This is a genomic window from Roseivirga seohaensis subsp. aquiponti (assembly GCF_001267955.1).
Lineage (GTDB): Bacteria > Bacteroidota > Bacteroidia > Cytophagales > Cyclobacteriaceae > Roseivirga > Roseivirga seohaensis.
In genome coordinates, this window is sequence record NZ_JSVA01000001.1 from 173,015 (window position 1) to 220,370 (window position 47,356).

The following is a 47,356-nucleotide window of genomic DNA, read 5'->3' on the forward strand; positions in this document are numbered from 1 at the left end:
CGATACTGGCAAGTACGGTGATACTTCCGTTTGCGCCTCCATTACAGGTAGGTTCGGTGAGTACAGTAGGCGTAACAATAATTTGTGGAGGATTGGTTACCGTGTAGCTGTCGGTGAATGTACAGCCATTGTTGTCTGTTACGGTTAACGTATAAGTTCCAGAGGTTAAGCCAGTTGGGTTGGCCGTATTGGCTCCGTTGGACCAAGAGTAACTATAAGGAGCGGCTCCGCCCTGCATTACTATGTTTAAACTTCCGTCATTTGCTCCAAAACATGAAGGAGAACTATTTGCAACGGACTGTACAGAAAGTGCAGCTGCTGGCTCATTGATGGTATAAGTACCAGATACAGTACAGCCATTTTTATCTGTGATTGTTACACTATAGCTGCCAGCCGTTTGGTTGTTTAGGTTTCTCCCAGTATGGCCTGTTGACCACAAATAAGTATAAGGGGCTGTTCCCCCAGAAGGGTTTGTTCGAATTCTACCTGAGTTATTACCAAAGCATTTAACATCGGTAATGGTTGGGTTTATGGCCAAAGCATTGGGTTCACCCACTGTAAAGGTTTCTGAATAATTGCAACCCAGATTGTCGGTAATGGTTACTGTGTAATTACCGGCTGTTAAACCAGAAATGTCTTCAGAAGTAGCTCCGTTACTCCAGCTATAGGTGTAGCCCCCATTTCCGCCAATAACTGTAATGTCGATTGACCCATCATTTCCAGTGTTACAAGAGGCATCAGTAACTGAGGGAGTAATAGCAATTGGATCTGGAGAATCAATAGTATAGGTTCTGTCGACTATACATCCGTTGTCATCGGTAATGTAAACTCGGTAATTTCCAGGAAGTAAACTGTTGATTGAGGCACCATTTCCAAGGAAAGCACCACCTGGTTCGGTATACCATTGGTAAGTGTAATTTCCCCACCCACCTGTTCCAACCACTTCCAGGCTTCCGTTGGCTAAATCGCTGCAAGTGGCATCGGTTTGAGAAACAAGGTTGGCATCTAAGAAATCAATTGGTTCGGTTACAGAAAAGCCAATGACACCTGCACAACCGTCTTCATCTGTCACTATCAGTTGGTAGTTGTCTACTCCCAGTCCACCAATGGTGATAATGGTGCCACCTACATTTCCTGTGCCTACAATATTGCTTGCGCTGTTGGTGAGTACCCAAGCATAATCGGGGTTTCCGTTGGCCATGGTTACCACCACTTGGGCGTCTGCACCGCCCTTACAACTTACATCGTTGACTACTACTGAGCCAACCAAATCGGGCGGGTCTGTCACTGTATAAACTGCGGTGGTCATGTCGCCATTACCATCCGTAACAGTAACTCTATAGTCGTCTGCGCCTATGCCATTTAGTAAGAAGGAATTTCCACCTACAGGATTTCCGCCTGAATCTTCCCAAGCGAAAGTATAAGGTAATACACCGTTGGTAACACTAATTCTGATTTCACCTACACAGCTATTAATATTAACACTTGAGATAACCGGACCTTGGGAATAGGCACTTTTTGCAAGGCCAAAAATGACTGCGAATAATATAATTATTCTAATGAACCACTTTTTACTGTGAGTAATCAGCATTTTAGTTGGTGTCCAGAGTGTTTGGTGAAAGTGAGTCTAATTTCGACTAAATTAGGCGATTAATTCATTCTAAGCAATATTTTTTCTGAAACCACATATTAAAAAAACACAATTTAGAGTCTGCTTTCATACAAGTGAAAAACACCTAAAATATAATTATAGTAATATTACCTACGTTTGAAGAAGTGTGAATAGCAGAAAGAGGTATATGACCTGATTAGAAAAAAATCAGGGTTATATTGCAGGTAAATGTGTAAACAGGTTAAACTTTTTTTTCGCTCAGGTTAATTATTGTTAAAAGGAATGCGAAACCCCTTTTATAAAGTGAGAAAAGACCGATATTCGCCTTATTCTACCAACACTGGAAAACTTTAGCATCTCGTTTGAGTATTGACCCCAGTAATTGATCAAAATTTCTAATTTAGAGCCCTTTAACAAATAAGTTGACAATGGAAGCGGTATCAGCAGAATTGGCTAAAATACACCAAGAAAAAATAAGCAGAGTAGCATCGGAAGTAAGTAAGATCGTAGTCGGCCAAGAATATATGGTAAACAGACTGATGATTGGCTTATTTACCAACGGACACATTCTTTTAGAGGGTGTTCCAGGTATTGCGAAAACGCTCACTGTAAATACACTTGCAGAAGTACTTCATTTAGATTTCCAAAGAGTTCAGTTTACACCAGATCTTCTTCCTGCCGATTTGATTGGTACTATGATTTATAATCAGAAGAAGGCTGAATTTGAAGTAAAAAAGGGTCCTATTTTTACTAACGTGGTATTGGCCGATGAAATTAACCGTGCACCAGCCAAGGTGCAGTCGGCATTGCTTGAGGCCATGCAGGAAAAAACGGTAACCATTGGTGAAACCAGTTTTAAGTTGGACAGACCGTTCTTGGTATTGGCCACTCAAAACCCAGTAGACCAAGAAGGAACTTACAGTTTGCCAGAAGCGCAGATTGACCGTTTTATGTTAAAGGTAAAAGTAGACTACCCAACTAAAGAAGAAGAGTTAGAAGTAATGCGTAGAATGGCCAATATGGCATTTAAGCCTGAGCTTGAAACATTATTGACCAAAGAAGATATTTTCAGTATTAGAAATGAGGTAAACCAAGTTTCTATTTCTGAATCACTTGAGAAGTACATTATCGAGCTGGTATTTGCTACTAGAAACCCTAAGGATTTCGGCTTGAATGAAGAAGCCTATTACATGCAATTTGGTGCTTCGCCAAGGGCAAGTATTAACTTGAACCTAGCTTCCAAAGCACATGCCTTTATGAATGGCCGAGATTACGTTTTACCAGAAGACATCAAGGCGATTGCAATGGATGTACTGAACCACAGGATTATCCTTAACTATGAGGCTGAAGCTGATGGTATTACTACCGAACATATTATAGGTAAGCTTTTAAAGAAGATTCCGATTAATCATTAATCCGCTTTCTAGCATAAGAATTTGAAATGGTTGCAATGAGAATTGTGGCCTTTTTTTGTAGTAAGAATGGTGTTGCTTATTGGCCTGATTAAACCAAAAAAGACGCCCATTGCTGAGCGTCTTCTCTGTGAAATATATGCTAATCTTCTAATGAATTAGAAGCTAAAGCCAGTCCAAGCAAAGATTGAAGTGTTTACTGCAGAAGTTGTTCCTGAAGTGATGGTCGCAGTTCCAGTACTTGTGCCATTCGTTCCAGATTTTTTGATATCAGTAATATCAAGACCGTTAGCAGGGTTTGCCGTTCCTGTGATAGAAGTAGAAGCAATGGCAACACCTTTATCATCATAGAAATCAACCAAGTCACCAGCAGTAGCGCCAGCACCTAAAGCCACATAAAGGTTAGTGATAACCGCTCCTGAACCTCTTCTGATTTTTACCATGTCAGACATTTCAACTGCTGCATTGTGGATGATAGTGATACCATCAATTTTAGGGTTAGACTGACCAGCATCTTGTGGAGAGTTACCGTCTAAGTTACCATCGGCTTCGATACCACGTGGGTCAGAAGTTACAGCCACAAAGCCAGCTTGTCTGATTCCGTAAAAGTTAGTATTGTTTTGACCAACATAACCTTGTGTCCAGTCAAACATGTCGTCTTTAGCGTTAGCTACCAAAAGGTTGCTTACACTAACAGATCCACCAAACCACTCAACAGCGTCATCGTCACCGTACAAAACAGCAAGGTTGCTTACTGTTGTTCCAGAACCAACACCGTAGAAAGTTACACCGTTAAATTCTTTGTCACCGTTAATACGAGCACCAGTGTACTCAACAATTAGATAAGTGATGTCACCTGAATCGTCAGTAGGGTTAGTTCCACCATAAGTGTAATCTACAACTTCCGTAGTAGCAGTTCCGCCACCAGAAATTGGAGCATTACCCATGATTAAAAGACCACCCCAGTCGCCTGAAGCAGGGTTAGCAGCACCTGAAGTCATTTTTACAGGAGCAGCAGCAGTACCATTCACAAAGATTTGACCGCCTTGCTCAACAGCAATGTAAACGTTGGTTCCACCTGCCTGAGCTTTGATAGTAGTACCAGCATCGATTGTTAATTTAGCACCGCTAGCTACACTCAAAGGGCCAGTTAATACCCACTCTTGGGCGTTTGACAAAGTAATACTAGAAGTGATTTCTCCTTTTAAGTCAGCAGCATCTAGATCAACATCGCTTTGTGATGAAATCACACCGTCCTTAGTTTGAACTGGAGCAGGATCGTCATCAGTACATCCGAAAATAACGGCACATAGTGCGGCCATTGCAAAGTAATTCTTAAGAGTTTTCATAAAAATGGATTAGAATTTTTGATTAGGTTTTGTTTTAAAATGTATAATTGATTCCGAAAGAAACGTTCATGCCTCTTTTATAGCTATTAATGATGGTATCGCTACCGTTGTTAAGTTCTTTGGTTAGTTTAAACGCTGGGTTCAATAAGTTTTTTAAGCTCAGGTTTAGTCCCAAGTGCTGTCCTAGTTTTGTTCTTGTGATAAAGTCCAAGGTAGGAACACCTTTCTCCATAATATTCTGGCTTCCGGCCGTTCCTAAAGAGAAGATTCTATCGCTGAAGTAATTCATTACTACTGATGTAGTAAAATCAAGTCCTTCTCTTTCAATCTGGTAAGTAAGGTCTGCATTGATCAATAAAGGAGAAGCACCTTCAAGTTTATCTTCTGCATTTGTAAATCTTACTGTTAAAGCATCGGTTGGAACATCAACCAATTTTTGATTTGAATAGAGGTATGAAACGTTCAAACCAAAGTTTAGAAGCTTCATGCTATTGTCGTCACCATATTGTTGGATCAACGATTTTTTTAATTCCAACTCAACACCCGCAACATTGGCGTTTCCTGTGTTTACATAAGAAAGCTCGTTGGCCGCTGAGTTTACTTGAACCCTGTTCAATGCATCTTCAACTCTTTTGTAAAAACCTGTAACAGAAACCAATTCTGTGTTGGTGAAGTACCAGTCATACTTAAGGTCGAGGTTATAGTTGTTCGATGGTCTTAAGAATGGGTTACCAAAGCTTGAGAAGTTTACATCCTCATAAAGGAAAGGCGCCACTTCTTTAAACTGAGGCAAGGTATAGGTTTTGCTACCCGCCAGTCTCACTACTTTATCGTCTGTGATGTCGTATTTTACATTAACGCTTGGAAGAACGTACGATTCCGAAACCGTGTTAATGTTATTGTTGAAAGTGTTACGGTCAAGGTTGGTGTCCCAAATTACATCTTGTTCAATTTGCTCATAACGTAGACCAAAGTTTAAAAGTAAAGCTGAATTAAACTCACGAGCGTAGTTGACTAAACCAGCATAAATTCTTCTGTCACCGTTATAAGTTATCGGAACGAAAGCGTCTACACCATTTCCGTTGGCTGTTAGAATGTTGAACACGCCATTGTCTAAAGACTGTTGGTTGAACAATCCATCAGGATTATCTCTATCTACATCTGTAGGTGCATCAAAGTTGAAGTTGAATTGCATGGCAGAGAAGTCTCTTTTCGTATTTCTGTAGTTACCACCAAACTGGAATTGGTTGAGCGATTCTTCAGAGTTCATTTTCACGGTTAACAAAGCGCGAGCCGCGTAATCTTTCTCTTCTAATTCAGAATAGAATCTGTGGTTAGCTGCTGCAGAACCAGAAACGGTTTCGTAGTTAATGCCATCAAAAGCATAGCTATTGGTTCTTCTGTCAGGCTCATTTCCTTGTACTACGTTGTATGAAGCACCTAAGTCAAGCGAAATGTTTTTGTTCAACTCGATGTAAGAAAGCAATTGGTTTACATAGAGTCTGTTATTGTTTTCTTGCTGTCTTCTGATAAATGATTTTTCAGCAATAGGGTTGCTAGCATCATCGTAAATACTTGCATGAAAACCATTGAAATTACCTACGCTTTGGTTGTTGTCATGAATATAGGTTCCGTTGTATGATACGAAATTGTTTTCGCCTATTTCGTATTTCAAGTTGCCCATTAATACCTGAGAAACATGGTATTCGTATTTATCAAAAGTAAGGTCTTTACTTCTTCCACCTTCAGGGGTAATGTCTCTTGTAACACCATTTTGGTAAGTGAAGTCAGAGCTATGAGAAGCCACCAAGAAGGTGCTTAACGCATTGGCTCCTAGCTGAAATTTCTTTCCGGCATTTAATGATAAACCAAAGTTGATTGGAGTACCAGCTTTAGTTGGCTCGAATGAGTTTTTAAAATCATATTTATTTAAGTCCGTAATTGGGCTTGTTGGGTTATCTACCGTTCCGAATTTGCTAGTTCCGCTTGCACTATAAAAGTCTTCAGAAATGGTTTGTGTGTTGATACCAGAAGAAACTCCGATTTGAAAAATGTCTTCGTTACCTAATTCCTTTGAAGTAATGTTAATGTTTGCCCCAGCTACATCGCCATAAAGGTTTGCACCAAATGCTTTGTTTACATCAATGCTGTTAATGATGTCTGAAGTAAAAAAGCTTAATGCTATGTTTTTGTATTCTGGGTCTTCAGACGGAAGCGGAAGGTTGTTTAATGATGTGCTGTTGTATCTATCGCCTAAACCACGAACAAATACGTTTTTAGCTCCTTGTTGCTTACTTACACCAGTTACTTTAGTAACAGCACCTTCGGCATTGCTCACTCCTTTTCTTGAAAGTTCTTTTGCTCCAATAGACTGTAGCATTTGTAAAGATTCTCTCTGAAGCATAATCATGGCGATATCAGAGTCTTTTTCTGTTTTAGCTGTAACCACCACATCTTCTAGATTAGTTGATCCAGCACTCATTGAAGCAGTGATTTCAGTTACTTTTCCTGCTGTAACTACTATGTTTTTTAATTCTAAAGTTTCGTAACCAACAAACCTTACCTCTACCGTGTAAGTACCTGGAGTTACACCATCAATTCTGAAAAGGCCATCGAAATCAGTGTTTGAACCTTTCTGGGTTCCTTGAATTAATACCGTAGCAAAAGGAAGTGGCTCATCATTCGCGTCTTTGTCTGTAATCTTTCCGGCTATTATTCCGACTTCTTGAGCTGTCACCATCCATGACCAACTCATCATTAATAAAAACAAAAATAATCTCATAAGTACTGTTCTATATTTCACGGTACAAAGAACGTGTACTAAGGTAAAGTGTAGGTTACACCTGTATTAAACGTTTATGAGACTAATGTTATATTCAGAAGTGTTAGCTTAACATTAACGTAACGTAAAGTAGTCAATACATTGAATAGGCCAACTTTAACGATTAACTGTTCGTAATACAGGCTAAATCGTTGATTTTTATAAACTGCGAGTTTGGCTAAAACCATTCTGTTTTTGATGGGTTAGGATAAGTATCAACTCATACCAACTTTTAAAACCATATAATTATGTCTAAGTCAATATTAATTTCTGGAGGAACAGGGTTGGTAGGTTCCGAGCTGGTTACCCTTTTAAAAGGAGCAGGGCACCAGGTGCGTTTGCTAAGTCGTTCAAAGGGCAAGGGTGAAAGCGTTCCTGTTTACCAATGGGATTACAAGAATAACTATGTAGAAGAGGGTGCTTTTGATGGCGTAGATACCCTTATACATTTAGCGGGGGCTGGGGTTGCCGATAAGCGATGGACAAAAGAGCGAAAAGAGGAAATACTAAAAAGCCGAACGCAGACCTCTGATTTGCTCTATGAAAAGCTCAAGAACACAAATCATTCGGTAAGAACTTTGGTAGCGGCATCGGCCGTAGGCTATTATGGCATGGATACTGGCGATGTAAACCTTAGAGAAGATTCACCAGCAGGGCACGATTTTTTAGCCGATGTTGTTAAGGCTTGGGAAGATTCAACAAGCCGATTTACTGAACTTGGTATTCGTGTGGTTCAAATTAGAATTGGAGTGGTGCTGAGTAATGATGGGGGCGCTTTACCAAAACTACTAGCCCCACCAGTGGCGGCTCCATTGGCCAGTGGTAAACAATATATGAGCTGGATACATATCAGTGATTTGATTAGAATTTTATGTAAATCAGTGGAGGATGTAAATATGATTGGCCCGTACAATGCAGTTGCTCCAGAGCCTTTAACTAATAAAGAATTTACGAAAAGGGCCGCAAAAGCATTTGGGAAACTCTATTTGCCAATTCCTGTTCCAAATTTTGTTTTGCACCTAGTATTAGGCGAAATGGCACAGGTGGTAACCGGAGGCAATAAAGTGAGCGCTTACAAAATCAATAAAACCGGTTATGATTTTAAATTCACAAGGCTGCAAAATGCTTTGGAAGATTTAGCAAAAAACAAGTAAGTTGTAAAATGGTCACATTTTTAAATGTTGAAGAGCCTTCTTCCATTTTTATTAAAAAATTCAATTTGACCTAATTATTATATTCAATAAAATAAGGCTGGCGAATAAGGAAAAGCCCTTTAATTTGCCTGCCATTAATTAAATAAAGAAAATGACAGACGAAGATAAAATTAAAAAGGCGTTTCAAGACAGAGATTGGAACGAGATTAAAACCCATGATTCTTGGGTAATTTTTAAAGTGATGGCCGAATTTGTAGAAGGCTTTGAAAAAATGGCCAAAATTGGACCTTGCGTTTCCGTGTTTGGTTCGGCCCGTACTAAGCCAGATCATCCATACTACAAAATGGCCGAAGAAATTGCGGCTAAATTGGTGCGCCATGGTTATGGAGTTATCACTGGGGGAGGCCCAGGTATAATGGAGGCCGGTAATAAAGGGGCAAAATCTGAAAATGGTAAATCGGTTGGGCTAAATATAGAATTACCTCATGAGCAAGGCAGCAATGTTTATATCGATCCAGATAAGCTCATTTCTTTCGATTACTTCTTTGTAAGAAAAGTGATGTTTGTAAAGTACTCACAAGGCTTTGTAATTATGCCTGGTGGTTTTGGAACGCTAGACGAAATGTTTGAAGCCATTACCCTAATTCAAACCAATAAAATCGGAAAATTTCCAATTGTATTGGTAGGTAAAAAATTCTGGGCTGGCTTGTTCGACTGGGTTAGAGATGTAATGCTAACAGAAGGTAATATTAGCTCACCAGATTTAGATCTTATTAACTTGGTAGATACTCCTGAAGAAGCGGTGAAAGTAATAGATGACTTCTATTCAAAGTACCTACTTACTCCGAACTTCTAATCAGTGAAGCATATCATTTTTGATTGCGATGGAGTATTAATTGATACAGAAATAGTAGCGGCTGAAGTAACGGTAGATTGGTTGAGCAGTGAAAAGGTGAACATCTCGGTGGAGGAGTTTATTATTCAACACACGGGTAAAACCTTCACCAATATTATTAACCAACTTAAGGCAGAAGGCCACTTAAAAGCAAGCTTGAAAACAGAGGCCATTGTGCCTCTGCTTGATGAGCAAATTAAGGCTAAAGTCAGACCTATTTTCGGAATATCAGATTTGCTCACTCAGATTTCTACCCCAAAATCAGTGGTATCGAACAGTGCAGCACATTATGTAACCGAAGCCCTTGAGAAAATAGGGGCAAGTCATCATTTTGAAAATAGGGTGTTTTCGGCTGAAATGGTGGCCCAAGCAAAGCCTAGCCCTTTAGTGTATCTGTTGGCCATTGATACGATTCAAATTCCGCGAGAAGAAATCATTGTAGTGGAAGATAGCTTTACTGGCGTTCAAGCTGCATTGGCAGCAGGGTTAACCACTATTGGGTTTTTAGGGGGAAGTCACATTCAGTCGGGTCATGGCGAAAAGCTGAAACAGTTGGGCGTTTTTGATCTAGCAAATAATCATGAGGAACTGGCTAGGAAGCTTAAGTTAATTATAAAGCAATAGTGAACCCTCCAAGAGTTTAAAACTCTTGGAGGGTTCATTTAAATTTTCAGCCCAAATTAAAATATTCCGAATTTGACCATGATATTAATGCTCAAACCATCCAAGCCATTTTTGTCTAAAATAGGTTGATCAGTAGATTGGTATTTTAGGTTTGCAGTTGATGCATCTCTGTAAGTTGCTCCAAATCCTACACGCAAATACTTGATCAGATTCATTTCTAAATAGGCACCAGGTTCAAAAACAAAAATTGTTCTTTGGTCTTCAATAGTGTTTAAGCCTGTGAGCGGTTGTAAACTGTTATACATCACCTCTCCTAAGCCAAAGACTACCGGAAATGAAAGGTGAAAGGCTTTGTCTGGAAACAATGTAGCTTCTAAAAGTAGCCCTCCGTAACCGCCAGAATAAGAATAATCGGCACCCAATTGCAAATCTGGTTCATTTCTGGTAATGAATCCTTTTCCAGCTACCCCAATACCAAAATTCTTTGTGGGATTATACACCAAATGACCTCCAAGAACAATAGCGTCCCGATCTCCAATTTCAGAATAGCCAACCATGGGCGCCAAGTTCATTCTAAACTTATTATCCTTTGCTGGTTTCTCAGGCTTCGGTTCCTTCTCCTTTTGAGCTACTTCTTCCGTTACAATTTCACCTTTGAATTCGATAGGGAGCAACGCCCTAGGATGTACTTCATAAATGGGTACAAAAATTAAGGAAGCAAGCGTATAGTTTTTGTACGTATTCACAATTGCTTCCGTCTTCTTTCTTTCTTCTTGGTAATATTCTGCTCGGGAATTTTCTAACGCTAATGCTGCTGTAGAAGGGCTTGAGTTTCCAGTGGTCGATTTACTGCGCTGTTCGGTTATGGCAGGAACCACCGTTTCTTTTTTCGCTTCTGTTACTGAGGTTTTTTCGCGTTCTTTTTCAATAACCGGGCTTACTGCTTTTTGAATGGAAGGCTTTATAGGCGGTGTGGAAGCGGTTTTATTTTTCGCGGTGTCTGATTTTGGCACAGTTTCTTTCGGAACCCTTTTCTTCCTAATTAATAATTTATTCCCTAATTGCTGGCATTCCATGCCTTGGCCACGAAACAATATTTCTAGAATATTGGCAATGGTTTCATCCTTTACATTGAGGGAAACTCTTTTCTTCACATCAAATACTTCTGCCGAATAAGTGAAAGCAAAATCTTCCGTTTCAATCGATTTCAGAATATCTTCAATTGAAGTATCACGAATATTCAAAGTTACCTTTCGCCCCAGCACATCATTTCCTCCTTGCCCCATGACCACAAGGCCAAAAGACATGAATAAACAAATGAAGATAACTCTAGAGAACATACTGTTTAATTGATATCAGTTTAAAAAGCCAAAGGCCCAGCATAATTACTGGACCAAAGGTCTGTAGTTTAGTTTAAAAACTAGTTGGGTTTAACAATTTCTTAAAACTTACCGAATTTAAGGCTTATGGTTCCGCTTAATCCGCGCAAGGCATCTTTATCCATAATTGGAGCGCCAGTATCCAAATACGTTAAGTCGATGTCAGAAGTATAACGGTAATGTGCGCCAAACGAAAGTCGCATAAACTTTATCACGTTTATTTCAATTTCTGCTCCGGCTTCGGTTACAAAAAAGGCTTGGCTGTCTTCTTCCCTCGCAAATTCATAGTCTCTGCCAGCTTCAACATAAGTAACCCCGCCAGCGCCAATGAGTATCGGAAACGAAAGGTGGATTGGACTGTTTGGCATGGCAATGAACTCCATTCTAAGACCTCCGTATCCACCCGCTACAGAGTATCTGTCGTTCAATTGCGTGTCGGTTTTGCGTTCGGTAACAAAGCCGGTTCCGCCAAAACCCAAACCAAACTGATGGTTGATAAGCCAAGCGCCATGGCCACCCATTAAAATGGCATGTCGATCGGCAATTTTGGAGTAGCCAGTAGTTACGGCTCCGTAACCGCCATTACTGCGAATACCGTTGTTGTTGAAAATGGTTCTGAATTCTTGATCGGGCTCTTGAGCCATTGTGCTGAATCCGATCAGCAGAAGTGCGATTGTTAAAATTGTTGTTTTCATAATTTTTGTTTTTGACTGTTGTTGAATTGTTTTTTGAGTTTTTAACCTTTTCACTTTACTTCCGCGAACGACCAATTCTTGAAAAGCAAAGTGTATATGTTGTTTTGATTATTGATTCTACGTTAACATCCGTTTCCTTTAATAATATATGCTCCGTTATTTTCTTCTATTTCTATATCGAATAGGGCTTCAATGGCTTGCAACACATTTTCTATTGATTCATTTTCGAACCTTGTCGTCAGTGGGCAATTCATAAAGGCTGCATTTTCAAATTCATAGGTGATGCCATAAGCATTGGCAATATCTTCCATTACTTGTTTCATTGGCGTGTTTTCGAAAACCAAAGTGCCTGTTTTCCAAGCCAAGAAATTTCCGTTTGAATTTTCCTTTTTGGAAAGTTTACCACCTTCATCAATCACCACCTGATCGCCAGGAGCTAATACTACCACCTCATCTTGGGTAGAAAATCTTACTTTTCCTGTCATTAAAACCAGTTCAATTCTTTCACCTTCTTGCGAAGCATTTAAGTTGAAAGAGGTGCCCAATACCCTAGTTTCTGTCTGTTTGGCCTTTACTATAAAAGGCTGTGCAGGATTGTGTGCCACTTCAAAAAAGCCTTCTCCTTTTAATGTTACTTCTCTTTGATCAGAAGAAAATTCTTCTGGAAAAGTAATCGAAGAGCCTTCTTTTAGCCATACCTGAGAGCCATCTGGAAGTATAGCGGCTTCACCGTTTAAGCTGGCCGCCATTAGGGTCTGCATTTCTCCAGCAGAATTGTTCATAAATTCCCTTCCTAAAAACGCTACCGTAGCAATCAGCAAAATAGCAGCAGCCACGCGCCATATTTTTGGCAACAAGAATACCTGCTTGGCTTTTTTAGGTTGAATCTTGTTCTGTACTTGCGACCAGTTTTTGTCTACATCAATTGCAGCAAAATCAGCCATGGTGTCCGCATGTTGCCAAGCCTTTTTCCATTTATCGAGCAAAACAGCATTGCCTTCATCCAGCGCCAACCAAGCCTCCACTTGCTGAAGTTCAGCCTTAGTGGCCTCTCCCTTTAAGTAGGAAAGCAGCAGGTGTTCGTCTATGGTGCTTCTGTTTTTCATTGAGTTCAGTATTATGACGGCCTAGTGCTAAAACACACGTAGGCCAAATTGAAAATTTTATGAAAGAATTTCTAAAGCAATGATTATCAATGCTTTTAGGTATTCAAAGAGATCGATTCGAAGGCGTTTGAGCGCGTTGCTGATCTGGGTTTCTACGGTGCGTTTCGAAATACCGAGCTCATCGGCTATCTCTTGATTCTTCTTCCCTTCCAAGCGACTCATCTTAAAAATGAGTTGGCATTGTTCGGGCAACTGGGCAATAGAATTGTAAATCATTTGTTCCAGTTCCACCTGCTCCATAAAATCAGAAGTATCGATATCGGCTCCGAAAGAAGCCGCTAGAATATTGTCGTGGTGGCCGCTACGGGTTTGTGTACTGCGGATTTGGTCCAAGCATCGGTTGCGAACTGATTGGTACAGCAGCGCCTTGAGCGAAGTATGTACTTCCAGTTTTTCTCTTTGCTCATAAAACTTGACAAAGACTTCCTGCACAATGTCTTGCGCGGCATCCAGATCATTCAGAAATTTCTTAGCGAATACAGAAAGCACTTTAAAGTACTCTCGAAATAGGCTTTCGAAAGCACGTTCGTCTCCATTTTTGATTTGGTCAATTAATGCTTTATCGGTCAAAATATGCTCGGTTAAAAATGCTTATTCACTAAGCGCCTGAATGATTGAACCTCAGAAGCCTACAACAAAAACTTGCTTGGACTTCTTGCTGCAAAACTAGAACATTTTTTTGGGTAGATAATATTCGGAGCTTAAGAGAAGCTGACTTTTGGCTATTAAGGAGTAGCTTAAACAACTACCGTAATTCTTTATTTTTCGCTTTTCTGTTTTTTAGAGGAAGTATAAATCAGTATCAAGAACGCTACACCAACAGCAACAATGACATAAGACCTGATTACTTCGAAGAAATAGTATTTGTGGTGTAGGCCAAGCACTAAAGTCAGGATATGCAACAGTACAAGTACTAATAGAGTGGTAATTACAATCCTGCGTGTAGTATTATTCATTACTGTGTCTTTGTTTTGATCTATTTTTCAGCCCAAGAATAATGATGATTATTGCACAGGCGAGAAGCACATAGGAAAAGGTTTTTGAGGAGTTATTGTCTGTATTGACAAGGTTCGAGATAATGACTATTGTTGTTAAAATCAGACCCAAAATCCAGTAATGGTTCTTTTTCATAATTCTTAAATTAAGAATGCTTGGTCTTTCTTTTAAAGGCAAAGTAACTCACAATGAGGCAAAGTGGAGGAATAATATAGGCAAGTTTAAAATAGACGGCAGTCGATTCATTTTTTGGCATTAGTACTATGGTGAGCAGGCTGGCCAAGCCTAGCATTAAAAAAACAAATCCTAATAATTTTCTTGTGTTCATCAGTGTGGTTGAGTGACTCACTTAATTTAAACTACCTATATAATCATTTTCTAACAAGGAATCGATCTATTGTAAAGGACAATTATACATATAATATCTCTTTTATTAGAGGTATTGAATTGGTAGAAGGCGAAGGTTTTTCTTCAGATAATGTTGCACCATGAAAACAAATTATTTACTTTGCGTTTCAAAGTACTTTTAATATGGAAAAGGATTACTTGAAAGACATCTCCGAGATTCGCTCCATTATGGAGAAATCCTCTCGGTTTATTTCGTTGAGTGGGTTAACGGGGGTTTTGGCCGGAATTTATGCGTTGATTGGTGCATTCATAGCCAATAAGCTGATTTATAATAGCAGTACCATTCTCTACCACGACATGCTCAGTCAGCGCCAAGTGTCAGAAAACCTGACATGGCTAGTTGTAGATTTAGTAGCCGTGTTTGTTTTGGCAGTAGGCACAGGGGTGTATTTCACTACTAAAAAAGCCAAGAAGCACGGTGTTAAAACTTGGGACGATAGCGCAAAAAGAGTAATTCTAAATCTTATGATTCCGCTGGTAATCGGTGGCCTTTTCGTGATGATTCTGTATACTCGTGGCTTTATTTCGCTTATGGCTCCAGCCACGCTTATCTTTTACGGCATGGCATTGATTAACGCCAGCAAATATACCTTTAGAGATATTCGCTATTTGGGCATTATTCAAGCAGGCCTTGGGCTTTTGGCTTGTCTTAGTCCTGGTTATGGCTTGCTTATTTGGGCCTTGGGTTTTGGCGTAATGCACATTGTATACGGTGCGGTCATGTACTTTAAATACGAACGTTGAAAGTTAATATACATACATTAAATAAGGCCTTTGAAAACAGGGTGAGGTTGGGCATCATGAGCGCATTGATTGCGGGTGAGGAGATGGACTTTAACCGCCTGAAGGAAATACTGGAAGTAACGGATGGTAACTTGGCCAGCCATTTAAAGGCCTTGGAAAAAGAAAAATATATAGAAGTGCAAAAATCATTTGTGGGTAGAAAACCCAATACGAAATACGTGGCCACGAAAGCTGGCAAGGTGGCCTTTCTGGCGCATATCGATGCGTTGGAGGCTTTAATTAAAGAACAAACTGGTAGAGGGTAATATTTTTTTACCCCATCACTTTGAAATACAAAGTACTTTTAAAATCAATTATTATGGAAGAAAAGCAAGAGTCAATTTTCGAAAAAATTAACAACAACATTAAAACCTCAGTAAGCATAAAGTTGCTGTCCATCGGTTTTCTAATTGCCGTATTATTAATCCCCAACTCAATGATCAAGTCGCTGATCAGCGAAAGGAAAATCAATCAGATCGAAGCAGTAGAAGAAGTCTCTGAAAAATGGGGTGCGCCAGTTGAGATCACTGGGCCTATTCTCACCATTCCGTTTAACAGAACTCACAAAGGAGTTGACGGTCCTTATACCACCAAACACTACGCTCATTTTCTTCCCTCAAAGCTGGACGTAAAAGGTAAGCTGAACCCTGAAAAGAGGAAACGTGGGATTTACGAAGTCATCGTTTACAATTCTGAACTTAGTGTAGAAGGTCAATTCGAGGCCTTGGACTTCAGCAGTTTTCAAGTGGAAGAGGAAAGCATTCTTTGGTCAGAAGCTTTTGTGTCTATCGGTATTCCCGACATGGCGGGTATCCAATCTGATATTCAGATTCAATTTGGAGAAAACACCTATCGTGCGGGTTCGGGAATTCCTGTTCAAGACTTATTGAGCTCTGGAGTCAACAGTAAAGTGGCAATCGATTCGGAGAGTAAATCCATTCCCTTTTCCTTCGATTTAAATATCAACGGAACCGAGTCGCTTTCCTTCAACCCAATTGGCAAAACCACGAATATTAGTTTGGCTTCCACTTGGCCACACCCAAGCTTTGGTGGTCAGTTTTTACCCGATAGCTATAACATTACCGATAATGGTTTTACCGCGGAATGGTCAGTCTTCGATTTGAACAGAAATTACCCTCAACAATGGGAAGGAAAGGCGCATCAAATTAACAACTCAAGTTTTGGTGTTGACCTTTATCAGCCAGTCGATAATTATCAGCGCAACACACGGTCGGCTAAATATGCCATCCTCATTCTGTTTCTCACTTTCATAACCTTTTTCTTTGTTGAAATTCTGAATAAAAAGCGAATTCACCCTATTCAATACATTCTTGTTGGGTTGGCATTAACCGTTTTCTACACCCTGTTGTTATCCCTTTCGGAACAAGTTGGGTTTAACAAAGCTTACTTAATTGCCTCGGCTATTATTGTGGGTATGGTTTCGCTCTACGCTAAATCAATATTGCAAAGCTCAAAGTTGGCAATGGTCATGTTTGGCTTCTTCACCCTCATTTATTCCTTCATTTTCGTCATACTTCAACTCGAAGATTTTGCCCTTTTAGTAGGCAGTTTTGGCCTCGTTGTGGTGCTCGGCTTCTGCATGTATTTATCTAGAAAAGTAGACTGGTATAATATCAAATCTAAAGAAATCATTAGCCATGCGTCATAAGTTAAAACTCAAAATATTAATCCGTATCGGGCTTTTCTTACTTCGAATGTACTGCCTCATGCGTCAGCCTAAAAATAAAGAAAGGGCTTTGGCGGCTGTGCTGCTATTGCCTGCGCTTTTGTTGCTGATCCCAACGTATACTTTTACTCTTACCCTGTTTCAATCCTTCTTGTTTCAGGCCATGTTGGTCTATGGTCTGTTGAGTGTTTTCTGGATCATTCGGCACCATTACCGCTTGGCGGGCATCAACTTTTCTATTTATCTGTTGCTGCTGATTAAGATTAATAGCCCCATTGGTCTGGGCTATCAAATTACTCAAGGAAAGGAACAGATGACAGTTCTTCAGTTCAATGTATTGTCCACCAATGAAGCTTATGAAAGCACCATTGATCGGGTCATTCAACTATCACCCGATTTTGTTTCCTTTCAAGAAGTAAGTGCGGAATGGGCTACCGAATTAAAGAAAGGACTAGCGAATGAATACCCGTTTTCCAAAGTGGTGAGTAATGACGATGCTAGCCAGGGGATTGCTGTCTTTAGCAAACATCCACTAATCGATACGGAAGTGGTGGATTGGGCAGGCACCACCAATATCATCGGAAAGGTGAAAATGCATAAGGAGGAAATTAACTTTTTGGCCTTGCATACCCGTTCGCCAACCACTCGGTTAAAGTGGAATACCCGCAACGAACACTTGAATATAGCTAAGGAATACATCAGCGAAAAGAAAGGTGAATTTCTGGTACTTGGCGATTTCAATACGGTGCCTTGGGACAACCGATTGAAGAATTTCAAATCGACTACCGAGCTGCAGGATAGCCGTAAAAAGCTGACTCCAACTTTCCCTGCTTGGAACCCTTACCTAGCCCAAATCCCGATTGACTACATTTTCCATTCGAAAGGGATTGGTTGTCGCTCTTTGGATTCCGTCAAAATCACTTCAGATCACCTCGCCATTATGGGTACTTATGAATTGAGGGGGATGTGATGGATAGAGAGTTGGCAATGAGAAGGGCTTTCAAACTCTGTTTGTGCTACATACCTTTGATGTTGGGGTATTTATTATTGAGACAGTACTTTCCTTTTATATTCAGAGATGATGGCTTTGAAACTGACTTTATAATATTCGTTGTATTTAGCACTCCTGTAGCTGCGGCTTTCATAGTGCTTATAGACTATTTGAAAAATAGAAAAGAGCGATATTGGTTTGTTAGTTTTATTTTAGGGATTGGATTTACGCTCTTCACTTGGGTCACGGCCATGATTTTCGTTTTTCTCGGTGAGGGCTTCAACGATCGAGAAAGAATTCTATATGAGCACAAGTACTATTCGGATAGAAAGATCATTCTTGAGGAGAACTATGACTCACATCAAAGGCGAATTATCATGGTTTCTGATTTCACACCTTGGTTTCAATGGGTTCGAGAAGTTGATATAAACAAGGTGGATCTCAAACGTTGGAAAAAAGTGAGCCGTTGATACAACTAATAATTAGCCCTTCATCCAAACATTAATAATCAACCCTAAGTTGTAATTCCATCTGTAAATCCTGACCTTTGCCAATTGTCTGTTTTTGGCAGCACATCCATGGAAAAACTCAAGGAAAACGTAAAAATCGATCTCGCTCCAATAGACCTTTCTGGTCATGAAAACATAGAAATTTTCGGGGCGAGAGAACACAATCTCAAGAATATTGACACGGTAATTCCCCGAAACAAACTGGTAGTAATTACCGGTATTTCTGGTTCTGGAAAATCGTCCTTGGCTTTCGATACCATTTATGCTGAAGGTCAGCGCAGGTACATGGAAAGCTTTTCGGCCTACGCTCGTTCTTTTATTGGCGATATGGAAAGACCCGATGTAGACAAAATCAACGGCCTGAGTCCGGTAATTTCCATCGAACAAAAAACCACTTCAAAGAACCCGCGCTCTACCGTGGGCACACTTACCGAGATTTACGATTTCCTCCGTTTGTTTTATGCCCGTGCGGGCGAAGCCTATTCTTATAACACAGGCAAAAAAATGATTCGTCAGTCGGAGGATCAAGTAATTGACCACCTGATTGAAAACTTTGAAGGAAAGAAATTGATCCTTTTGGCGCCAGTCGTGAAAGGTAGAAAAGGGCACTATCGCGAACTCTTTGTGCAGATTCGAAAAATGGGTTTCACCAAAGTGCGTATCGATGGTGAAGTGATGGACATGGAGCCAAAGATGCAGGTGGATCGTTACAAAACCCACGATATTGAAATTGTGGTCGATCGAATTGTCGCTAAGAAAGAAGACCGTTACCGCATTGCACAAAGCGTAAAAACTGCCATGACACATGGAAAAGGTGTCATTATGGTGAGTGATGAAAACGATCAAGTCCATCATTTCTCTAAGTATTTAATGGACCCAGAAAGCGGCTTGTCTTATGACGAACCTGCCCCAAACTCCTTTTCTTTCAATTCGCCATACGGTGCTTGCCCAAGCTGTAACGGGTTAGGGAAAGTAGAAGAAATCAGTCGTGAAGCCGTAATTCCAGACGATAAGTTGAGCATTAGCCGTGGAGGAATTGCGCCCCTTGGCGACTACCGCGACATCTGGATTTTCAAGAAAATTGAGGCCATCCTCAAACGTTACAAGGTTAGCCTTAGCACCCCTATAAAGAATATTCCTGAGGAGGTAATGCATACGCTTTTATATGGCGATGACGTGGCTGTGGCGGTAAGTTCAAAGAAGTATCCCGGCACGGAATGGAACACTAAATTCGAAGGCATAATTTCTTTTCTAGAGAAACAAAAAGACGAAGGAACGGAGAAAACCCGCAAGTGGATTGAAGACTTTATGTCGATTAAAACCTGCCCTGAATGTAATGGTGCAAGGCTAAAGAAAGAATCACTGCATTTTAAAATTGCAGAAAAGAACATTTCAGAGCTGGCTCAAATGGATATTGACAGCCTTTGGGAATGGTTCGAAAACCTAGAAGAGCGACTGACGGATAAGCAGAAAATTATTGCTACGGAAGTGCTTAAAGAAATCCGAAAACGCATCGGCTTCTTGCTTGATGTAGGTTTGAATTACCTAATGCTCGACCGACCGCTAAGAACCCTTTCTGGTGGCGAGGCACAGCGAATTCGTTTAGCGACCCAAATTGGTACACAACTAGTTGGAGTGCTTTATATCATGGATGAGCCGAGTATTGGCTTGCATCAGAGAGACAATGTGAAGCTGATCAAAGCCCTTCAGGACTTACGCGATATCGGCAACACGATTATTGTGGTTGAGCACGATAAGGACATGATGTTGGCTTCGGATTACATCATCGATATTGGGCCGGGTGCGGGTCGACATGGGGGAAATGTGGTGGCTGCAGGAGAACCCGATTCGTTTTTGTCGCAGGGTAGCACCACAGCCGATTATTTAAAAGGCATCAAGAAAATTGAGGTTCCGAAAGAAAGAAGAGAAGGCAACGGAGAAAAACTAGTGCTGAAAGGTGCGAAAGGAAACAACCTGAAAAACGTAACCTTAAAGCTCGATTTGGGTAAAATGATTTGCATTACGGGTGTTTCTGGAAGTGGAAAATCAACCCTGATTCATGAAACACTTTTCCCGATTCTGAACCAGTATTTCTTTCGCTCCAGAAAAACGCCAATGGAGTATGAAAGCTTCGAAGGCATCAAAAATATTGACAAAGTAATTGAGGTAGATCAGTCACCAATTGGTAGAACGCCACGTTCGAACCCTGCTACTTACACTGGCGTTTTCAGCGATATTCGATCGCTGTTTACCGAATTGCCAGAAGCGAAAATCAGAGGCTATAAGCCCGGGCGTTTCTCTTTCAATGTAAAAGGTGGACGTTGCGAAACCTGCGAGGGTGCCGGAATGAAGTTGATTGAAATGGACTTTCTGCCAAACGTTCATGTGCCTTGCGAAACCTGCAAAGGCAAGCGCTACAACCGCGAAACTTTAGAGGTGCGCTACAAAGGTAAATCGATTTCTGATGTGCTCGATATGACGGTGGAACAAGCCGTAGAGTTCTTCGAGCACATGCCGAAAATACTCCGCAAAATTCAAACCCTAAACGATGTTGGCTTAGGCTACATTTCGCTTGGCCAGCACGCTACTACACTTTCAGGCGGGGAAGCACAACGCGTAAAATTAGCGACAGAACTTTCCAAAAAAGACACGGGAAAAACCCTCTATATTTTGGATGAACCTACCACGGGTCTTCACTTCCAGGACATTCAACATTTACTGGATGTACTGAACCGATTGGTAGATAAAGGCAATACGGTTTTGGTTATTGAACACAATATGGACGTGGTGAAAGTGGCTGACCATGTAATTGACCTGGGCCCAGAAGGTGGAGAAAAAGGCGGAATGATTATAGCCGAAGGCACCCCCGAAAAAGTGGCCAAAAGCACGAAGGGCTATACGGCTAAGTTTTTGAAGGAGGAGTTGGGGTAGTTATTCGTTATTGGGGAATTAGTTAAGAGTTGATCAGGGATCGGGATACCAGTTGTTAAGTAAAAATACTAATTTAACTGTCATGCTGCTCCGAGGCTTCGGAGTGTTTCACACCCGTTTAATTAGAGAGACTCTGAAACAAGTTCAGAGTGACCACTATATTAAAACCTTAATTCCCAAACCAAGTTTATAAGCTAAACTATAAACTATGTCTGTTTTCTCCAGCCTGCGCAAATTCGGTAAAGTATTCTCTCAAATCGATGTATCCGAAACCATCGATGCCCTAGGTAAACTCAATCAAACCGAGCTTTACCAAATCATGAAAATCATTAAGTCGAAGGGCAAAGTGTACCAGCCGCCAGAGATAGACGGAGATTATTACCACCTCAGCCGTTTTCTTACACCAGAAGAAAGAGAAATTCAGCTGAAAGTGCGTGAGTTCATGAACGAGCATGTAAAGCCCATCGCTAACGACTGCTGGAATAAAGCTAAATTCCCGTTGGAGTTGATTCCAAAAATGGCAGAACTCAACATTGCTGGCTTAACTTATGAAGGTTACGACAGCCCTATGGGAAGCTATTTGCTCGAAGGTTTTATTACCATGGAAATGGCCAGGGTCGATACGTCTATTTCCACCTTTTTTGGGGTGCAAAGTGGTTTGGCCATGGGCAGTATTTATTTCTGCGGAAGTGAAGAACAAAAATGGAAATGGTTACCAGCTATGCAAAGAATGGAGAAAATTGGCGCTTTTGGTTTGACGGAACCCAACGTGGGTTCGGCTGTAGCGGGAGGTCTGGAAACTACCTGCAAAAGAGACGGAGATAGCTGGGTTTTGAACGGCCAAAAGAAGTGGATTGGCAATGCAACCTTTGCTGACCTAACCATTATTTGGGCGAGAGATCTGGACGATAATCAGGTAAAAGGCTTTATTGTAGAAAAAGGAACAAAGGGTTTTAAGGCCGAAAAGCAAGAGGATAAAATGGCCTTACGAACCGTTCAAAATGCGCTGATCACCTTAACCAATTGTGAGATTTCTGAAGAAAATAGATTGCAAGAATGTAATTCGTTTAAAGATACTTCTAAAGTATTAAAAGCTACCCGAGCTGGTGTGGCTTGGCAGGCGGTGGGTTGTGCCAGAGGTGCTTACGAATGTGCTTTAGAATATTCTACCCAACGCTACCAATTCGGAAAACCCATTGCGAGTTTTCAGCTGGTACAAGATTTATTGGTGCAAATGCTTACCGATTTAACCGCCATTCAGAGCATGGCTTTTCACCTTTCAAAATTACAAGATGAAGGAACAATGACGGACCAGCAGGCTTCATTGGCCAAAGTGGCTTGTACAAAACACACAAGAGAAATTGTCGGTCACGCGCGCGAGATTTTTGGCGGAAACGGAATTTTGCTGGAGCACAACATCGCCAGATTTGTGGCCGATGCCGAAGCGCTCTATACTTATGAAGGCACCAAAGAAGTGAACTCGCTGATTGTGGGCAGAGACATTACTGGAATTAGCGCTTTTGTTTAATGAAAGTGCCAAACAACTGATTTTCTGATCCCTGTTCAACTTCTTGGCCAAAGGCCATGCCCTTGCTTTATAAGCCTTAATAGCGGAAGTTTGTAGCCAGATAGGAATACATGAAGAATTACGCGGAAGACATAGACGAACAAGACGAACTTTTTGAACATCATAGAATTGTGGCAGACAAAGGTCAGGTGCCTTATCGGATAGACAAATTCTTGATGGACAGATTGCCCAATGTGACCCGAAATAAGGTGCAGCAAGGCATTAAAGATGGTTTTGTATTAGTTAATGGTGAAGCGATAAAACCTAATTATAAGGTACACCCGGGTGATGAAATTGTGGTGGCTTTGCCTGAGCCTCCGCGCGATACCGAAGTAGTTGCGGAAAATATTCCTCTCAATATTGTATTTGAAGACGATCACTTGATGATCGTAAATAAAGAGGCGGGAATGGTGGTGCATCCTGCTTATAACAATTGGTCGGGTACGTTGGTAAATGCGCTCACCTACCATTTTCAGAACCTGCCTACCATGCAAAACAATGAGGGCAGACCTGGCCTTGTACACCGAATAGACAAAGATACTTCTGGACTTTTGGTGATTGCCAAAAGCGAAAAGGCTATGGCTGGCTTGGCCAAGCAGTTTTTCGATCACTCTATTGAGCGTACCTATTATGCTTTAGTTTGGGGCGAACCCAATGAAGAAATGGGCACTATTGATGTAAACCTTGGCCGTAGTGAAAAGGACCGTAGAGTAACCGTGGCCATTGAAGATGGAAGTCGTGGCCGCCATGCGGTAACGCACTATAAAATTTTGAAGAAGCTCCGTTACGTAACTCTAATCCAGTGTAACCTAGAAACAGGCCGAACGCATCAAATTAGAGCGCATATGAAACACCTTGGGCATCCGCTTTTTAATGATGCTACTTATGGTGGAGATAAAGTTTTGAAGGGGACACAATTTTCTAAGTACAAATCTTTTGTAGACAACTGCTTTAAAATTATGCCTAGGCAAGCCCTTCACGCCAAATCATTAGGTTTTGTACATCCAGTAACGGGTAAGTTTGAGCAATTCAATTCAGAATTGCCTGAAGACTTTAAAGCGGTACTTGAAAAGTGGGAGCACTACGTGCAACACAATTAATCGTTCAGATCGTGAAGAACTCCTGATGGTTTGATCAGGTTTACATAGTCCGTCAACTTTAGCTCTAGCTCAGTTGGCCCCATAGAATAAGGGCCAATTTCGTATGCATTGTAATAAAACAACAAGGTCTTATTCATAATGGCAAAATTGCTATTGAGCTGAAATTGGCCATTTTCAAAGAAGTAACCTTGTTCATCTAAAGGTTCGCTAGGCGGAATTTTCTTGTCCATGCGAAATTCTATTTCGGCTAACTTATTCAGTTCTTCTTCATAACCTTCTACCAGAATATCGCTTAGTTCTAATGCTTTTCCAGTGGTGAGGTCATAACTTCGGTACAATTGCATAGAGTTGGGGTGCGCACCACCCGTGAAGGTGAAAATGGTGGTTGCAGTACTGATATAGCTTGAATCTTGATGAATGATATCTGAGCTAATTTCTAGAAGCCAGCCAGTTTTATAATCTTTGTTTTCATCGAGTATTTTTTCATACTCTTGGCTCATTTCCTCAATCAGCAATTTGAAGTCATCTTTAGGCTCGCTGATAAAGGCATAGTTCAAAATATCATGCTGTATTTGTCGGTTGATCGAATCCAACACTGCGTCAGAGGCACCGCCTTCGAGAGTTGGGTACTGAATTTCTATACTCAAACATTTTTCTCCTTTTCCATCGGCCACGCATGGCCCTTTTTTCTCTGAAATTTTATTGAGTTCGTAACTCACAAAAGTGGCTTTTGGAATAGGCTGAACCACTTCTGGAGTAGTTACACTTTCCTTTTTTCCAAACTCACAAGCGGTAAGTAAAAGCAGTATAGATAAAAAACCTAAAGGTTTCATTGGGTAAATTTAAAGAGGTGTGAAATTTCCTTTTTATTGAGTTTATAGCTTTTTAGCTGATTGTTCACCTTGAGGTGAACAATGTTTTCTTGCTCCGGAAACGACTCGAATAATACAACGTTCGAAATGTCTAACTCAGAAATGGAGCTTATGTTTTTTACTTCAATATAGCACCAGCGCGCATCGCCTTCTAACTCGCTACCGATATAATCGAGTTTGGCATTTTTACCATCAATTGTAATGAAAATCTTGGCTTGAATGTATTCATTAATCAAACTGTCGAGTTTTTTTGGGTCTTTAGGTTTGTAGGTGTCTATGTAGTCCATTTTATGGAAGCTCTGAAGGCCAGTGGCGAGATCGTCCATAAATATGCGTTGGCTAATTTGAAGTGCTTTTGCCTCTCGATTGTACTCCATATCGCAAACACTCACATGAAAAGGGTGTAAGCTCCAAAAAAGGCCAATTATCACCGTATATAAAAGCTTAGTGGGCATGGTTTAAGCTATTTGTATGTGCTTCAAAAATTAAGTTTTATTATTGCAAAGCTAAGTGAAAATCTGTGAGCAAGTCACCAAAATACAAGAATGGATCAGTTTAAGCTTTATTTCCAACTAGGACACGAACACATCCTCGACATCTATGGTTTCGACCACATACTTTTTGTAATCGCGCTTTGTGCCATTTACGTAGCCCAAGATTGGAAAAAAGTACTGATTCTGGTCACCGCTTTTACCATTGGACATTCCATTACACTTGCTTTAAGTACTTTCGAACTAGTCAATTTCCGTACCGATATCATCGAATTTTTAATTCCTGTTACCATTTTCATTACTGCTTTTAGCAATATTATTCGCAAACAAAACTCGTTAAAACCTTCGGTACTCAACCTCAATTACTTTTTTGCCCTGTTTTTTGGTCTGATTCATGGTTTAGGTTTTTCGAATTATTTAAAAAGCCTTTTAGGAAAAAACGAGAGTATCATTACCCAATTATTGGCCTTCAATATTGGTCTTGAACTCGGACAAATAATCATTGTTGCTGTTTTCATGATTATTTCAGCAGTTTTTACTGGCCTATTTAGCGTTTCAAGAAGAGACTGGAATTTGGTAGTTTCTTCTGCTATTGCTGGTATAGCAATTACCATGATGATAGAGATGAAGTTTTGGTAATACCCTCTCGGCTTTCAGAGGAAAGAGATTAAACTATATCTATCAATTCTAGAATAGCTTTTATAAATTGAGCCCTTATTTCTCGAGGTTTTAGAGGAAAGATATTTGCCTTTTGAGAGAAAGGTTACCAAATAAGATTTAAAAATCTAATAAACGAATGAATATGAAACGATTACTTTTCGTAGTAGCAGCGGTTGTTTTCATTTCTGGCCAATCTTTGGCCCAAGTGATTAATAGCAACCACGGTAAACGTTTTGAGCAATTGGAGCGAATGCTCCGTGACCCAAGTGTGTACCGTACCGCGTCTGGAGCACCAGGCCATGAATATTGGCAACAAAAGGCCGACTATGTGATTGAAGCCGAGTTGGACGATACCAATCAGCGACTGACGGGTTCTGAAAAAATCACATATTACAACAACTCCCCTGATGCACTTCAGTATTTGTGGATTTCTTTAGATGAGAACGTAAGACAACCAGATAACCCGGTGTATAAATGGGAAGAAAGTGCTATTCGAAGCAGAATGAGTTATGATCAGATTAAAGCACTAAATGGTCACGATAACGATTGGGGCTTTCACATTACCGAAGTGAAAGATGCCAAAGGAGCCGACATGACCTATACCATTAACCAAACAATGATGCGAATCGACCTTCCTTCGCCTTTGAAGCCAGGAGATAAAATGACATTCGGAATTAAATGGTGGTACAATACAACGCCAAGAGATGAATCTGGTGCTAGAGGTGGTCATGAGTATTTTCCTGAAGATGGAAACTACTTGTATACCATTACTGGCTGGTATCCAAGAATGGCCGTATATTCTGATTTCCAAGGCTGGAACAACAAGCAGTTTACAGGCCGTGGAGAGTTTGCTTTGACTTTTGGAGATTTTGACGTAAAAATGACAGTGCCAAACGATCATATTGTTGGTTCAACAGGGGTACTTCAAAATCCTAACGCTGTACTGACTGCGGAACAAAGAAAAAGATGGGAGCAAGCGAAAAAATCGCATGATGAGCCAGTTGAAATTGTGACTTTAGAAGAAGCCAAAGCGGCTGAAAAAGGAAAACCAACAGGTAAGAAAACTTGGAATTTTAAAGCGGAAAATGTTCGCGATTTTGCATGGACATCTTCTAGAAAATTTGTTTGGGATGCGATGGCCGTAGATATTGAAGGCCGTAGTGAAAACCCAATGGCCATGTCGTACTATGCGAAAGAAGCCTATGGAATTTATGCGCGTTATTCAACCAAAGCCGTAGCACATACGCTTAAAACGTATTCAAAATATACTATTCCATATCCGTACCCAGTAGCGATTTCTGTAGAGGCTTCTAACGGAATGGAGTACCCAATGATTTGCTTTAACTATGGAAGAACATTGCCTGACGGCACTTACCCAGAATCGACCAAATGGGGTGCAATTGGTGTAATCATTCACGAAGTTGGCCATAACTTCTTTCCTATGATTGTAAACTCTGATGAGCGCCAATGGACATGGATGGATGAAGGTTTGAACACTTTCATGCAATACTTAACCGAGCAAGAGTTTGATGAAAACTATCCGTCAAGAAGAGGCCCAGCACATAAAATTGCTCCTTACATGGCTTTACCAAAAGACCAGCTAGAGCCAATTATGACGAACTCTGAAAATATTATTGGTTTTGGAAATAACGCTTATGCTAAAGCGGCTACTGGTTTAAATATTTTGAGAGAAACCATTATGGGCCGTGAACTTTTTGATTTTGCCTTTAAAGAATATGCAAAACGTTGGGCTTTCAAACACCCTACTCCAGACGATCTTTTCAGAACTTTAGAAGATGCTTCTGCTGTAGATATCGACTGGTTTATTAGAGGCTGGTACTTTACAATTGACCATACTGATATTTCGATTGACGATGTAAAATGGTACAAACTAGATACTAAAAATCCAGAGGTGGAATACCCAAGAATGAAGGCAGAAGCAGCAGAAGCTGATTATGACATCAGAAAGGACAAGAATAAAGAAGAAGGCATGACATATTATGCAGAGAAGGACAAAGGCCTTCAGGATTTCTATTATTCTTATGATGAATTCAAAGTGACCGAAGAGGCTAAAACTGCCTACCGAAGATTCAGTGCTTCATTAAGCGATGAGGAAAGAGCCATGTTAGGTAGTAACAAAAACTTCTACCAAATAGATTTTTCTAATCAAGGCGGCCTCGTAATGCCAATCATTATTGAATGGACTTATGCCGATGGAACTACTGAAATTGAAAGAATTCCTGCTTATATCTGGAGAAAGAACGAAGATAAAGTGACCAAGGCTTTTATGAAAGACAAGGAAGTGGTTCAGATTCGAATTGACCCTAAGCGCGAAACAGCAGATACCAATGAAGACAATAATTACTTCCCAAGAGTAAATAAGCCTTCTCGTTTCGAAATGTTTAGAGGTGGAGGCGCTGGCGCCAGAGGTCAAGCAACAGGTTCTAACCCAATGCAAAGAGCTAACGGAGGAAATTAATCAATTCCTCAATTAAGATTAAGCCCAGAGTATAATTGTGCTCTGGGCTTTTTTTTAGTGTCTCGGATTAAACTCCTGAAGATTGATCTGATTTCTTTTTCCGCCAGAGTGGAAGAAAAATTAGCAATAGGGCGGTAACCGAAGCTATAAGTACTATGTTGACCCAGCTCTGGTTTGTTGTTTCAATTGTTATTGGCGAACCTAATGATATGAACGCTGCCCAATAATAAGGGTGTGCCGTATAATTGTCAGAGTTTTGTAAATAGTCTCTTTTGGTTTGGCCAATGGCTCTATTTATCGGTACTTTTTCATTCAGAAGCTTATGTGTATTTACCATTAATTCTGAAGTAACTTTGTCATTTACACTCCAAAGGCTCATTACAATAGAGGGTACCCCCACTATGGCAAAACCCCTTGCAATGCTAAAAGCACCCTCACCTTTATTTATTTCTCCTACGCCACTTTCGCAGGCGCTAAGTATGGCTAGCCTAGCTTGTAAACCAGCTAGGTAGAGGTCGCTGGTTTTAAGAACGTTATCTTTACCGTTGAAAATCAGTTTGGATTCGTATTTTCCTGTACTATCAGCTAGGCCATGTATGGCCAAATGAAGCACATCGTAATCTTTTGCTGTTTTCAGAAAAACGCTTTTAGTTCCTTCATTTCCTAGGTAGTAGTCACCCTCTATTTTTGATTGTAGGTACTTAATTTCTCTGTCTGTACCAGGTAGAGCGGCAAAGCCCAAGTTGTTATCTCCCTGACTATAACCAATACCCATTAAATTCTTTGAGCTTTTTTTAGCTGTTGTTTTGTTTAAATCTCGATCTGAGGAAAGCTGATAATTAATGACATGGCTATTAATAAGGTAGGGTAAGTTCTTAAACGACCTAGGATTTTCAACCTTAGAAGTAATCAGGGTTTCAAATGGCAGTCGTGATAAATACTCATCTGGTATAATTGTGAGTTCGTTTATCTTACTATCCAATTGGTCGATAACAGGCTTAAGAAGTAGGCTATAGATATATTCAGCGTTTTCACAAAATGCTCTAAGCTTGTTCTCATAATCCGAAAGCTGTGGTCTGTTGCCTACCTCTGAAATTAAGTCATTAAACGAATTTTTGAATCGCTCGTCAATATCTACCCTTTCAAAAACCTGCTTATTGGCCGATTTCCCTAATAAGAATATTTGATTTTCGCCTACAAAAAACTCGATTATGGCTTTGTTTTCGGCTATTCTATCTGTGTTACCGCTTTTGAAAATCAGGTGGTCGTCATTGATTTGGTCTTCTAAAAATAGGGAAACACTGTCTTTTAAATCTTTCAGTTTTTCACTGGCATTCAATAACCTATTGTTGATTCGGCCTACAGAATCGCTGGTGGGTGATGATTTATCTAAGATTGAATAGAAAGTAGAGTTTAAACCTTCTATTTCGGTTTTTAACTGGTAAAACTCATTTCTTAAATATTGAGGAACATTGGAGTTTTGAATTTTGCCAAACTCACCCGATTGCTCTAAAAATAACACCGCTTTACTCAGCCTGAAAAATTCAGAAGCATTTTCGAACCCAAGCTTTTTGTTGCCAAGGTTAAACATTAAATATGATGCTTCTATACCTGCTTCATACAACGACTTAAAGTTTTCTGACAAGAACAGTTTGCCTTCGGTTCTCATTAGTTCTTGTCTACTGCTCATCAAAATATTGTGTGTGTTACTGGCATAATTGCTAGCGGATAACAATACGTTTAAACTGTCTTTTAGGCTTTGGTTATAATAACTGATTAGTGATATGGCTTTGTCGCGCAAAGAGCTAAGCGCAGTAATTGTAAGTTTTTGGTTTTTAATTTCGGGGAATCCTAAAATATCTGCCGTGTAGTATTCCGGAATACTGTTTCTGACAGCAGAATCATAGTAATTAAACGAAAGTTCTGCTTTGCCAAGCTCTTGATAAAGCGAGCCTGCTACATTAAATAGCGATTCGGCCTGTTTGTTTGGAAAGGTGGGCCTCAACTCGTTTAAAACATCTTCTATATAGGATTTGGCATCTTCGTAATTTTTCAAACCAAGTAATCCGTTAGCAATGTTTATTTTTTGTTGAATAGTAAATCGAGACTCCGTATCGTTTACTTTCACGATTTCTTGAAGACTTTTAATGGACTCTTCATATCGTTTTAAACCCAGTAGAATGGCCGCTTTTAAGGCTTTTATTCCAATAATTCCGTTTTCTACCCTTTCTCTTTCTTTAGGAGAAAGTGGCCCGAAAAACTGTGTTATATTTTTGGTCTCACTGATTAACTCATTACATACTTTCAGTCCCCTCTCAAAGTCTTTCATTTTATAGAGTACATTGCCCAGATTAAATCGAGAATCTATATATCTCGATTTGCTAACAGAGTCATGTTTTTCTTTTGAGTAAGCTACTTCCTCAATAGCGTAGGCCAATGCTTGTGCGTAATCTCCTTTTTGCATATACACCTTGGCGAAGTCGTTCATCACATAGAGAATTTCATCTGGGTTAGGGTTTTCTTTACTCAACCTAGTTTCCATCCGTTTTTCTAAATACTTTGCAAGAGTGTCTAGGTTCATTTCTCCGTAACTGTAGGCATAATATTTATACTCAATCAAGGTCTCGTAATAGGCCGAATCGTAGTTTTTTGAAGCCTGATAAACTGTTTGGGCAGAGTCTAAATCTGAGCCAGCATTGTAGAAATTGTTTGTGCTGTGTTCTATATATCCTCTTCTAAAGTACGCTCTCGACAGTAAAAAGTGATTTTTTGGAAGGTGTTTCTTAGCCGTTTCGACTGATTTATTTGCTGAAGCTAAAGCCAGAGAATCGCGCCTCATGCTATATAGAATCATGGCGTTTCGCTCGAATAGAAAAGTCAGAGTCTCATAGTCTTTTGAAGTTTCAACTTGAGGTAATATTGATTGAATATACTCTAAACTGTTGGCGTTCATTAGATACGGATTTTGCCGATCTTCTTTGAGCTTTTCGTTGAGTTGATTAACCCATGTATTTTTAAATTCAAAGGGTGTTTTTACTTTGCTAAAATCGCTTTGCTGGGCATTTAGCTGGGCACATAGAAATATTAGTAAAAGCCAGCTTAGTAGGGTAAAGTTAGAATAGCATCTCGGTAGTAGAGACATTCCAGTGTTTAGAGTCGAGTGAATATTATGAAAAATAGGAAGTTTAGACTGCAGTTCCAAATAACCAAAAGGGGTAAACTTTTGTTTTAAATGTTAGTTATTGGGGTATGAAAATCAAAATTTCTACAAAGGTAGAACAGGACTTGACAAATGTAAAGGATGGCTTTAACGAAAGCCTATTTATTCGCTTAAGTCCTCCTTTTCCAAAAGTTGAGTTAAATCGTTATGATGGATGCAAATCGGGTGATATTGTGGGGCTTACGCTAAACTTTTTTCTTTTCAAACAAGAATGGATAAGTAAAATAATTGATCAAACCGAAACCGAACAACGCTTTGATTTTATTGATATTGGCATAAAACTCCCTGTGTTTTTTAATAGTTGGAAGCATAAGCATATCATGGAGCAACAAGAAGCGGGTACCATGATTATTGATGATATTGAATACTCAACGCCTTTTCTGCTGCTCAACTATATTCTATATCCATTGATTTATTTCCAGTTTATGTATCGAAAACCAATATATAGAAAGTGGTTTAAAAAAAGATATAAGTAAACTCAAGTTTGCATTGGTAAGGGTTTACGTTTTTAAGAGTGTTATTTAACTGGTTCGTTCGGAACACAAAACACCCGCTCATATGAAATATCTGCCAACTATAATCTTATCCACCCTCCTTTACTATACTGTCAATCTTCAGGCTCAAAACTCAATTGGTTTCGGTTTAGAAAACGGAGCCAATAGGGTCTCGTTGTCTTTTAAGAATGAAAGCAATCTTATGATTGTTCCTATTAAAATAAATGAACAAGGGCCATTCAATTTTATTTTAGATACAGGCTCTGAATCGGGGATGATCTTCGATAAATTAATTATCGGTGAAAATAACTTGGTAAACGCGAGAACCATTCCTATTTACGCGGCAGATGGTAACAAAGTGACGGATCTTTGGGTGGCCAATGACATTAGGATAAATTTTGCAGGGGTGCATGGCAAAGATCAATCTATGCTAGTGCTTCAGAGTAATTTTGTAGATATAGAGAATGTACTTGGTGTTGAGGCACACGGAATTTTGGGTTCAGAAATCTTCAATCGCTTTGTAGTGAACATAGATTATTCAGAAAGAAGAATTAACCTATCGCACCCTGAGGACTTTAAACGACCAAAGAAGTATAAAAGAATACCAATTACATTAGAGAATTTTCGACCCTATGTAAACGTGAATGTAAAGCAAAAAGGGGAAAAGCCAATTACGGTAAAACTGCTTATTGATACAGGTGCTAGTAGTGCGTTATTTCTTGATGCTGAGTCGAATGAAGATATAATTCTACCCGAAAGAACTTTAGATCATACGATTGGCAGGGGGCTAGCGGGCGTTATTAAAGGGAAAATAGGAAGAGTAAAGAAAGTAAAGTTAGGTAAATACAAATTTAAAAAGGTATTAACTTCATATCCAGAGGGTTGGGGCTTATCTAAGCCTAATGTGGAAACCAGTAGAGAGGATGTTCGCTACGGAACAATTGGCGCTGATATTCTATCTAAGTTTCATGTAATCTTCAATTATCACGAAGGGTATATGTACCTAAAACCAAACAGCAACTTTCGTGAAAGATTCCAATTTAATACGGTTGGTATGAACGTAATGGCTTTTGGAGATCGACTGAATGAGTATTATATAAATGATATTATTCCCGGTTCACCGGCAGAAAAAGCAGGCTTAGAAATAGGCGATGAAGTGATTGCCATGAATAACAACCCCGCATTTTTTTATAAGTTGGATGAAGTAGTTTCTGTATTGAAACGTACACCAGGAGAAAGACTTAAGCTGATTATTCGCAGAAATGGTGAGCTCATGCAGATTAACCTAAAGCATAAGCGATTACTATAAAAAAAGAAGGCCGTCTGGAAACTCCAGACGGCCTCATTTTCATTATTTTGCCCAGATTACTTCGGGTCAAGAATATTGTTTACTTTCTCTAAAGCATCTTCTAAATGTATTTTCGACATTCTATCAGAAGTTCTTGGAATAGCAGCTTTAATTCTAGCCTGCAAAGTTTTTAATTCTGCTCTGGCTACTGAAGAAATATCAGACTGACTATTATCCTTCATTAAAGTTTCCATTCTATCAATATACCCACTTTGAAGGTTTCTTCTGTAGGTGTCAATTGCTTTACCAGCAGATAGTTCAGACCAAATACCGTTTCTTACATCGCTGAATAATTCAAGCATTCCGTAAGCAGCGTTTCCGTTTAGCGCTTCATTTTCAATAACTCTACCTAGTTTTCTTGGCTCTAAAACAGAGTTTAAAGTTCTTACCTGCATAGATTTCATGGCAGTAACTGCACCGTCATCCTGAAGTCTGTTCAAAATTTCATTGTCAAGAATCCATTTTGGAGTATTGAACAATTGATTGTTTAAGAACTGAACAGCTTCTTTTTGCTTGGCTTTTGGAGCATGTGTATAAACAGCTCCTTCTTGGTCAACTGTTTTGTAATCTTCTTTAACACCACCTACATAACGGCCTACATGACCCATGTAACGGTTGAACTGAGACTGAACTTCACCATACATTTCTTCCAATTCTGTGTAATCAGAACCTGGAACATAAGTCCATTTCTTCAAGTTGTTCATGATTATTTTCAGGTTTCTGATTCCATAATCACTTGCTTTCATGGCATCATCACCTAAGTCTTCACTTTGGGCAGTGTAGTCATTGCTATTGCCTTGACGCCCGAATCTGTAAAGTGGATCACCATTTTTTTCTTCGATCCATCTTCTTAAAGTAGGAAGTTCCTCTTCAGGAGTTTTGGCATCTAATATTGGTCTGTAACCCCAAGCAATTGAGTATTTATCATAAACTCCTACTTCTGGCATTAAAGCAACACCTTCGTCTTCTGGTTGTGCTATGTAGTTAAAACGAGCGTAGTCCATAAGCGATGGCGCTGTACCCATTTTTTTAGTGAACTCAGCAGATCTCAAAGAATCTACAGGATAAGCATTACTTGAACCGAAGTTATGTGGTAAACCTAAAGTATGGCCTACTTCATGAGAAGATACAAAGCGGATCAAACGTGACATTACTTCATCGTCAAACTCTGGGCTTTGAGCGCCAGGGTTAATGGCAGAAGTTTGAACAAAGAACCATCTTCTTAATAATGTCATTACGTTATGGTACCAGTTGATATCACTTTCTAAGATTTCACCAGAACGTGGATCACTTACGTGTGGTCCGTTTGCGTTTGGAATTGGAGAAGCTAAATATCTAACTACAGAATATCTAACATCTTCTGGGCTCCAATCTGGATCTTCTTCAGGAGTAGGAGCTGTTTTAGCAATAATTGCATCTTTGAAACCTGCGGCTTCAAAAGCAACTTGCCAATCTTCGATACCGTCTTTAATCGCTTTTACCCACTTTTCAGGAGTTGCTCTATCGATGTAATAAACGATTTGTTTCTTCGGAACAACTAATTCTCCTCTACGGAATTTAGCCATATCCTCATCTCTTACTTCAAGTCTCCATCTGTCTAAATATCTAATAGTTTTAGACTGCTGAACGTCTAAACCATAATCAGTTGTTCCTCTTGCAAACCAGCCCACTCTTTCATCATAAAGTCTTCTTTGCATTGGTACTTCTGGCAGAAGAATCATTGAGTTGCTCATCTCAATAGTGATGGCTCCGTCTTCTCTTGAAGAAGGGCTAGCACTAGCTAAATAAGTTTTAACGTGTCTAAGCTCAATGTTTTCAGGGTAGCTGCTTACTCTAGTTACATAAGAACGGTCGTTATCCATTCTTGAAACCTTATATTGAGTTCGGTAAAACTGAGGAAAACCAAGAGGCTTGATATCGCTGGTTAACAATGATGAAGCATCAATTACTACTCCGTTACCATCTTTAGAAATAGCCTCAACTTGGAAAGACGCCAAGATTGGGTCTAAGTTTGAGTTTTTAACTGCTTCACTGATTGGAAGAGAATCAGCCGCTGTAACTTGCGTTGAGATAATTTTCAGAAGGATCTTATTCTCGTTACGTTCCCATCTTAGCATTAAGGTGCTTGTTTTTCCACCACCAAAGCCAATGCCCGAAGCAGTTTTTGCAATTCGGGAAACCATAAGCATATCTCTTCCTAAAAGATCATTAGGAATCTCGAAGAAGTATTTATCATCAATTTTATGTACTTGGAAAAGCCCATCGTCTGAAATGGCATCTTTTGTAATTACCTCGTCATAAGGTTTTGGTTCGCCTTTTTTTACTTTAGGCTTAGGATCTTGTTTTGGAGCAGCAGCTGCTGCGGCCGCTTTTTCGGCAGCTTCTCTTTTTTCCTTCCTAGATTGCCCAAATGAGTTATCTGCGAACCCAGTGAGCAAAAATAAGACGGCCACAGCAACCAATAATGGTTTTTGTGCAATCGTTTTAATCTTTTTCATTCCTTTAGTGGTTTAATAATTGTTGCTTAAGCTAATTGCTTATGTGGTACCGTGAAGCCTATTTTACTTGAAAGGTGCTTTAGAATTATAAAAGGGGAATGTAAAATTGAAAAAAATAGCAATAATTGGTGGGGGTTTAGCAGGTTTAGTGAGTGCCGTACGACTTTCTCGCTTGAATTTCGAGGTTGTTCTCTTTGAAAAGAAACAATATCCCTTCCATAAAGTCTGTGGTGAATACCTTTCTAATGAAGTATTGGACTTCATGAAAAGAGAGAAACTCCTGCCTGATAATCAATGTTTTCCTCAAATCACTAAGTTTCAAATTAGCGCTTTAAATGGTCAGTCTTTAAATATGCCTCTTGATATGGGCGGCTTTGGGATTAGCCGTTTTTTACTCGATGATTTTTTAGCGAATCTAGCCAGAACATCTGGAGCTGAAATTCTAGAGAATACGTCCATCATTAATGTTGAATTTGGCAACAATCAATTTAGATTAGAAAGTAGCACCAATGAAGTTTACCATGCCGATTTGGTGATTGGCGCCTATGGGAAAAATGGAGTGCTAGACAAAAAGCTGGAGCGAGGTTATTTGAAATATGAAGCTCCTTTTATTGGCGTAAAGCATCACATCAAAACGGACTTTCCTAGAAACTTAGTAGCCTTGCATAATTTTGAAGGAGGATATTGCGGTATAGTAGCCATTGAAAATGACCAGTTTAATCTTTGCTATTTAGGCAGAAGAGAAGATTTGAAAAAAACAGGCTCTGTAGAGGCAATGGAAAAAAAAGTGCTTAAAGTCAATCCATTTCTAAAATCCATTTTTGATAATGCTGAGTTTGTGCACGAAAAACCAGTGGTAATTAATTCCTTTTCCTTTCGCCCTAAAAAACTGATCGAAAACCATATTCTGATGTCGGGAGATACGGCCGGCCTGATTACTCCATTATGCGGCAATGGAATGGCCATGGCAGTTCACTCCGCTAAAATCCTCTCTGATACGATTGCTGAACATGCTGGTTCAGAACAATGGGATAGGCAAAAACTGGAAAGTGTTTACAGTGAGAAGTGGAATGCAACTTTTAAAAAACGGCTTTGGGTAGGAAGAAAAACACAGTCCTTTTTTGGTTCAAAATGGAGCAGTAAAGCAGCACTTTCAGTAATGAAAAATTCACCATGGCTAGCGAAAAAAATTATGAAAAACACACACGGAATGCCGTTTTAATAGGTTGGAAAACCCTCCAAAAGCTGATCAACTACTTCATTTAAAGCTTAAGTAATAACTTTTGGAGGGTTCTATCAATCGAAGAACGTGTACATACCAACAGAGATGTATTGAGGAGGATTTAGGGTTTTAGTATTGACCTACCACATTTAAAATATTGGTAGAGTCTAGAAAAAAGTAGAGAAAGAATCCGCCCAAACAGGTGGCCGAAATGAAGTTGAGCCACATGGTGTTTTTAAAGTTTGCTTTGTTTTCATTCTTCATTACCGCTAAAAACCAGCCTGCAAAAAACAAAACAATTGGAGCCATTGCCAGAATAAACGTCCACCCATATTTGGTTTGGTGGTAGGCGTCAAAATAAAAGAAATAGAGCACCGATGCCATCACAAAAAATACAGCGGTGAACAGGAAAGTGCCTTTGATTCCCAGCTTTATACTAAGCGTTTTATCGCCTCTTTTGGCATCTTCTTCATGCTGATAAATTTGGGTCATAGGATAGGCTCCCCAAAGAATTACAGAGGCCAGAAGTCCGGGAATAAGCACGTGAGGTTTTAAAACATGGCTGAATTCGAAATTATTTAAGCCAATGTAAATGATCCAAACTACCCAAGCGCCTTGAAAAAGGCCAGCGATAAACCAACTCAGGAAAGCGTACTTTTTTAGTCGTATTGAAGGGTGGCTGTATGCCCTTGACACCAGAATGTAGACAAGTAGCATAAGCGTCAACGTCCAGTTGTTTTTAAACTGCCAAATGGAAAGTGAAATTCCAATAATATCGAAAAGCCAAGCCGTGTAAAGCAGGTTTTTATCTACTGGGGGCGGGTTTTTCAGGCCACCAATGCTCTTTTCATCCTTGTCGAAATAGCTGTTAAACGCATTACTGGCAGGGTAAATGAAAAGGTGAAGAATGATAAAAAGCCAGAGCAGATTGGGCTCACTTAGGTTGGGACTAATAGAAACTCCAAAGAAATAGATAGGGAGAAGAAAGTAGCTAAACGGAATTCTTAAATGTAACCAAGTCGACTTTTTGAACATAATTGAAAGTTATACTGAACAATTTAGCGGAAAAAAGGATAATATAGAACGTGAGATCAGTCATATCAGCCATAGGCACCGCAGTTCCGGAAAACAAAATTCCTCAGAAGGAAATTCTTGAGTTTATGGCAAATGCTCATGGGTTTGAAGGTAAGGATAAAACCCGATTGAAAGCACTTTACCGTGCCAGCGGAATTCAAACCCGTCATTCTGTAATTTCAGATTACAGTAGCCTCAATATAGAAGACTGGAAGTTCTACCCCAAAAATAGAGACCTTAGTCCTTTTCCAACGACTCAGCAACGATCGCTTTTATACAAAAAAACAGCACCTGATTTGGCGATGCAGGCAGTGAAAAACTGCATTCAGAAATCGGATATTAAACTGGACGAAGTTACCCATTTGATCACCATCAGTTGCACTGGAATGTATGCGCCTGGTTTAGATATTGACTTGGTTAATGGACTGAAGCTAAGACCCGATGTTCAGCGTACGTGTATTAATTTTATGGGCTGTTATGCAGCTATAACGGGTATTCGCACGGCTGATGCTTTTTGCAAAGCCGATCCAAAGGCTAAAGTTTTGGTGGTTTCAACTGAGCTCTGCACCATTCATTTTCAGAATAAAACAGACGAGGATAATTTATTGGCCAATGCGCTTTTCAGCGATGGCGCAGCAGCCCTTTTAATGACCTCTTCGGAACAAGGGAATAAAGGCTTATCACCCGTAGCCTTCCATAATCAAATTCTGAACGATGGAGGCGAGAACATGGCTTGGGACATTGGTGATTTCGGTTTCGAAATGAAGCTTTCATCTTATGTGCCCAATCTTATTGAGTCGGGTATTGCGGGAATGATTGACCAACTGAAAAAGAAAATGGGCGGAAGTTCTATTCAACAATACGCCATACACCCCGGGGGAAAACGGATTTTGGAAGTAATTGAACAAGAACTAAATCTTGACAAAAACGATAACCGTTATGCCTATGAGGTACTCCAAAATTATGGAAATATGTCGTCCGCTACTTTAATCTTCGTTTTAGAAAAACTGATGCAAGAAAAGCCTAAAAAAGGCGAGCATTGTCTTTCTGTGGCTTTTGGCCCTGGCCTTACTTTGGAGTCGATGGTGTTAGAAATCGTTTAATGTTTAGGGTAATGAAAAAGGTTTTCATATGTATTGGCGTTTTAGTTTCCTTGCTGCTTTTCGCGTTTTTATACTTTACAGAGTGGAGTGTCGCTGCCAGAAAAAGCAAACAAAATGTGGTCAACTCCGAAAAACTTGAAATAGGAATGGACTCATTACAGGTGAAGAAAATAATGGGTGAGCCTGATGCAAGAAGTGATTATGCTTCACAGAGCAATATTCCTTCGTTCTACTATCAGCCTCCAACTTTTTCGTCTGATGGTATTTTTGTCCATTTTGACTCCCTAGGGCATGTGAAACGGATTACCTACTTTGAATAAAAACCAGCAATGAGCAGTCGATCATACGAAGAAGAATTAATGGATGACCTTGAGGCCTCTGGTGAAGTAATTCCGCAGACGCTAAAGGAACTGGAAACCATCAATAAATGGTTGGGAGGAAACTTTGTAACCATTAATGGTTTGGATCAGCTTGTTCGGTCAAAAACCAAAGAGAAAATGGTGATTGCAGATTTGGGCTGTGGCGGAGGTGATATGCTGAAGCTCGTTGCTCAGTGGGCAAAACAGAGGAAGCTAGAAGTTGAATTGATAGGCTTTGATGCCAATCCTGCTATTGTGGAATACGCCATAGAGAACTGTAAGGCCTACCCAAACATCCGTTTCGAAGTGTGTGATATTTTTTCAGAAGAGTTTAAAGAAAGGCAATTCGATGTTATTCTTTGTACCCTTTTTACACATCACTTTACCGATGAACAACTCATCAATATTTTCAATCAGTTTAAAACCCAAGCAAAAAAGGGAACAGTAATTAATGACCTGCATCGCCATGGTTTGGCGGAGTTTTTAATCAAATGGCTGACCCACTTTTTCTCCAAATCTGAAATGGTGAAGAACGATGCTCCGCTTTCTGTAAGGCGGGCCTTCAAAAAGGGAGAGCTAGAGAAAATCATGAAGCAAGCCGAAATTCCGTTTTTCAAGCTGAGGTGGATGTGGGCGTTTAGATGGCAGTTGATTTTTTAATTTTCGAAGTGAAAGAACCCTCCAAGGGTTTCAAACCCTTGGAGGGTTGACATATTTAACTTTCCACCCAACTCACTTTTTCTTCAATTGGGCCACGCTTACCAGCAGGCCATTTGTCCGTTTTTAAGTTTCCTACATAGAGAAAGCCGAGTAGTTTATCTTCGGCTCCCAAGCCAAAAAAGCTTTTGGCTTCTTCTTTATAAGTAATTCCGCCCGAGCCCCAATAACAGCCAACTCCATAAGCAGTAGCCGTTAAATACATGTTTTGCACGGCACAGGCTACAGCCGAAACTTCCTCGATTTCTGGTATTAAAGCTTTCGGGTCACGCTTCATGCCAATGGCAATAATATGCGAAGCCATCAATGGTTTGGTGGCTAGCTTCTCAAATTTCGATGCATCAAAATTGCCTGCTTTGGTAGAAAGCGTTTTATAAAGTTCAGATTGAAAAGTAGCGAGTTTTTTCAAGCCTTCACCCTTGAAAACCACAAAGCGCCAAGGCTCGGTAAGTTTATGTGTGGGCGCCCAATTGGCATTCTCCAGCATCTCTTTAATGATGGCGTCATCTACTGGCACATCAGAATACATGGCTGGATATATTGATCTGCGGTTTCGGAGCAGTTTATTAGTTTCTTCTATCGAAAATTTCATATCGTTCTAACTTAAAAAAAGCGACTAAAATAGTTGTTCAGGTTGCGTTTGCTTCTGTCCATAACAGTGGCTCTTCTTCATAAATTCCCTGTGCAAAGTGACTTTTTATTATGGCTTCGTCAAAGGAGTATTAAAGGTAGAAAAATACATGATCGTTTTAGATAAAGCATGGTTTGGTATTGATATGCTTCCGCAGCCAACGGACTCCACTTGTGGGCCAACTTGTTTGCAGGCGGTTTATCAATATTACGGAGACTACATCTCTTTGCCTGATATAATTGGCGAAGTAAAGCAGTTGAAAAGCGGAGGAACCTTGGCGGTGAATTTAGGCAACCATGCTTTAAAGCGCGGTTACAAAGCAACGCTCTACACCTATAATCTCAACTTGTTCGATCCGTCATGGTTTGATGCAGAAGAGCCGGATTTACTTCATAAGCTAGGTTTGCAAAAAAGATACAAACCACAGCGCAGAATTCAGTTCGCATCTGTGGCTTATATGAAGTTTTTGAAACAAGGAGGAGAAATTAAATTTGAAGACTTGAGTCCAGAATTAATCAAGAAATTCCTCTTCGCGAAGCAACCAATTTTAACAGGCTTAAGCGCTACTTATTTGTATGGTAGCAAACGTGAAATTGGAGATACAGTAACCGAATATGATGACTTGAGAGGTCTGCCAGTGGGTCATTTTGTGGTGTTAAATGGTTATTCTGAGGCAACAGGAATGGTATCCATTGCCGACCCATTGAAGAACAACCCCATGAACAACGGTGAGCAACACTACAAAGTGGATATTAACCGCCTGATTAATGCGATTATGTTGGGCATTGTAACCTACGATGCCAATTTATTAATTATTGAACCAAGAGATAAAAACCAGTAATGTCGAAACTAATAGTTACAGAGAACCCAAAGAAATGGAATTTTAATATCCCTGGCGTAGAGGTTATTTCCGCCAGAGAATACTTTGCAAACGAAGGTCTAAGACACCTGAACAAGGTTAAAGTGATTAACCTCTGCAAATCATACCAATACCAAAGCACGGGATATTATGTGTCGCTTTTGGCGGAAGCCAGAGGCCATAAAGTATTGCCAGAAGCTTCCACCATTCAAGATTTCCGTTACCCGGCCATGATCAAGGACGATGCACAAGATTTTGATGAAGTGATTCAAAAAACCTTTAAAGGAAATAAAGAAACTAAAGTTGAACTGAGAATTTATTTTGGTTTCACAGGCAGTGCACACACCACTAAACTGGGCCTATTGCTCTTCAACCTTTTTCAAACCCCTATTTTAAAAGTGGTTTTTGTAAAGAAAGAAAAATGGGCGCTGGAACAATTGAAACCACTTAACATTCATGATTTAAGTGAAGAAGAACGTACTACTTTGAGTAATCAATTGGGGCTTTTCCTCACTAAAAAAATGGTGGTGAGAACCAGTAACCCAAGAAGAAAATTCGACTTGGCCATTTTGGTAAACCCAGAAGATGACAACCCGCCATCGGACGCCAAAGCATTACAAAAGTTTGTGAAAGCTGCGGAAAAAACGGGCTTCAACACGGAAATAATTACCAAAAACGATTACGCCAGACTTACCCAGTTCGATGCACTTTTCATAAGGGAAACCACAAACGTAAACAACCATACTTTCCGCTTCGCTAAAAAAGCAGAAGCCGAAGGTTTGGTAGTTTTTGATGACCCAATGTCGATTTTAAGATGCACCAACAAAGTGTATTTAAATGAATTGATGACCAGCAACAAAATCCCTGTTCCTAAATCAACCATCATTTCAAAAGACAAGGCTACGCCCGATACTGAAAAGCTAGAGTTCCCTTTTATTCTGAAAGAGCCCGATGGCGCTTTTTCAAGAGGTGTGAAAAAGGTGAAAAACGAAGAAGAATTGAAAGCCCTTTTGAAAGGCTTTTTCAAAGGGTCGGAACTGCTGATTGCGCAAGAGTTTATGCCAACTCCTTTCGATTGGCGAGTAGGCATTATCAATAACGAACCACTCTATGTTTGCCGCTATTACATGGCCCGTGACCATTGGCAAATTGTAAACTGGAAAGAAGGCGACAAACACGTGGAAGGCAATGCCGATACTTTGGCAGTAGAACAAGCTCCGGTGGGTTTATTACAAACCGCTTTAAAGGCCACAAAACTGATTGGTAACGGGCTTTACGGAGTAGATATCAAAGAAGTGAATGGCAAATTCTATGTGATAGAAGTAAACGACAACCCGAATATAGACTCGGGTGTGGAAGATAAGATTATCAAGAACAAGCTCTACGAACGCATAATGGAAATTATGCTGGAGCGCATAAAAATGAAATAAGAAAAATGAGTAACACCAACCGCCTGCATCTGTTCGAAGCATTTGGAATAGAGCTGGAATACATGATTGTGGATATAGAAACCCTCAATGTGAAGCCAATCGCAGACGAGGTGTTTAAATCTTTGACCGGAGAATATATCGGAGAAATAAATATGGGGCCAGTAACTTGGTCCAACGAGCTGGCCTTGCATGTGCTTGAACTTAAATGCTCGCATCCAACCAAAGATTTGGTGCAATTGGGTGTGGATTTTCAAGAAGCCATTGAGCAAATGAACGAGCTATTAGCTACTTTCAATGCTCGATTAATGCCAACTGCTGCGCATCCTTGGATGGATCCTGAAACGGAATCTTTCCGTTGGACGCACGACAGTGGGGAAATCTATGCGGCTTACGACAGGATTTTTAACTGTAAGGGCCATGGCTGGAGCAACTTGCAAAGCACGCACATTAACTTGCCGTTTTATGACGATGAGGAGTTCTCAAAACTTCATGGCGCTATTCGTTTAATTTTGCCATTGCTGCCCGCTTTATCGGCCAGCTCGCCTATCATTGGTGGCAAGTTCACCAACTTTCTAGACAAGCGCTTAGATTATTATCAGAACAACCAAAAGATCATTCCTTCCCTTACGGGGAAGGTAATTCCAGAAGCTATTTTCTCTAAAAGAACATATAGAAAATACATTTATAGCCAGATAGAAGAAGACATTGCTCCGCATGATCCTGATGGAATTTTAGACCCAATTTGGTTAAACTCACGTGGCGCCATTGCCCGTTTCGACCGTGGAGCGATTGAAATCAGAATCATTGATATTCAGGAATGCCCCTCTGCAGATTTGGCCATTGCCAATTTGGTCATTGCCTTTTTGCAAATGCTTACGCAGGAGAAAATAATGACTAGCGAAGTTCAGCATGAATTTAAAACCACCGACTTACAAGCCATTTTCAAGAGTGTAATTCGACATGGCGAACACACGGTAATCAACGACAAGGAATATTTAAAAGCCTTTGGTTTTAATCCTTATGAGGAAGTTACTGCTGGTGATTTCTGGAGAAAGATGCTGATTAATCTGCACATTATGTACCCTGAAAGGCTTGAACCTTGGTATGATCAAATTCATAAAATTTTAGATCAAGGTACTTTGGCCAGTAGAATTTTAGCGAGTACCAACCAAAATTACGAGCACAGTAACCTAAAAATGGTGTATCGCGAATTGACTGACTGTTTGGAAAACAACCAAATGTTTGATCCATGCTTGGAAGGCGCATTCTAATTACCTGCGAGCATGCAGGCAACGAATTGCCTGAGAGTTATAAATATTTATTTAAAAGAGGGAAAGAGGCGTTGGAATCGCACCGGGGTTGGGACCCTGGTGCTGCTATTCTTGCCAGTTACCTTGGGGTAGAATTAGCCGTTCCGGTTTTTATGCATCCTACTTCACGCTTATTGGTAGAAGTCAATCGGTCTTTAAACCACCCTCAGCTTTTCAGTGAATTCACCATTGACTTGGAGCCTTCGGTAAAGCAGTTTTTGCTCAATAAATACTATCGCCCTTACCGAAATGCAGTAACTGATTGGATTAAAAGAGAAACAGAAGCCAAAAACGAAGTAGCTCATTTTTCTATACATTCTTTTACACCCGTTTGGGAAGGTAAAAAACGCCTAACCGACATCGGTATTCTCTTCGACCCAAAAAGAAGGTTGGAAAACAAGATTGCCCTGGAGTTGACTGAGAAACTTCGGGAGTTAGCTCCCTTACTTACCATCGACCTGAATGAGCCTTATAAAGGCACTGACGATGGTTTTACCACCAGTTTACGCAAGAAGTTTGGCGTAAAAAGTTACTCAGGTATCGAAATCGAAGTCAACCAAAAATTCTTTTTTAATAAGGAATTGGACTTTGTGAAAAGTGTCCTTTCACCAGCAATAAAGAGTTTAGAAATCTAAAAATAGTTTAACCACACAAGCCCCCACCAAAGACAACTTTTCCATCTTCTTTTGTGGTGATGTGATTTGAATAAGACTCATCGGCATCGGTAAACTCGAGCCTTGTACCCCTCACTTTAGTAAGCTTCACGATATCAGCATTTGGGAAGTAAATGCCTGATCTGTTGTCATAAAGAAATGCCGTGAACATAAAATAGACTTGGTTGATATTGGCGCCACTAATGAAAAACTCTCCCATATCGCAGCCTTCTATATTTACCCAATGAATATAACTACCATCAGCGAATTTAATGTCTTTAATCCAACGGTAGTAAATGTTAGGTTCAGTCCCTAAAGGCTCCTTTTTTTCCGTAACCACTCCCTCTCCTAAAGTACGCTCTAAATAATCATCTTCTCTTTCTGGTCGCTTGTTTTCAGGCAGTTTCAATGGTAATCTTTTGGAAAGTTCACCGTCAAATACATAGCCTTCAACATCTTCCGTAGATATTTTTACCCAATGACCTTTCAGGGAATAATCAATTTGATCTTTATCTGATTCGACCTGAAAGTTTCTAATGACTTTAGGATAGGAAGCGTCTGTTACTTGAACCTTGGTTCCAAAAGCAAGGCTATCCAAAATTTCTGACTCGGTATTTGTGTCTGAGTAAACCACCGTCCCTTTTACATTCCAAGCGTAATATTGCGCTCCGTTTACTAAATTCTGAGCGGAGATTTCTTCAGAAAAAATTAAACTCATTATTGAGAAAACCATTACAAGTCTAACTCTATTTTCAAATCTATTCATACTTTAAAGTAACTATTAAAGAATGAAAAATATTATAAATTAAGGTTTAATATTTACAAATATATGTATGAGGTAGATCTGCTTTTGGTGGGCATTACTTAAGAAACTGTTGTTTTAATAGTCTTCGTTTTTTTAATAATGTCTGCGTTTTGAAACCCCTATATTTGTAAGGTTAAGAAAACAAACCATGCAGCAATTACTTCAAGACGTTATCGTGCTTGCCAAAGAAACGGGAGAATTCATTCGGCAGGAATCAAGAAAATTTGATCATTCTAAAATTGAATACAAAGGTAAAAACGACCTTGTTTCCTATGTAGACAAAGAGGCTGAAAAGCGAATTGTTGCTGGTTTGAGTAAGATTCTTCCTGGCTCTGGCTTTATAGCCGAAGAAGGCACTTCCACTAAAAAATCTGATACCTATAATTGGATTGTTGATCCGCTGGATGGAACCACCAATTTTGCGCATGGAATTCCTGTTTTTGCTGTGTCTATTGCTTTGATGAAGCGGAACGAATTGACTTTGGGTGTGGTGTATGAAATCAACCGCGATGAATGTTTTCATGCTGTAAAAGGGCAAGGTGCATTTTTAAATCACTTCCCGATTACGGTTTCTCCGGTAAAAACATTAGACAAGTCATTGTTGGCCACTGGTTTTCCTTATTATAACTTCGAACAGATGTCTCAGTATTTGGTAATTCTAGACGAGTTTATGAAGTCCACCCATGGTTTGCGCAGAATGGGCAGTGCGGCAGTAGATTTGGCCTATACTGCCTGTGGTCGTTTCGAAGGCTTTTTTGAGTACAACCTACAGCCTTGGGACGTAGCGGCAGGAGCCTTAATTGTAAAAGAAGCGGGAGGAATGGTGACCGATTTTAATGGCGGAAGTGATTACATTTTTGGAAGACAAATCATTGCTGGAAACGAAGTGCAGCCCGCCATGCAACAGTTAATTCAAGAGCATTGGTTTTGAACCTAAGTTAAATAATGCGGCTAATTATTTCAAAACGAAATGCAAAACGCAAAACAAAAAAAGCCCCGACATGTCGGGGCCTTTTCATATAAGCTAAATGTCCCGTCCTGAAATAGCGTTA

General features: G+C 39.9%; 40 protein-coding genes (1 of these 40 only partly in view). 25 read left to right on the forward strand and 15 right to left on the reverse strand.

Annotation, left to right across the window (positions count from 1 at the left end):
* Positions 1 to 1,591, reverse strand: partial view of a PKD domain-containing protein gene (locus OB69_RS18525; protein WP_053221762.1) — the 5' portion only. Its footprint begins 7,937 nt before the window's first position; 1,591 of the gene's 9,528 nt are visible here — the first part of the coding sequence; the start codon lies at positions 1,589 to 1,591; its stop codon lies off the left edge, out of view.
* A gap of 479 nt (positions 1,592 to 2,070) precedes the next feature.
* Between OB69_RS18525 and OB69_RS00690 the strand changes: the two genes are divergently transcribed.
* The gene (locus tag OB69_RS00690) at positions 2,071 to 3,027 is read left to right on the forward strand and encodes an AAA family ATPase (protein WP_053221806.1); all 957 of its coding nucleotides are present in this window, start codon (positions 2,071 to 2,073) and stop codon (positions 3,025 to 3,027) included.
* Positions 3,028 to 3,182: 155 nt separating this feature from the next.
* On the opposite strand, the gene OB69_RS00695 is transcribed toward OB69_RS00690, so the two are convergent.
* Both OB69_RS00695 and OB69_RS00700 read right to left on the reverse strand, forming a co-directional pair.
* Positions 3,183 to 4,373 (reverse strand): hypothetical protein, encoded by a 1,191-nt coding sequence (locus OB69_RS00695; RefSeq protein WP_053221763.1) that lies wholly within the window; start codon positions 4,371 to 4,373, stop codon positions 3,183 to 3,185.
* A gap of 34 nt (positions 4,374 to 4,407) precedes the next feature.
* Positions 4,408 to 7,155 carry a TonB-dependent receptor gene (locus OB69_RS00700; protein ID WP_071426670.1) on the reverse strand — a complete coding sequence of 916 codons (2,748 nt, stop codon included), beginning with the start codon at positions 7,153 to 7,155 and terminating at the stop codon, positions 4,408 to 4,410.
* A gap of 287 nt (positions 7,156 to 7,442) precedes the next feature.
* On the opposite strand from OB69_RS00700, the gene OB69_RS00705 reads away from it, so the two are divergent.
* The 3 genes from OB69_RS00705 to OB69_RS00715 all read left to right on the forward strand — a co-directional run bounded on the left by OB69_RS00705 (position 7,443) and on the right by OB69_RS00715 (position 9,867).
* Positions 7,443 to 8,348 carry a TIGR01777 family oxidoreductase gene (locus tag OB69_RS00705; RefSeq protein ID WP_053221765.1) on the forward strand — a complete coding sequence of 302 codons (906 nt, stop codon included), beginning with the start codon at positions 7,443 to 7,445 and terminating at the stop codon, positions 8,346 to 8,348.
* 151 nt (positions 8,349 to 8,499) lie between these two features.
* Entirely contained in the window at positions 8,500 to 9,204 is a 705-nt protein-coding gene (locus OB69_RS00710) for an LOG family protein (RefSeq protein WP_053221766.1), read from the forward strand.
* A 3-nt stretch (positions 9,205 to 9,207) separates the two neighbouring features.
* Entirely contained in the window at positions 9,208 to 9,867 is a 660-nt protein-coding gene (locus tag OB69_RS00715; protein WP_053221767.1) for an HAD family hydrolase, read from the forward strand.
* A gap of 56 nt (positions 9,868 to 9,923) precedes the next feature.
* Here OB69_RS00715 and OB69_RS00720 read toward each other — a convergent pair whose 3' ends face one another.
* The 5 genes from OB69_RS00720 to OB69_RS18530 form a co-directional block, all read right to left on the reverse strand.
* Positions 9,924 to 11,207: an STN domain-containing protein gene (locus OB69_RS00720; protein WP_053221768.1), complete on the reverse strand. Its 1,284-nt coding sequence runs from the start codon at positions 11,205 to 11,207 to the stop codon at positions 9,924 to 9,926.
* 101 nt (positions 11,208 to 11,308) lie between these two features.
* Positions 11,309 to 11,941, reverse strand: a complete 633-nt coding sequence (locus OB69_RS00725) for a hypothetical protein (RefSeq protein ID WP_141655413.1) — start codon at positions 11,939 to 11,941, stop codon at positions 11,309 to 11,311.
* A 122-nt stretch (positions 11,942 to 12,063) separates the two neighbouring features.
* Positions 12,064 to 13,047 (reverse strand): FecR family protein, encoded by a 984-nt coding sequence (locus OB69_RS00730; protein WP_053221770.1) that lies wholly within the window; start codon positions 13,045 to 13,047, stop codon positions 12,064 to 12,066.
* Between the two features lie 57 nt (positions 13,048 to 13,104).
* Positions 13,105 to 13,677, reverse strand: coding sequence for an RNA polymerase sigma-70 factor (locus tag OB69_RS00735; RefSeq protein WP_053221771.1), 573 nt, complete (start codon positions 13,675 to 13,677; stop codon positions 13,105 to 13,107).
* 188 nt (positions 13,678 to 13,865) lie between these two features.
* The gene (locus OB69_RS18530) at positions 13,866 to 14,063 is read right to left on the reverse strand and encodes a hypothetical protein (RefSeq protein WP_157608452.1); all 198 of its coding nucleotides are present in this window, start codon (positions 14,061 to 14,063) and stop codon (positions 13,866 to 13,868) included.
* A gap of 571 nt (positions 14,064 to 14,634) precedes the next feature.
* Between OB69_RS18530 and OB69_RS00745 the strand changes: the two genes are divergently transcribed.
* The 8 genes from OB69_RS00745 to OB69_RS00780 all read left to right on the forward strand — a co-directional run bounded on the left by OB69_RS00745 (position 14,635) and on the right by OB69_RS00780 (position 24,079).
* Complete coding sequence (locus tag OB69_RS00745) at positions 14,635 to 15,255, forward strand: hypothetical protein (RefSeq protein ID WP_053221773.1); 621 nt, start codon at positions 14,635 to 14,637, stop codon at positions 15,253 to 15,255.
* Complete coding sequence (locus OB69_RS00750) at positions 15,252 to 15,560, forward strand: winged helix-turn-helix domain-containing protein (RefSeq protein ID WP_082338013.1); 309 nt, start codon at positions 15,252 to 15,254, stop codon at positions 15,558 to 15,560. Before OB69_RS00745 ends, OB69_RS00750 begins: the two co-directional genes overlap by 4 nt.
* Before the next feature lie 53 nt (positions 15,561 to 15,613).
* Complete coding sequence (gene creD, locus OB69_RS00755) at positions 15,614 to 16,963, forward strand: cell envelope integrity protein CreD (protein ID WP_053221775.1); 1,350 nt, start codon at positions 15,614 to 15,616, stop codon at positions 16,961 to 16,963.
* Positions 16,953 to 17,951 (forward strand): endonuclease/exonuclease/phosphatase family protein, encoded by a 999-nt coding sequence (locus OB69_RS00760; RefSeq protein ID WP_082338014.1) that lies wholly within the window; start codon positions 16,953 to 16,955, stop codon positions 17,949 to 17,951. Before creD ends, OB69_RS00760 begins: the two co-directional genes overlap by 11 nt.
* On the forward strand, positions 17,948 to 18,442 hold the full coding sequence (locus OB69_RS00765) for a hypothetical protein (protein WP_157608453.1): 495 nt from the start codon (positions 17,948 to 17,950) through the stop codon (positions 18,440 to 18,442). Before OB69_RS00760 ends, OB69_RS00765 begins: the two co-directional genes overlap by 4 nt.
* Before the next feature lie 108 nt (positions 18,443 to 18,550).
* Positions 18,551 to 21,412, forward strand: a complete 2,862-nt coding sequence (gene uvrA, locus OB69_RS00770) for an excinuclease ABC subunit UvrA (protein WP_053221778.1) — start codon at positions 18,551 to 18,553, stop codon at positions 21,410 to 21,412.
* A gap of 208 nt (positions 21,413 to 21,620) precedes the next feature.
* On the forward strand, positions 21,621 to 22,940 hold the full coding sequence (locus OB69_RS00775) for an acyl-CoA dehydrogenase family protein (protein WP_053221779.1): 1,320 nt from the start codon (positions 21,621 to 21,623) through the stop codon (positions 22,938 to 22,940).
* 110 nt (positions 22,941 to 23,050) lie between these two features.
* A complete protein-coding gene (locus tag OB69_RS00780; RefSeq protein ID WP_053221780.1) occupies positions 23,051 to 24,079 on the forward strand; it encodes an RluA family pseudouridine synthase in 1,029 nt (342 codons plus the stop codon).
* Here the strand turns inward: OB69_RS00780 and OB69_RS00785 are convergent.
* Both OB69_RS00785 and OB69_RS00790 read right to left on the reverse strand, forming a co-directional pair.
* Positions 24,076 to 24,912: a DUF3298 and DUF4163 domain-containing protein gene (locus OB69_RS00785; RefSeq protein ID WP_053221781.1), complete on the reverse strand. Its 837-nt coding sequence runs from the start codon at positions 24,910 to 24,912 to the stop codon at positions 24,076 to 24,078. The genes OB69_RS00780 and OB69_RS00785 overlap by 4 nt on opposite strands.
* The gene (locus OB69_RS00790) at positions 24,909 to 25,406 is read right to left on the reverse strand and encodes a DUF6702 family protein (RefSeq protein WP_053221782.1); all 498 of its coding nucleotides are present in this window, start codon (positions 25,404 to 25,406) and stop codon (positions 24,909 to 24,911) included. The genes OB69_RS00785 and OB69_RS00790 overlap by 4 nt, the downstream gene beginning before the upstream one ends.
* A 90-nt stretch (positions 25,407 to 25,496) precedes the next feature.
* Between OB69_RS00790 and OB69_RS00795 the strand changes: the two genes are divergently transcribed.
* Together OB69_RS00795 and OB69_RS00800 are read left to right on the forward strand one after the other, a co-directional pair.
* The gene (locus tag OB69_RS00795) at positions 25,497 to 26,081 is read left to right on the forward strand and encodes a HupE/UreJ family protein (RefSeq protein WP_053221783.1); all 585 of its coding nucleotides are present in this window, start codon (positions 25,497 to 25,499) and stop codon (positions 26,079 to 26,081) included.
* Between the two features lie 163 nt (positions 26,082 to 26,244).
* Positions 26,245 to 28,581 (forward strand): M1 family metallopeptidase, encoded by a 2,337-nt coding sequence (locus OB69_RS00800; protein WP_053221784.1) that lies wholly within the window; start codon positions 26,245 to 26,247, stop codon positions 28,579 to 28,581.
* 67 nt (positions 28,582 to 28,648) lie between these two features.
* Here OB69_RS00800 and OB69_RS00805 read toward each other — a convergent pair whose 3' ends face one another.
* Entirely contained in the window at positions 28,649 to 31,534 is a 2,886-nt protein-coding gene (locus OB69_RS00805; protein WP_185096838.1) for a CHAT domain-containing protein, read from the reverse strand.
* Positions 31,535 to 31,830: 296 nt separating this feature from the next.
* Here OB69_RS00805 and OB69_RS00810 point away from each other — a divergent pair, with 296 nt between their 5' ends.
* Together OB69_RS00810 and OB69_RS00815 are read left to right on the forward strand one after the other, a co-directional pair.
* Complete coding sequence (locus OB69_RS00810; protein WP_053221786.1) at positions 31,831 to 32,277, forward strand: SRPBCC family protein; 447 nt, start codon at positions 31,831 to 31,833, stop codon at positions 32,275 to 32,277.
* An 82-nt stretch (positions 32,278 to 32,359) separates the two neighbouring features.
* On the forward strand, positions 32,360 to 33,604 hold the full coding sequence (locus OB69_RS00815) for an aspartyl protease family protein (protein ID WP_053221787.1): 1,245 nt from the start codon (positions 32,360 to 32,362) through the stop codon (positions 33,602 to 33,604).
* A gap of 56 nt (positions 33,605 to 33,660) precedes the next feature.
* Here OB69_RS00815 and OB69_RS00820 read toward each other — a convergent pair whose 3' ends face one another.
* Positions 33,661 to 36,141, reverse strand: a complete 2,481-nt coding sequence (locus tag OB69_RS00820; RefSeq protein ID WP_053221788.1) for a zinc-dependent metalloprotease — start codon at positions 36,139 to 36,141, stop codon at positions 33,661 to 33,663.
* Between the two features lie 106 nt (positions 36,142 to 36,247).
* On the opposite strand from OB69_RS00820, the gene OB69_RS00825 reads away from it, so the two are divergent.
* Positions 36,248 to 37,363: an NAD(P)/FAD-dependent oxidoreductase gene (locus OB69_RS00825; RefSeq protein WP_053221789.1), complete on the forward strand. Its 1,116-nt coding sequence runs from the start codon at positions 36,248 to 36,250 to the stop codon at positions 37,361 to 37,363.
* Positions 37,364 to 37,492: 129 nt separating this feature from the next.
* On the opposite strand, the gene OB69_RS00830 is transcribed toward OB69_RS00825, so the two are convergent.
* Positions 37,493 to 38,398 (reverse strand): UbiA family prenyltransferase, encoded by a 906-nt coding sequence (locus OB69_RS00830; RefSeq protein WP_053221790.1) that lies wholly within the window; start codon positions 38,396 to 38,398, stop codon positions 37,493 to 37,495.
* A 50-nt stretch (positions 38,399 to 38,448) separates the two neighbouring features.
* Here OB69_RS00830 and OB69_RS00835 point away from each other — a divergent pair, with 50 nt between their 5' ends.
* The 3 genes from OB69_RS00835 to OB69_RS00845 are packed head-to-tail and all read left to right on the forward strand — an operon-like array spanning position 38,449 to position 40,559.
* A complete protein-coding gene (locus tag OB69_RS00835; RefSeq protein ID WP_053221791.1) occupies positions 38,449 to 39,540 on the forward strand; it encodes a type III polyketide synthase in 1,092 nt (363 codons plus the stop codon).
* A gap of 11 nt (positions 39,541 to 39,551) precedes the next feature.
* On the forward strand, positions 39,552 to 39,860 hold the full coding sequence (locus tag OB69_RS00840) for a hypothetical protein (RefSeq protein ID WP_157608454.1): 309 nt from the start codon (positions 39,552 to 39,554) through the stop codon (positions 39,858 to 39,860).
* A 9-nt stretch (positions 39,861 to 39,869) separates the two neighbouring features.
* On the forward strand, positions 39,870 to 40,559 hold the full coding sequence (locus OB69_RS00845) for a methyltransferase domain-containing protein (RefSeq protein ID WP_053221793.1): 690 nt from the start codon (positions 39,870 to 39,872) through the stop codon (positions 40,557 to 40,559).
* 55 nt (positions 40,560 to 40,614) lie between these two features.
* Here OB69_RS00845 and OB69_RS00850 read toward each other — a convergent pair whose 3' ends face one another.
* On the reverse strand, positions 40,615 to 41,208 hold the full coding sequence (locus OB69_RS00850; protein WP_053221794.1) for a nitroreductase family protein: 594 nt from the start codon (positions 41,206 to 41,208) through the stop codon (positions 40,615 to 40,617).
* A gap of 97 nt (positions 41,209 to 41,305) precedes the next feature.
* Here OB69_RS00850 and OB69_RS00855 point away from each other — a divergent pair, with 97 nt between their 5' ends.
* The 4 genes from OB69_RS00855 to OB69_RS00870 are packed head-to-tail and all read left to right on the forward strand — an operon-like array spanning position 41,306 to position 45,481.
* Positions 41,306 to 42,088, forward strand: a complete 783-nt coding sequence (locus OB69_RS00855; protein ID WP_245620757.1) for a peptidase-C39 like family protein — start codon at positions 41,306 to 41,308, stop codon at positions 42,086 to 42,088.
* Positions 42,088 to 43,536: a RimK family protein gene (locus OB69_RS00860; RefSeq protein WP_053221795.1), complete on the forward strand. Its 1,449-nt coding sequence runs from the start codon at positions 42,088 to 42,090 to the stop codon at positions 43,534 to 43,536. The genes OB69_RS00855 and OB69_RS00860 overlap by 1 nt, the downstream gene beginning before the upstream one ends.
* Before the next feature lie 5 nt (positions 43,537 to 43,541).
* Positions 43,542 to 44,807: a carboxylate-amine ligase gene (locus OB69_RS00865; RefSeq protein WP_053221796.1), complete on the forward strand. Its 1,266-nt coding sequence runs from the start codon at positions 43,542 to 43,544 to the stop codon at positions 44,805 to 44,807.
* Positions 44,786 to 45,481 carry an N-formylglutamate amidohydrolase gene (locus OB69_RS00870; RefSeq protein WP_053221797.1) on the forward strand — a complete coding sequence of 232 codons (696 nt, stop codon included), beginning with the start codon at positions 44,786 to 44,788 and terminating at the stop codon, positions 45,479 to 45,481. The genes OB69_RS00865 and OB69_RS00870 overlap by 22 nt, the downstream gene beginning before the upstream one ends.
* Positions 45,482 to 45,488: 7 nt before the next feature.
* Here OB69_RS00870 and OB69_RS00875 read toward each other — a convergent pair whose 3' ends face one another.
* A complete protein-coding gene (locus OB69_RS00875) occupies positions 45,489 to 46,265 on the reverse strand; it encodes a hypothetical protein (protein WP_157608455.1) in 777 nt (258 codons plus the stop codon).
* Between the two features lie 187 nt (positions 46,266 to 46,452).
* On the opposite strand from OB69_RS00875, the gene OB69_RS00880 reads away from it, so the two are divergent.
* Entirely contained in the window at positions 46,453 to 47,235 is a 783-nt protein-coding gene (locus OB69_RS00880) for an inositol monophosphatase family protein (RefSeq protein ID WP_053221799.1), read from the forward strand.
* Positions 47,236 to 47,356 lie beyond the last annotated feature (121 nt).

Bases quoted from the DNA above. Each gene is read 5' to 3' on its own strand.
- OB69_RS00695 (WP_053221763.1), bottom strand. From the start codon at position 4,373: ATGAAAACTCTTAAGAATTACTTTGCAATGGCCGCACTATGTGCCGTT.
- OB69_RS00700 (WP_071426670.1), bottom strand. From the start codon at position 7,155: ATGAGATTATTTTTGTTTTTATTAATGATGAGTTGGTCATGGATGGTG.
- OB69_RS00705 (WP_053221765.1), top strand. From the start codon at position 7,443: ATGTCTAAGTCAATATTAATTTCTGGAGGAACAGGGTTGGTAGGTTCC.
- OB69_RS00710 (WP_053221766.1), top strand. From the start codon at position 8,500: ATGACAGACGAAGATAAAATTAAAAAGGCGTTTCAAGACAGAGATTGG.
- OB69_RS00720 (WP_053221768.1), bottom strand. From the start codon at position 11,207: ATGTTCTCTAGAGTTATCTTCATTTGTTTATTCATGTCTTTTGGCCTT.
- OB69_RS00725 (WP_141655413.1), bottom strand. From the start codon at position 11,941: ATGAAAACAACAATTTTAACAATCGCACTTCTGCTGATCGGATTCAGC.
- OB69_RS00730 (WP_053221770.1), bottom strand. From the start codon at position 13,047: ATGAAAAACAGAAGCACCATAGACGAACACCTGCTGCTTTCCTACTTA.
- OB69_RS18530 (WP_157608452.1), bottom strand. From the start codon at position 14,063: ATGAATAATACTACACGCAGGATTGTAATTACCACTCTATTAGTACTT.
- OB69_RS00745 (WP_053221773.1), top strand. From the start codon at position 14,635: ATGGAAAAGGATTACTTGAAAGACATCTCCGAGATTCGCTCCATTATG.
- creD (WP_053221775.1), top strand. From the start codon at position 15,614: ATGGAAGAAAAGCAAGAGTCAATTTTCGAAAAAATTAACAACAACATT.
- OB69_RS00760 (WP_082338014.1), top strand. From the start codon at position 16,953: ATGCGTCATAAGTTAAAACTCAAAATATTAATCCGTATCGGGCTTTTC.
- uvrA (WP_053221778.1), top strand. From the start codon at position 18,551: ATGGAAAAACTCAAGGAAAACGTAAAAATCGATCTCGCTCCAATAGAC.
- OB69_RS00775 (WP_053221779.1), top strand. From the start codon at position 21,621: ATGTCTGTTTTCTCCAGCCTGCGCAAATTCGGTAAAGTATTCTCTCAA.
- OB69_RS00780 (WP_053221780.1), top strand. From the start codon at position 23,051: ATGAAGAATTACGCGGAAGACATAGACGAACAAGACGAACTTTTTGAA.
- OB69_RS00785 (WP_053221781.1), bottom strand. From the start codon at position 24,912: ATGAAACCTTTAGGTTTTTTATCTATACTGCTTTTACTTACCGCTTGT.
- OB69_RS00790 (WP_053221782.1), bottom strand. From the start codon at position 25,406: ATGCCCACTAAGCTTTTATATACGGTGATAATTGGCCTTTTTTGGAGC.
- OB69_RS00795 (WP_053221783.1), top strand. From the start codon at position 25,497: ATGGATCAGTTTAAGCTTTATTTCCAACTAGGACACGAACACATCCTC.
- OB69_RS00800 (WP_053221784.1), top strand. From the start codon at position 26,245: ATGAAACGATTACTTTTCGTAGTAGCAGCGGTTGTTTTCATTTCTGGC.
- OB69_RS00805 (WP_185096838.1), bottom strand. From the start codon at position 31,534: ATGAACGCCAACAGTTTAGAGTATATTCAATCAATATTACCTCAAGTT.
- OB69_RS00810 (WP_053221786.1), top strand. From the start codon at position 31,831: ATGAAAATCAAAATTTCTACAAAGGTAGAACAGGACTTGACAAATGTA.
- OB69_RS00815 (WP_053221787.1), top strand. From the start codon at position 32,360: ATGAAATATCTGCCAACTATAATCTTATCCACCCTCCTTTACTATACT.
- OB69_RS00820 (WP_053221788.1), bottom strand. From the start codon at position 36,141: ATGAAAAAGATTAAAACGATTGCACAAAAACCATTATTGGTTGCTGTG.
- OB69_RS00830 (WP_053221790.1), bottom strand. From the start codon at position 38,398: ATGTTCAAAAAGTCGACTTGGTTACATTTAAGAATTCCGTTTAGCTAC.
- OB69_RS00840 (WP_157608454.1), top strand. From the start codon at position 39,552: ATGAAAAAGGTTTTCATATGTATTGGCGTTTTAGTTTCCTTGCTGCTT.
- OB69_RS00845 (WP_053221793.1), top strand. From the start codon at position 39,870: ATGAGCAGTCGATCATACGAAGAAGAATTAATGGATGACCTTGAGGCC.
- OB69_RS00850 (WP_053221794.1), bottom strand. From the start codon at position 41,208: ATGAAATTTTCGATAGAAGAAACTAATAAACTGCTCCGAAACCGCAGA.
- OB69_RS00860 (WP_053221795.1), top strand. From the start codon at position 42,088: ATGTCGAAACTAATAGTTACAGAGAACCCAAAGAAATGGAATTTTAAT.
- OB69_RS00865 (WP_053221796.1), top strand. From the start codon at position 43,542: ATGAGTAACACCAACCGCCTGCATCTGTTCGAAGCATTTGGAATAGAG.
- OB69_RS00870 (WP_053221797.1), top strand. From the start codon at position 44,786: ATGCTTGGAAGGCGCATTCTAATTACCTGCGAGCATGCAGGCAACGAA.
- OB69_RS00875 (WP_157608455.1), bottom strand. From the start codon at position 46,265: ATGAATAGATTTGAAAATAGAGTTAGACTTGTAATGGTTTTCTCAATA.
- OB69_RS00880 (WP_053221799.1), top strand. From the start codon at position 46,453: ATGCAGCAATTACTTCAAGACGTTATCGTGCTTGCCAAAGAAACGGGA.